We start from the raw sequence: 55,124 nt of genomic DNA, 5'->3' as shown, positions 1-55,124 counted from the left end.
CGTGGATCATGCGGGCGAACATGTCGGCGTAGCTGCCCCCACCCTTCAAGGCCCGCTCCACCCGCGCCCGCATCGCCTCGCGGTACTCGGGCGCCGTGTCGAAACCGTCCAGCAGAGCGTGGACCTCGTCCGTCCACTCCGCCCGCCACGGCACCCGGCCCACTGGCACCCCCACCGGCAGGTCCAGTGTCAGGCGGTGCAGTTCCTCGGCGTGGTCAAGCAGGGTGGTGGAGGCGACCTCCGCCGCGTCGTGGTCCTGACTGGCGACCCAGTAGATGGCGACGACCGGGGCGTCCTCCCGGTCAAGACCGCGGGCGAGGAGCGCCGCGTCCGCGCCCTTGTGGACGCTGTAGGCCGGGCCGGTGAGGAGCCCCGCCTGCTGCCCGGTCACGACCACCCGGGAGGCGGGGTGGGCCAGGCGGGCGAGCATGGCCTCTACCCCTGGGTCCAGTGTGCCCAGGTCGCGGTGGTAGGCGCGCAGCGCGTCGGCCAGGGCGGCGCGGTCCACGTCGGGCCTGGTCTCACTGGCCGCCGCCGCCAGCTCACCCGGCCCCAGCCGGAAAAAGCCGGGCAGGTCGCCCGCCCGGTATGCCGCCGCGATGCTCCTCGTCGCCCTCAAAGCTCCACCATCTTCCACATCGGCCCCAGCCTAGAGCGTTTTCACGCGGGGCGTCTGGAGCGTCCCTCCATCAACCCTACCGCAGCGGCTCGCGCGCCGCCGTCATCAGGCCCGCGCGGTCGGTCAGGATGATCCGGCGGTAGCCCAGGTCCAGGAGCCCGCGCGCCCGGAAATCACCCAGCAGCTTGGTGATCGTCTCGCGCGTGCTGCCGACCACGTGGGCGAGATCCTGGTGCGACACCCGTTCGCGCAGGGCCAGCGTGCCGCCGTCGGGCCACGGCCCCTCGCGCTCGGCGAGGGTGAGGAGCGCGAGCGCCAGCCGCTGCGACACCTCCATGAAGACCAGCGCCGAGAGCCGCTCCTGGACCCCCCGCGTCTGCCGGGTGACCTGCTCGGTGAGGGCCACGCCGACCGCCGGATGGGCATGCGTCAGCCGGGAGAGGGTCTCGCGGCCCAGCAGCAGCGCCTCGGTGTCGTCCATCGCCTCGGCGTACATCCCGTACGCGGTGCCGGGGAGCAGTGCCCCCGTACCCAGCAGGTCGCCCGGGCCGTGCACGTCCAGCGTGACCTCCCGTGCCCCGGCGCCCAGCCGGTAGAGCCTCACGCTTCCGCGGGTCAGGACGAACAGCGTCTCGGCCGGGTCCTCCGGGTGAAAGAGCAGGCCTCCCCGCGCCCAGCGGCCCACACGCGCTGCGGCCACCACCTGCGTCTGTGCCTCGTGCGGCAGCGCCCCAAACGGCCCGGACATCATGCGGATAGTGTGCCACATTAACTTTGTGGGGGCGGCCCCGGATGAGGTGCTCTGGGGCGACCTGCCCCACCCCCCGTGTTACAATCCGCCCCACGCATGGCTTCACCCCAACCCGCCGCCCAGCCGCGCCTCACCCTGTTCGACCTGCCGCTGGACGTGATCACGCTGTCAGGAACGCTCGACCGCCTCGGCGAGTGGATGTTCCGCACGCCGCGCACCCCCCACACGGTCGTCACGCTGAATCCCGAATTCATCGTCCAGTCGCGCACCCATCCTGAGTTCGTGCGGGCCATCCAGGAGGCCGACCTCGTCACTGCGGACGGCGTGGGCATCGTCTGGGCCGCGCGGCAACTGCACGGCCGCGAGGTGCCCCGTGCCCCCGGCTACGACATCGTGAAGGGCCTGATGGAGCGGCACGGCGGTGACCTGCGGGTGTTCTTCCTGGGGGCCAAGCCCGGTGTCGCCGAGCAGGCCGCGCGGAATGCTGTCCGCGACTACGGCATTCAGGTTGCCGGAATCCACCACGGCTACTTCGACCTGCCCGAGGATAGGCGGGTGGCCGAACTCGTGGGTGCCTCCCAGGCGCACCTCGTCCTGACGGGCATGGGCGCGGGGCGGCAGGAGACCTTCAATCAGTACTGGCGGCAGGTGCTGGGGGCTCCCGTGATTATCGGCTGTGGCGGCGTCATTGACGTGTTTGCGGGAACTGCGGATCTCGCCCCCACCTGGACTCGCAAGCTGGGCGTGGAGTTCATCTGGCGGGTGGGGCTGGACCGCAAGCGCTGGAACCGGGCGCCGCGCCTCGCGCGGTTCGTGCGGCTGGTGCAGGCAGAGAAGCGGCGGGCGGGGGGGCGTTAACCCTCTGCCAGCGACTGGACAAGGCCCTTTCCAACGGAGGTTTGAGGGGCAGGGCATTTTGATGCGGTTTGCCCCCACCCATCTAATCCCCGGAGGGGGTAGGGGGGAGTTTTCCGCTGCGCTTGGCAAAGGGCTCGCCCATTGCGCCGGTGGCCGCTTTTCTCAACGCGCCAAGTTTGATCTTGCCGTTCTTTAAGTCGCGGGCCCACCGTCTCGCTGCGCGAGCAAGGCGTGGTGAAGGCCGTGCGAACTCGGTCCAAGGGTGGAAATCGGGCGTTCACAGGAGACGGTTTTAAAAAGAGCTAAAGCTTTGGCGGTGTGACTCCGCCCCCGCTGCGGGGGAGGCTGGGAGGGGGGAGCAAGCGTCCGCTTGCCCTACTCTGTGCCTCTACAGGTCTTTCAACCCATTTTCGAGGCGCGCCCCGCTCAGCCCTTCCCCGCCAGCCCCAGATCCCCCGCGAAGGTCCCCTCCCAGGCGTTGAGGACCCGGCCCTCCCGCACGAGGAGGACGGCCGGGTAAGTGCCGACGCGCAACGCGCGGGCAAAGGCGGTCGCCTCGGGGCCGCGCCACACATTGACGCCTTTCGGGGCGGGGGCGGGAATGTCTTCGGCGTTCACGGCGCGCACGGGCAGTCCGGCGGCGAGGACGGCGCCCCACAGCTCGCCCAGGTCACCGCAGTCGTGCGAGTAGACCACGATCAGTTCGCGGTCGGCGCTCTTCCAGGGGTGGGTGGGCAGGGGGTCACCCAGCCGCACGAGGGCACCCGCGGGAGTGCCCAGGGCCAGCAGCAGCGTGAGCAGGGGCGCGCGTTTCATCCCCGGCATGATGCGCGCCCAGCACCGCCCCCTGCGTGACAGCCGGGTGAGAAGGGAAGTCCAGCGAAAAACCCCCGCTCGCTGCGGGGGCCTTGACGGGAGGTGTGGCTTACGGCGCGTCCTCGCCCTTGGAATTGGGCGCGGGCGCGGTGCTGGGCGCGCGGATCGCCTTGACCGCCTGCGGGTCGGGCTTCTCGTCGGATAGGGGGGCGGGGTCCGGGTCGGGAGCGTAGGCGGGCAGGTCCTCGATGGCGATACGCCGGGGCACGATGTTCTCGGGCGGCGTGAACTCGGTCGCCAGGCGCCCGGTCGTGCGGTCGAGGCTGACCACCGTGGTGCGCGGGTCCGCCTGGCCGGGCGTCCAGTCCGCCTCGCGGTAGACGACGGGCGGGGCGGCGTCCTCTTCGATGGCCGTCGTCGATGTCTTGAAGTTGGGGTCGAGCATGGCGACCTTCACGCCGGGGAGCCAGCCCTGGTCGGGCGCCTCCGCGTACGTGATGCCGGGGGGCTGGGTGAATGCGGTTGGTGTCTTGCCCGCGTGGACGATCTCCATCATCCGGCGCCAGATGGGCGCGTTTACCAGGCCGCTGTAGTAGCCGGTCCTGGGCATCTCGCCGCCCTGCTGCTTGCCGACCCACACGGCTCCGGTGTAGAGGGGCGTGGTCCCCACGAACCAGAAGTCCTTGGGGCCGTTGGAGGTGCCTGTCTTGCCCGCGATTTCCCAGTCGCCGAACTTGGCGGGCCACGCCAGACCGCCCTGAGGCGCCGTAAGGTCGTTCACCACGCCGTGGATCATGTCCAGGCCCAGGAAGGCGATCTGCGGCGTCCAGACCCGCTTGGGCTTGGTGAGGTCGTTCGCCGCGTCGTACAGCACCTCACCCCGCGCGGTGGTCACGCGGCTGATGTAGCGGGGCGCGCGGTACAGCCCGCCGTTCACGAAGGGGGCGTAGGCGGCGGCCATCTTCACCGGTGTGGTCTCGACGGCCCCCAGCGCTGCGGCCAGGCCCGTCCCGTCGTTCGGCGGCACGCCCAGCTCCCGCAGTTTATTGAAGAAGGTCTGGAGGCCGATGCGGTCGGCCAGGCGCACGGTGACGAGGTTCAGCGAACGGTCGAGCGCCTCGCGGATGGTCATGCTGCGGTAGGTCGTGTGGCCCTCGAAGTTCTGCGGCTTGTACACCCCGCCCTTGCAGCTCTCGCAGGGGAAGGTGATGGGCTTGTCGTCCTCACGGTGGGTCTGGTCCAGCCCAGTCGAGAGGGCCGTGGTGTACAGCAGCGGCTTGATGGTCGAGCCAATCTGGCGCTGCCCCTGTGCGGCGTTGTTCCAGTCGGGCAGGGGCTTGCCCGGCACGATCTTCTGCCCGATCATGCCCAGCACTTCCGCGCTGTACGGGTCGATGATGACCGCGCCCAGCGTGGTGCCCGGCGGCATTCCGGTCGCCTCGCGGCTGGCCGTTTCCACGGCGTTCTGAATCTTGGGGTCCAGGGAGGTGTAGACCCGCAGCCCGCCCGAGCCGTACACCTTCTCGCGCCCGAAGCGGCGGACGAGTTCCTGCTCCACCTGCCCCATGAAGTGCGGGTAGCGGGTGGTGGTCACCGCCTTGAGTTCCTTGGCGCTGCGGTCCACCAGCTTCGCGCTCGTCACGTTGCCCTGCGCGTCATAGGTGACCTGCCAGCCGCGCGGCTGGAGCTTTTCCTTCCAGGCGGCGTCCGCCTGCGCCTGGGTGATCCACTTGTCCTCGACCATGCGCGTGAACAGCACCTTCATCAGGGGCCGCATCGCCTTGTAGTCGAAGTAGCGGTTGGGGCTGGGTACCAGCACGGTGAGGTACGCGCTCTCGGCGAGGTCGAGTTGCTTGGGCGTCTTGCGGAAGTACGCCTGCGCGGCCGAGTAGATGCCGTAAAGTTCCACCGGCCCGCCGTCACCCCAGTAGATCGCGTTGAGGTAGTCGCGCAGGATCTCGTCCTTGGTAAAGGCGCGCTCGACCTGCACCGAGAGCAGCCATTCCTTGATCTTGCGGTCGGGGGTGCGGGCCTGCTTGTACTCGTCGAGCAGCAGTGTGTTCTTGATGAGCTGGTTCGTCAGGGTCGAGCCGCCCTGCACGTCCTCGCCCTGCGCGACCCGGCGAAGCTGCCGCCCGATGCCGTAGGGGTCCAGGCCGTAATGCTCGAAGAAGCGGCGGTCCTCGTTGGCGATCAGCGCCGCCGTCATGAAGGGGCTGATCTCGTCAAGCCGGACGAGGGTGCGGCTGATCGCCTGCTCGCCGATCTTGGGAATCAAGGTGCCCATAGGGGAGCCGTCGCGGGCGTAGACTCGGGTCTCGGCCCCCAGGCTCAGGTTGTCGAGCTGGCGGTAGTCGGGCAGTTCCCGGGTCCACTTGGTGACGTAGGTCGCCCCCACTCCGGCGGCGGCCACGCCTCCCGCCAGCAGCAGCGAGCTGGTGAATTTCAAAAACCTCAGAAACACGTCGGTTCTCCTTGGGGCTCAGCGGCGCCGCGCCTGGATGAGCTGACTCACGCGCTGGCGCAGGTTCTTCCCACTCAGCGGTTTGTACACCAGGTCATCGGCACCGACCAGTCGGGCGTGGTCGCGGGTCTGATCGTCGTCGAGGGCGGTGAGGAGCAGCACGGGAGCCTTGCCCAGCCGCTTGACGCGCTTGACCCGCGAGCAGATTTCGAAGCCGTCCATCTGCGGCATCTGCACGTCCAGCAGCATCGCGTCGGGGGTATTCTCCCGTAGATAATCGAGCGCCGCCTTGCCGTCTGACACCGCCACGATTTCGTGCCCGTCCGCTGACAGAATGACCTCCAGCATAGACCGGATGGCCGGTTCGTCGTCCGCGACGAGGATGGTATACGCCATAAGGCACATGATAGGGCACCCGTCACTCTGGTGGCATTCCCCCTCACTGGGAAGACCATGAGAAGTCTTCGGCGCAAGGTGGGAAGGTGGGCCGGTTGGTGGGTGGGGATTTCCCATGTGGAACAGAAGGCGTGTCAGGCGGCAAAAAAAGCCCCTCCCCCGTAAGGGGAGGCTGGGACCCGCAGAGCTGCGTGCAGAGGGGGCAAACGGGCCGGGCGTGGGCGGCGAGTCAGGATGTCTATCCCCCCTTGTGGGAGAAGCAGGTGGCGCTGGTCACATGCCCCACACCCCGGCCATCTCCCACATGGGGAGAGGGAGAAAACCCCGTCCTCGTCGTGCCTTTCTTCCGCGAAAGAGGTGCGTGCATCACCGAGGGAGCAGCCCTCAGCCCGCCGCCTGGACCTGTCGCGCGGCCCGTGCCTCCTCGGCGAGCTGGCGCCGGAGCACCTTGAGGGCCGCCGTCTTGGGCAGCTCAGCGCGAAACTCGACGCTGCGCGGCACCTTGTAGGGGCTGAGGTGGAGGCGGCAGTGGGCGATGATGTCCGCCTCCGTCGCCTTCATTCCGGGCTTCAGGGCGACGACCGCGTGGACGCTCTCGCCGCGGTAGGGGTCGGGCACACCCACGGCGGCGGCCTCCAGCACGGCGGAATGGGCGTAGAGCACCTCCTCCACCTCGCGCGGGTAGATGTTGTACCCCCCGGCGATGATGAGGTCTTTCTTGCGGTCCACGATGCGGAAGTAGCCCGCCTCGTCGGTCACGGCCATGTCGCCCGTCAGCAGCCAGGTCTGGCCGTGTGCCTCGCGCAGCACCTTCGTGGTCTCATCAGGCCGGTTCCAGTAGCCTTTCATCACGTTCGGGCCGGAGACCCACAGCTCGCCAACCTCACCCTCGGGGACGGGCTGGCCGTCCTCGCCGACCACCAGGGCGTCCACGCCGGGCAGGGGCAGGCCGATGCTGCCCTCGCGCTGCTCGCCGTAGATCGGGTTGACGTGGGTGATCGGGCTGGCCTCCGTCAGGCCGTACCCCTCGACGAGGTTCGCGCCGCCCGTGGTCTGCCGGAACTGGCGGGCCGTCTCTAGCGGCAGGGGCGCGCTCCCGCTGATGCAGGCCCGGATGGTGGTGAGGTCGAAGTTGGGCGTGTCGGGGTGGTTGTTGATCGCGTTGTACAGCGTGGGCACCCCGGGAAAGAGGGTCGCCCCGCTCGCCACGATCTGCGAGAGCACCATCCGGGTGTCGCGCGCATTGGGCACGAGTGCGATGGTCGCCCCGATCAGCACGCTGAGGTTCATGGCGACCGTCATGCCGTACACGTGGAAGAACGGAATGGCGGCCAGGGTCACCTCCTGCCCGGGCCGCAGGTCGGTCATCCAGGCTCGCGCCTGCTCGGCATTTGCCACGAGGTTGCCGTGCGTGAGCATCGCGCCCTTGGGCACGCCGGTCGTGCCGCCCGTGTATTGCAGCAACGCCACGTCATCCGGGCGTAGCGTGACGGCCCGGGGGGTGGCGGACGGCGAGCGCAGGAGGCTCCGAAAGGCGTAGACCGAGCCCCCCGCCCGCACGTTTACCCAGTTGCCCTCCCGCCGCGCCTTGAGCGGGTACAGCACGCTCTTGGGAAAGGGCAGCGCGTCCTGGATGCCCGTTACGATCACGCGCTGGACCGGCACCCTGCTGGCGACGGCGCTGTACCGGGGGTAGAAGGCGTCGAGCAGGATCAGCGTCTCGCTCCCGCTGTCCCGGAGCTGGTGCTCCAGCTCACTCGCCACATACAGCGGGCTGGTGTTCACCACGGTCGCCCCAGCCAGCAGCGCCCCGTAGAAGGCAACTACGAATTGCGGGCAGTTGGGCAGCATGATGCTGACCCGCTCGCTGGGCCGCACGCCGAGCCTCTGGAGGGCGGCGGCGAAGTGCCCCACGTCCTGCCACAGCTCGCGGTAGGTGGTCGTCGCGCCCAGAAAGCTCAGCGCGACGCGGTCAGGAAAGGCCTCGGCGGTGCGGCGCAGCAGGTCCGGCAGCACGTCGTTGCTGGGGGTCCAGGCGCGGGGAACGCCTTCCTCGTAATGATCCAGCCAGGGTCGCTTCATGCCGCTCCTCACACTCCTTGGCCCCGCCTGCTCGGGCGAGCGGTGAAAGGGGCCGGGTTGAAATTGAACTCAGTATAAGCGCAATGGGTGTTCGCTTACCATGAAGAGCCTCGCAATGTCCCCGGGTGGAGGGCTGGGGGCCGCCTCATCCGGGGACGCGCGGGGGGCGTGTCAGACTGCCCCATGCCTCTCTCCCCGCTCGACCCGGCGGCCCACCGTCCCCACCTTCAGGAAGCCCTGCGCCTGGCCCGCGAATCGCAGGAGGCGGGGAGTGCTCCCGTCGGCGCCGTCCTGGTCAACGCGCAGGGCGAGGTGGTCGCTCGGGGCCGCAACCGGGTGGGCGAGGCCCAGACCCCCGAACACGTGGGGGCCGCCAGCGTCGCCCACGCCGAGATGGACGTGTTCTTCGCGGTCGGCAAGGTGAAGGAGGCCGAGACGCTGACCCTCTACACCAGCCTGGAACCCTGCCTGATGTGCGGGGGCGCGAGTGCGCTGCTCGGGGTCGGGCGCGTCGTCTGGGCCACAGACGACCCCTGGGGCGGTTCGGGCCGCCTGATCAAGTGGAGTGATCACCCCGCCATGCAGGACACGGATGTAGTGCCCTGCCCCGACCCCGAGCTGGAGAAGGAGGGCGCCCGCCTCTTTGCCCCCGAGGCCAAACGCGCCTTTCCCGAGGAGGGCTGGGCGCTGTGGAGGCAGAGGTATCCGGTGGAAACGGAGGGTGTGGAAGAGGAAGCGAACGCATGACCGTCCTCGTGGTGGGCAGCGTGAATGCCGACGTGACGGTGCGCGCCTCCCGCATTCCCGCGCCGGGCGAGACGGTACTCGGGGAGGAGGCCCGCGTGTCCCCGGGGGGCAAGGGGGCGAATCAGGCGGTCGCGGCGGCGCTCGCCGGGATATCCGTGAGCCTTTGCGGGGCTGTCGGACAGGATTCCTTTCGGGAGGTCGCCCTGTCCGGTCTGACTCACGCCGGGGTGAACCTTTCCCACCTGCACGACCTCGGCGCCCCCACCGGCCTCGCGCTCATCACCGTCTCCCCGGACGGCGAGAACGCGATCACCGTTGCCAGCGGGGCGAATGCCCATGTCCTGCCCGCGCACCTGCCCGCCGACCTGAGGGGCTTCACACACCTGCTCCTCCAGAACGAACTCCCGCCCGAGGTCACCCGTGAGGCGGCCCGCCGCGCCCACAATGCAGGACTGACCGTGCTGCACAACGCGGCGCCCGCCCGTGAGCCCGGTCCCGAACTGCTCGCCCGGACACACCACCTGATCGTGAACGAGCACGAGCTGGCTGTCTTCCTCGGCGGCGCCGATGGACAGGATGTGGAGGCGCAGGCCCGCACCCTCCTTGCCCGTGGTCCACAGGCCATCACCGTCACGCTCGGCTCGCGGGGCAGCCTGACCGTGACGGAGGAGAACACCTATCGCCTGCCCGCCTACCCCGTGACCCCGGTGGACACCACGGGGGCGGGAGATACCTTCTGCGGCGTCCTGGTCGCCTGGCTGGCCTCCGGTCAAGCCCTCCCCGAAGCCCTACACGCCGCCGGAGTCGCCGCCGCCCTCGCCTGCACCCGCCCCGGCGCACAGGACGCCATGCCGAACCGAGCGGAGATCGAGGAATATCTCCACCCCGGACGCTAGGCTGCCCCCATGCGGTATCGCACCTTCGCCGAACCTGACTACGAGGCCTTGGCAGCCCTTGACCTCGCCGCGCAGCGACACACGGACCCCGCCTTCGACAGCCTGCCCGACCGCGAGCGCGAGGGGAGGTTGTGCACCAGTCTCCCCGCCCTGAAGTTCTACGAGCGCAGCGAACATTCCTTCGTGGCGCAGGACGATTCGGGGACCTTGCAGGGCGTCATCCTCGCCCAGCACGTGTGGCAGGGGGACCGACCCATCGTCCTCGTCCGGGCCGTGATCCTTTCGCCGGACGCCCCGGAGGGCACCGCGGTGGGCCTGCTCCACGCGGCCGTCAAGAGCGCCTACGACAGCGCCGTGTACGAGGTGCATTTTCCTCTCACCCCGGCATTGGAAACGGCGGCTCAGTCGGAGGAGGCCCGCGTCACTGGCCGCTACGCCGTGTGTCACCTCGGCACACGGGCGACGACGGCGCCGGGTGAGCCCCTGGCGGAAAGTTCACGCGCCGGGATGGAAGGACGGGCATAATGGCCGCCATGACGAGCAAGCCTACCCGCGTGCTGCTCGGCGTGCGCGGCATGACCCGTGACGCCGGGGACCGCGTCGCCGCCCACCTCAGGACCCTGCCCGGCGTCGCCCAGGCCACGCCCGACGAGGGCCAGATCGAAGTCCACTACGACCCCAGCCAGCACACCGTCATGGACCTCGTGCGCGCCGTGCGCTCGCAGGGCTTCCTGGCGGGCATGCTCTAGCCCCCCGTGGCCCTGGGCTACGTCGGCGTCCTGACCGTCCGGGTCGAGATGCCGTGGGTGACCAACCTCAAGGAGAAACGCGCCCTGGTGCGCCCCGTCGTCGAGCGCCTCAAGGCCCGCTATCCCCTGACCGTGGCGCGGCTCGACGGCCTCGACGCCCACGACTGGGAGGTCATCGGCGTCGCCACCCTCAGCAACGACTACGGCTGGGTGGAGGAGACGCTGCGGATGGCCGCCGACTTCATCGCCCGCGAGGGCGAGTACCGGATCGTTTGGGAGGAGACGGAAATCTCCGTTCTGGGCGGGGAGGAAGAGGAGGACGGGGAGGAAGCCTGACTCCGCAGGGGAGGGGTGCAAAAGCAAGGCCTGGAAGAAGCTGTGTCACCCTGAGCGCGAGACGAGACGATGCCTCGTTTCACCCAGCATGACAGCGCTCTTCTTTCCCGGGCTCCAGAAGGTCAGAAAAGCGAAGGGCATCGGCAGCGCGAATCTATGCCGATGCCCTTTTGCCCGGCGCTTACTTCTGCGGGTTCAGCAGGCCTTCCTTTGCCAGCGCCGTCTTCAGCGTGGTGAAGGCCTCGGGCCGCTCCAAGACGCGCCAGTTCAGCACGTTCGGGCCGCTGAAGTCCGCTACGTTTCCGGCCGAGCAGTCGTAGCGGGCGCTCTGCTTCCGCATGATTGGCCAGATGACCGCCGCTGCCCGCCCCGCGATGTCGCGCAGGGGCACCGGCCCGAAGAGCCGCGAGTCCTCGGAGCCGCCCGCCGTGCGGTTGTCGCCCATCACGAAATAGTGTCCGGCGGGCACGGTGATCTCGGGCTGGTCCGGCAGGACGCCTATCCCGGAGGAGGCGGCGTTGTTGGCGAGGTCACTCTGGGTGTCCCAGCAGCCCTGCTCGCGCCAGTAGTCGGTCGTCCAGCCCTCGTCGAGCCGCACGCCGTTCACATAGACCTCGCCCTCCTCGACCTTGACGCGGTCGCCGGGCAGCCCGATCAGGCGCTTGATCAGGAAGGGGCGGTAGTTCCACAGCCCAAAGGCACTCTTGGTGAGGTTGGGGGCCTGCGCCGCCGCCTCGCGCGGGGGTTTGAAAATCAGGATGTCGCCCCGCTGAAAGTTTCCGACGCCCGCCTTGTGCAGCCATGTCTCGTACTTCGGCACGAAGACCCGCTCGTGGTCGCGCAGGTTGGGCATCATGCTCACACCGTCCACGCCGACGAGCGTCGCCACGAACTGGGTGATCACCACCGCGAACACGATGGGCTCCAGCACTTCCTTCCACAGCTTCCCGAGCGGTCCCGGGGGCGCCTTATTCAGTCTTGTCATGCAACTCCTTGTCCGCCGCGCAGGATAGCGGACGGCGGCCTGCCCCGTGCCTCCTGCCCCCACCAATTCCGTCAGGACGCCAGCGCGTGCAGCCGCGTCAGTTCCGCCCGCGCCGCCGCCTCGCCCGCCGCCATGGCCTGCACGCCGCGCCGGAAGCTCTGGAGGTCGATTCCCTCCAGTTCCGGGCGCAGCAGCACATCTGGCCGGTACAGGCTCAGCCGCGCGTCGGTCAGTTGCGCCTGCATGATATCCACCGCCCGCCGCAGCGACTGCACGGCGCCCAGGGGTGGGCCATGTCCCCAGCGCCTGCGCCGCTCGGGCAGTTCGAGGGGCCGGGGCGAGGTCACGTCCACCGCCGCGACCCTCCGCACGCCGAGAAAGAGCGCGGCGTCCACCGGCACCTGATTCAGGATGCCGCCGTCAGCGAGCAGCATGTCGTCCAGGGGCACCGGGTCTATGGCGCCCGGATAGGCCGTCGTGGCCCGCAGCGCGGTGTACAGGTCCCCGGAGCGCAGGTACACCTGGCGCCCGGTGAGCACGTCCGTCGCGGTGACCGCGAGGGGCAGCCGCAGCTCCTCGAAGGTGGGGGGCAGGTGCGACGCCAGCCAGGCCTCGAAGGAGCTCGCTCGCAACAGGCCCGTGCCGAGGCGCCAGTCGATCAGCCGCCGCCACGACACCGTCTCCGACACCCGGCGCAACTCCGCCGCGCTCGCCCCAGCCGCGATAAAGGCGCCGATCAGCCCGCCCATGCTGGTACCTGCCAGCACCTGCGGGCGCAACTCCGCCTCCTCCAGCACCGTCCACACGCCCAGATGCGCCAGCCCGCGCGCGCCGCCCCCGCCCAGCACCAGCCCGAAGCCCGACATGGGGAGGAGTCTACCCGGGGGGAGCGGGGACACCCCAGGCTTTGAGCCTGACGAAGAACAATGGCTCCTCGGCAAAGGAGGGCAATCTTTTTGAGCCCTGTATCGACATGGTCATGCTGAGCCGCAGGCGGGGCGTCTCCAACTGCCGTTGTGGACCCAAGCTCGCGCTCAGGGTGACAACGCCGCTGAACTCGGCCGTGATGGGAGCCTGGGGACCCCCGCCGGGGCTACCGCCCGGCCCCTCCCTGCGGTAGCGTGGGGGGAGATGCCGCTGGCAGGACAGGTGGTGGGGGAGGGGGTGCGGCTGGTGCGGCCCCTCGGCCGGGGGTCACACAGCGTGGTGTACTTCGCCGTGGGTCCCGCCGGGCAGCCCTGTGCCGTCAAAATCTTCGACCCCCGCTTCGCCTCGCACGCGCTGCGCGAGTACGGCAACGGCGCCCTGCTCGACCACCCCCGGCTGGCGCGGGTGCTCGCCCCGGTCCGCATTGACGACCAGCCCGCCCTGATCGTGACCCTGGCGCGCGGCACGGTGCTGTTCGACCGCTACGCCCGCCGCCCGGCGCTGACGCACGACCGCCGCGCCTTTTTGCTCACGCTCGTCCACCTGCTCGACGGGCTGGGCTACCTGCACGAGCGCGGGATCGTCCACCGCGACGTGAAGCCCGAGAACATCCTCGTCGAGCCCGACGGCAGCGCCAAGCTGGTGGACCTCGACCTCTCCGGCCCCATCCGCGAGGCCTTCGCCACCCCCACCCGCATGGGCACTGCCGCCTTCCAGAGCCCCGAGGCGGCGCGGGGCGAGCACCTGGGTCCCGAGAGCGACCTCTACAGCGTGGGCGTGCTGCTGGGCTGGGGGCTTCACGGCGCGCTCTCGGGGCCGGACCTCCCGCCGCCGCCCACGCCCGACCCGCTCGACGCCCTTCTGGCTGCGCTGACCGAGCCCGACCGCACCCGGCGATTGACAAGCGCCGAAGAGGCCCGCGAGACGCTCCTGCGTCTGGCTGCGCTGCCGTATTGAGGGACTTCGGCTCTTTCCCCCATCGGGGGCAGTGTTTCCCTCACCGGGCGCTGCTAGCCTGGCCGCGATGCCCGACCACCCCAACCTGAATCAACTCAACGCGCTCGGCGAGGGCCTGCTCCCGGGCCTGATCGGGATTCGCTTTACCCACGTGGAAAAGGGCCTGCTGCGAAGCGAGTTCACGGTGCGGCCCGAACTCCTCGCCCCGAACGGTTTTCTGCACGCCGCCAGCGTCGTCGCCCTGGCGGACACGACCTGTGGCTACGGCACCCGGATGCTGCTGCCGGAGGGCGCGAACGGCTTCACGACCATCGAACTCAAGAGTAACCACCTGTCCACCGCCCGTGAAGGGCTCGTGACCTGCGAGGCCCGCGCTGTCCATGCCGGGCGCACCACCCAGGTCTGGGACGCCGAGGTGCGCGGTCCCGGCGGAAAGGTGATGGCGCTCTTCCGCTGCACCCAGGCGGTGCTGTATCCGAAGGGGTGAGTGGGTGAGGGGCGGCTCTCCCCGCATGTCCATGTCGTCCCCTCTCCGCTTGGCGCCCAACTCATCCCCCACTCCATGCCCCCAGCCTCCCACTTCCTGAATCACCCCGACCCCCTCACCCGCGAGGTGGCGCGCGGCTACGCGGGCGGCGCCTTCCTGATGGACAATGGGGACGGCGTGCAGTGGTACGCGGTGGACCGCCGGGCGCTCGTGCCGCTCACCGGGGCAGAGGGGCTGCACGTGGCGCGGCGGCTGCGGCGGGAACTGGGCCGGTTCGAGGTGCGGATCGACACCGCCTTCGCCGAGGTGGTCGAGGGGTGCCGGGGCCGATTGCCGGGCGCCCCCGAGCGCGACGGCGAGTGGATCAGCCCACCGCTGACCACGATGTACGCGCACCTGCACTCCACGGGTCTGGCCCATTCCTTCGAGGTCTGGCGGGACGGTGAGCTGGCGGGCGGCATCCTGGGCCTGGCCCTGGGCGGCGCCTTTATCGCCGAGAGCAAGTTTCACCGCGTCACGAACGCGAGCAAGGTCGCGCTCGTCTGCCTCGCCGCGCACCTGCACACGCGGGGCTTTACCCTGCTCGACGCCCAGATTCAGAATCCCCACCTCGCCCGGCTGGGCGTGTACGAGGTGAGCGGGGAGGAGTACCGGGGGAGGCTGTGGGACGCGCTGGGGCGGGACGTGAGCCTGGGACGCGGAACGCAGTAGGCGGGGCGCGGAAAAAGCTTCTCCCGCGCCCCACGTCCTGCCTCCTCAGCCCACGAACGCCCCCCACAGCAGATACCCGTTCAACCCGATAATCACCGCCGCGAAGAGCCAGCCCAGCGTGGTGACGAGGGGACGGCTCTGCAACACGCCCATCACGTCGCGCCGGGCGGTGAAGAGGAGCAGGGGCACGAGCGCGAAGGGCACGCCGAAACTCAGGATCACCTGCGACAGCACCAGCGTGGCGGTGGGGTCCAGCCCCGCGAGAATCACGGCGAAGGCGGGGAGCATGGTGATGGTTCGCCGCAGCCAAATCGGGATGTGAAAGCGTACGAAGCCCTGCATGATGACCTGTCCGGCCATCGTGCCCACGGCGCTGCTGCTCAGGCCGCTGGCGAGGAGGGCGATGGCGAAGGCGACGGCGGCGGCGGGGCCGAGCAGCGGGGTGAGCGTGCGGTAGGCCGTCTCCAGGTTGCCCGCGTCCTCAATCCCCTTGCCGTGGAAGGTGGCCGCACTCACCGCGAGCATGCTCATGTTAATCAGGCCCGCGAACCCCATCGCCAGCAGCACGTCCAGGCGGTTCAGCCGCGAGAGGCGCACCTTTTCCTCGTCCGTGCGGGTGGGGACGCGCCCCTGGGTCAGCGCCGAGTGCAGGTAGATCACGTGCGGCATGACGGTCGCGCCGATGATCCCCACCGCGAGGTACACGCTGTCCGTCCCCTGGAAGCTGGGCACGAAGCCGCGCAGCGCCCCGATGCCGGGGTGCGCGATCAGGAACTGCACGAGGTACGCCACCCCGATGGCGAGCACGAACCCCAGGATCGCCAGCTCCAGCGGGCGGAAGCCGCGCCGTTGCAGGCCCAGCAGCGCGAAGGTCAGCACGCCCGTGATCGCCGCCCCCCACATCATCGGGAGCCCGGTGAGGAGGTGGATGGCGAGCGCGGCCCCCAGGAACTCGGCGAGGTCGGTCGCCATCGCCACGATCTCGGCCTGAATCCAGTAGAGCCAGACCAGCGGACGGGGCCAGCGCTCCCGGATGACCTCGGGCAGGTTCTTCCCGGTAGCGATCCCCAGCTTCGCGCTGAGGTTCTGAATGAGCATCGCCATCAGGTTCGCCGCCAAGATTACCCACAGCAGCGTGTACCCGAATTGCGCGCCGCCCTGAATATTGGTGGCGAAGTTGCCCGGGTCCATGTAGGCGATAGAGGCGATGACGGCGGGGCCGAGAAAGGGGGCGATACGGGCCAGGCCCCGGCGCTGGCTCGTCCGCCCCAGGACCTCGGCCGCCCGGGCAGTCATGCGGGCGTCCAGGTCAGAGCGGTGGGCCGGGGCAGCATGAGGGTCGGGGGGGAAGGGAGCCAGTGACATACCTAATTTTAGGACAGCCTAAAAATAAAGTCCATCTTCACGAAAAGTTGACCCCGCGGGGTTGCCTCTTCCCCTAGCCAAATCCCTCCCGCTTCCCGCCGGGCCGCTTACCCTGACCGCATGACGGCCCCCGTGCTGACCTCCCCGGACCAGCCCCGCACCGCTCCCCTGCGCGTGCTGATCTGCGACGAGATGAACCCCGGCGACCTATCGCACGAGGGGTTCGAGATCGACTACGAGGGCAACCTCCCCCGTGAGGAGACGCTGCGCCGACTCCCCGGGTACGACGCCCTGATCACCCGCAGCCGCACCAAGGTGGACCGTGAACTGCTGGAGGCCGCCGGGGACCGCCTGAAGGTCATCGGGCGGGGCGGCGTCGGCGTGGACAACATCGACCTGGAGGCCTGCTCGCGCCGGGGCATCCTGGTCCTGAACGCGCCCGAGAGCAACAATGTCAGCGCTGCCGAGTTGGCGGTCATGCACCTGCTCGCCGCTGCCCGTGGCCTCACCCGTTCCGACCGCAAGACCCGCGCGGGCGAGTGGGACCGCAAGTTCCTGGGCGTGGAACTCAAGGACAAGACGCTCGGCATCGTCGGCCTGGGCCGCATCGGCTCCATCGTGGCTGACCGCGCGCAAGGCCTGCGGCTGAAGGTCGTCGCCTTCGACCCCTACGTGCCGGAGAACAAGTTCGAGCGCCTGGGGATAGAGAGGGCGGCGAACCTCGACGAACTGCTCGCCCGGGTGGACTTCCTGACCGTCCACACGCCGCTCACCGAGGAGACGCAGGGCATGATCGGCGCGCGGGAACTCGCTCTTCTCCGGCCCGGGGCCATTGTCGTGAATGCAGCGCGCGGCGGGATCGTGGAGGAGACCGCATTGGTGGACGCCCTCAAATCCGGTCACCTTTTCGGCGCGGGCGTGGACGTGTTTGTGGAGGAGCCGCCCACACCAGACCATCCCTTCCTGGATGCTCCCAATCTTGGGATCACGGCGCACCTTGGCGCCAACACCCACGAGGCGCAGGAGCGGGTCGGGGCGGAGATCGTGGGCCGCGTGCTCGCCGCCCTGCACGGCGACGTGAGCAAGGGGGCGGTGAATGCCCCGGCCCTTGATGCCAAGACGATGGAATTGCTCGGCGGCTACCTCGACCTGGGCGAGAAGCTGGGGCGCATCCTGGCGCAGCTCCTCCCCGGCGCGCACGACCTGGAGGTGACCTTCCGGGGTGAATTCCCGGCCGATCCCGCTCCGGTCGTCACCGCCGCCCTCGTCGGCTACCTCAGCGGCAGCACGGACGAGCGGCCCAACATGATCAACGCCCGCGCCCTGGCGAAGGAGCGCGGCCTGAACCTCGCTGTGCGCGAGGAGCAGGAGAGCCCCGACTACCAGACCGAGGTGATTGTGAGGGTCGTCAGCGGTGCCCACGGCGAGAAGCAGCGCAGCCGCACGGTGGGCGGCACCGTCTTCGGCCGCAGCCCCCGCCTGACCCGTTTGCGCGACTTCCGGGTCGAACTCGCCCCCGAGGGCTTCATCCTGATCGCCTCCAACCAGGACCGGCCGGGTGCGGTCGCCAAGCTCTCCAACCTGCTGGGAACCTGGGGCATCAACATCGCCGGGATGGCGCTGGGCCGCGCGCAGAAGGGCGGGCAGGCCCTCTTCACCCTCACGCTGGACGATAGTCTCACGCCCGAGCAGCTTCAGGCGATCCGCGACCTGGACGTGATCGAGTCGGCGTTCTTGGTGCGGGTGTAGGAGGAAAGGAGACGCGAAATTCAGCGCGGCCCTCTCCTCCCAGTTTGGCCCAGCGCAGACGACCTCTTCTGCTTTGGAGAAGATGCCAGCGCTATCCTGTGCCCTCAAGTCCCGTCATCGGTAATGTCGTTCGCCGTCCGATCCGGCCCCCGCGTACAGGGTCAGACGGTCCACCCGCACCGCCAGGGGATGACTATTGGCGCGTGCGTGCTCCAGGGCCGCATGTCACGCGGCGCGGTCCTTCGCTCGGCCCAGCGTGACGTGCGGGATGAAGGTGAACTCGGGATCGAGATGCTCGGGGAACACCTGGGTGTAGAGCACGTCGTGAGCGCGATCATCGATTCGGGAGCAGAGGTCGGCTGTAGAACGGGGGTCGTTGAAGGGGCACGCCAGCGTCTCCGAGCGGGTCGAAGGCGCCACGCAACCCCTCTACGAACGTCCCAGCTCATTGCGTTGGAACTGCCACGATGGCCCGTTTCGGGCTGGAATAGGGCATTCCTGCATCCAGCCGCACCAGTGCCCCTGGGGAGTGCCGTCCGCCTGAACCTCATCTCCCGCCCATCTCCCTCCCCAGCCGATCCGCCGCCACCAGCAGCACGTCCCACACGCTGGAAAAGGGCGGGGCGTAGGCGAGGTCCAGCTCGAAGAGGTCCCGCACGCTGCCCCGCTGGTGAAGCAGGGCGGCGACCACGTCCACCCGCTTGACGCTGGCGGGCTGGCCGACGAGTTGCACGCCCAGAATGCGCCCGCTGCCCCGCTCAGCCGTCAGCCGGACGTGGATGGGCGCGGCGGTGGGGTAGTACCCGGCATGGTCCGTGCTCTCCACGTCCACGCTGACTGCATTCAGCCCCAGCCCCTCGGCCTCCGTCTGGGTGAGGCCGGTGCGGGCCGCGCCCAGGTCGAAGGTCTTGAAAATCGCCGTCCCGAGGATGCCGGGAAAGCGCGCGTCGCCCCCCGCCATGTTCACGCCCGCCACCCGGCCCATGCGGTTGGCGGTGAGGCCGAGCGGGATGTGGACCTGCCGCCCGGTGACGCAGTGAATGCTCTCGCTGTTGTCACCCGCGGCGTACACGCCGTCCACGCTCGTCTCCTGCCGGGGATTGACGGCGACGGCGCCAGTTGGCCCGAGACGAGCTCCTGCGGCCTCGGCCAGAGTCGTATTCGGCTTGACGCCCACAGCCACGATGACCAGATCGGCGGGCACCGGGCCGTGGTCCGTCTGCACCGTTCTCACATGCCCGTCCTCGCCGACCAACTCCTGCACGCTCGTGCCGCAGCGGACCTCCACCCCGTGCCGCTCCAGCTCGGCGCGCACCCGCTGCTGGTAGGCTCGGTCGAGCATCCGGCCCGCGACCTCGGGCGCCTTTTCGAGCACGGTGACGTGCAGGCCGCGCGAGTGCAGCGCCTCCGCCATCTCCAGCCCGATGTACCCGGCGCCGACGATGCAGGCGCAGGTCGCCCCGCTCAGGCTCGCCAGGATGGCCTGCCCGTTGGCCAGGTCACGCAGCACGTGGACACCGTCGAGACCGGTCCTGGCCCATTCCGGCCGTACGGCGTTCACGCCGGTGGCGATCAGGAGGCGGTCGTAGGGCTCGGTGCGGGTGTGGCCCGCATCCCGGTCGAGGACGGTGACGGTGCGGGCGCCCGCATCCACCCCCGTCACCTCGTGGCGCACCCGCACGTCGATGCCCTGCTCGCGCATCCTCTCCGGCGTCCGGGCGATCAGGTCCCCCAGGTCGGGTACTTCCCCGCCAATCACGTAGGGGAGGCCGCAGGCGCCGTAGCTGATGGCCCCGCCGCGCTCGAAGACGGTCACGTCCACGTCGGGGTTCTGCCGCCGCGCCCGGCTCGCCGCGCTCATGCCCGCCGCCACCCCGCCCACCACCACGATCCGCATGAGCTCAGGCTAGAGCATGGCGCACCGTCTCCGGCCCCTGCCCTCAGCGGCCCACGTCGCGGCGCCCGAGGAGGGGCGCCGCCAGAAACACCCATACCAGCCCCGCGAGCAGGCAGGCGAGGAGCGGCCCGGCGCCCACCACGTTTCGCAGCGGCGACTCGGCCAGCGCGGCGTGCCAGGGGTTGAGCCACCCGGTGTCCCGCAAGGCCGTCACCTGCCCGGAAAGGGTGTGCAGCACGACCAGCCCGGTCCCCAGCCCCGCGCCCAGGGCGGAGGCGAGCCCCGGCCTCCCGGTCGCCGCCCCCACGGCGAGGGCGAGCGCGCCGAACACCCAGGCGCCCAGCGTGTGCAGCGCTGCCGTCTCCAGCACCCGGGCGGCGGGCAGCGGGGCCTGGAAAAGCTGCCCGAACACCCAGGTGCTCAGGAACAGCACGAAGCCCAAGCCAAGCAGCAGCACGAACAGCGCGAGCGCCCGCCCGGCGAGGAGCGCCCCGCGCGCGAGCGGCTGCGAGAGCGGGAACTCCAGGTGCCCCCGCGCCTCCGCCCCCGCGATCAGTGCCGCACCGCTCAACCCCGCGAACACGCTGAGCAGGACCGGCATCAGGCTGAAGAGCCGCCCGCCCACGTACCCGGCGGGGCTGCTGAAGTCCTCGCCGAAGAGGGAGCGCAGCGCTTCGGGGAGGTTCTGGATGACCTGGCTGATCGCGGGGTCGTTCTTGATGGAGGGATAGAAGGCCAGGATCAGCAGCACGTATAGCGTGAGCCCGACCGCCCACCACGCCAGGCCGCGCCAGGTGTCCCGCAAGGACTGCCGAAACACCTCAAGCCACATGGACTCCCTCCCGTTCTGCCGCGCCGCGGCTGTACTCGCCCAGGAACGCCTCCTCCAGCGTGGCGTCCTGAAGGCTCAGGGCCGTCAGGGATTCCGCCGCGAGTGCGCGGACCAGGGCGTCCGGTCCCCCGCGCCAGGTGCCCTGGAAGTCCAGCCCGTTCACCACTCCGCCCGACATGCCGGGCAGGGCCGCCAGGTTCGTGCGAGGGGGTCGGCCAAACTGCACATGGACCCGCTGTGGCAGGCTGGCCTTGAGGTCCGCCAGGCGCTCGCTCCGCACCAGCCGCCCCTGCCGGATCAAGCCCACCCGGTCGGCGACCCGCTCGACCTCGCTCAGCACATGGCTGGAGAGGAAGACAGTGCGGCCCTCCGCGCGGGCCTCGCGCAGCAGGTCGAGCACCGTCTCCTGGGCGAGGGGATCCAGCCCGTCCGTCGGCTCGTCGAGGAGCAGCAGGTCGGGGCGGTGCATCAGGGCGAGGAGCAGGCCTACCTTCTGCCGGTTGCCCTTGCTCAGCGTTCCCAGGCGCCGGTTCAGCTCCAGGTCGAGGCGCCCGGCGACCTCCCGCGCGTAGCCCAGGTCCGCTCCACCGCGCAGCCGGGAGCTGCGGTCCATCAGCTCCCGGGCCGTCAGATCGCGGCCCAGGTGGACCTCGCCCGGCAGGTAGCCCAACCGGCGGTGGACCTCCACCCGCTCGCGCCACACGTCCCGCCCGAAGATGCGCGCCTCGCCGGAGGTCGGCCTCAGAAAGCCCAGTAGCGTGCGGAGGGTGGTCGTCTTGCCCGCCCCGTTCGGCCCCAGGAAGCCGTAGATCTCGCCCGGCGGCACTTCCAGGTCCAGGGGGTGCAAACCCCGGCCCCCGCCGTACAGCTTGCTCAGCCCACGAATGTCGAGTGCGTTCATCCTTCGCCTCCCGTGCCCTCCCGCTCGGCCGTATGCCAGCGCGTCAGAATTTCGGGAAAAAGCCGCAGCCACAGGGCGTAGAACTCCTCCATCTCCCGCAGCGGCCCGGAGTCGGCGCCGGTCGGGAGGATGCGCTGCCCCTCCACGGCGAGGTCGTGCAGGGTGGCGAGCTTGCGGTTGCCCTGCTCCATCAGGGTGGCCCAGGCGTGGGGTCTCATGCGGAAGCGGTCGGCCCGTTCCCCCGGCCGCGGCGCCCGCTCAATCAGCCCGACCCGCGTCAGGTACGTGATGCCCGTGCTGATGCCCGCCCGGCTCGCGCTGAGCAGCGCGGCCAGCTCACCCGCCGTGTGCCCCTGGGTGGGCGCGGTCAGCAGGGCGCCCAGCACCCGGCCCGCGACCCGGGGGATGCCCATGAACTCCAGCCTCACCCCCGTCCGCTCAATGAAGAGGCTGCGCTCCTCCATGTGCGGAGTGTACACTAGTTTCAGAAATTTCTGAAACAAGCGGTATGAGCAGGGCTTCATCCCGCGCTCCTATGTGGGGGATGGACGGCGCCCGACCCGCTAGCCTGGGAACGTGAAACGCAGACCCATCGCCACCCGGCTGGCGTTGCCCCTGCTGGCCCTAAGCGCCCTCGGCCCCACCCTCGCCGTGCAGAGTACGGCCAGCGAGACACGGGTGCCGCCCGATCCGCTGGTCCTCGTGGGGGTCGCGCCGCAGGCCCTGCCGGGACAGCCCGGGGGCGCGGTGACGGGAGTGGTGGCGGTGCGGGGCCGATTCAGCGCGCATGTCCGCCTGCTCGACCCGACGACGGGGGAGGGCCGCCGCGAGGTCTTCCTCCCGCCCGAGGTGCGGCTCGACGTTTCCCCGGCCCTCAGCGCGGACGGGAAGTGGCTGGCGGTGGCGCTGACGCCCGACCCCTTCACCAAAGCCGGGCGGGTGGGCATCCTGAGCACCTACCCAACCACCACGGGCGGCTTTCTGAAGGTCATCAGCGCGGGTGGCCTGACGGGCACCCTCTCGCTGGAGTTCAGCCCCGACGGGACCCGGCTGGCGGCGGGCAACCGCAGCGGCTACGCGCAACTGTGGGAGTGGGCCACCGGGCGCCGGGTCACCACCGTGCAGAGCGAGACGGGCTACGAGCCCGCCAGCCTGGAATTCAGCCCCGACAGCCGCCTCTTCGCGCCGATCTTCCGCGCCCAGACGCGCACTCGTGTCTTCGACGCCCGCAGTGGCGAGCTGCGCGCCACCCTGCGCGGGGTGGGCTACGGCACCTTCACGCCCGACAGCCGTGGCCTCCTCGCCTCGCGCGGGCGCCTGGTCCTCCTGGAGGGCGGCAAGGAGGCCCCCCCGCCCGCCTACCTCGCCGGGACGAACGGCGTGATCGGCTTCAGCGCCGACGGCACCCGCGTCCTCGTGCGCCGCACCGGCGTGGACGTGCAGGGCCGCGAGTGGCTGGAACTGCGCGAGGTGGCGACCGGTCACACCCTCGGGGCGCTGACGCGCGTCTGGGACGGCTGGCCCGAGGCGTTGAGCCCCGACGGAACGACGCTGATCGGCGGCGACGGGGAGGGTGGAATCCGGTTGTTGCCGTTGGCGCCGAGGTAATGCGGGCAAGCTGTTCTCGATGTAGAAGGCGTGCCCAAGACAGCGTTTAAAGTCCCTCCATAAGGGGGAGGCTTGGACTCGTGGAACTGCTTGCAGAGGGAGGGCTTGCGGCCCACCCGCGGCGCGGAGGGTAGACGAGGCAGGCCATCTCGTGAGTGACCAAGCTGGTCAGGCGCTCCCGCACCCCGGCCCTCTCCGCAAGCGGCTCTGCGAGTCCCACGAGGGGAGAGGGAGAGCGGCGCTAGCTCGCAACCCTCTAGCCTGCCCCCCGCCTGCCCCACCCCCACGGCCTACGATGGCCCCATGACCGACGCCTCCCACCTGCCCCTGAACCGCCAACGCCTGATCGCGCCCGGCCCGGTCGAGGTCGAGCCGCGCGTGCTGCTGGAACTCGCCCGCCCGCAGATGCACCACCGCGCCCCCGAAGGCATTGAGGTACTGATGGAGGCGCGGGCCAAGCTGACCCAACTCCTGGGCGACCCGTATGACGCGGTGATCACCACCAGCAGCGGTACCGGGGCGTTCGAGGGCGCCCTGACCAGCCTCACGCCGGAGGGGGCCAAGGTCGTGAACGCGCAGGCCGGGAAGTTCAGCGAACGCTGGGGCGACATGAGCGAGCGCCTGGGCTACCACACGGTACGGGTGGCGAAACCCTGGGGCGAGTTGCTTGACCCCGAGGAGGTCGCGGACGCGGCCAAAGATGCCCACACCCTGCTCGTTACCCACAGTGAAACAAGTACCGGCGCCCTGCACGACCTCGCGGCCATCGTGGCAGCGGCACGGGCGCAGAACCCGGACCTCATCGTGATCGCCGACTGCATCACCTCCTACGGGGTGACCGAACTCCGGCCCGCCGCCTGGGGAGTGGATGCCATCGTAAGCGGGAGCCAGAAGGGCACCGCCACGCCCCCCGGCCTGGGCTTCGTGCTGTTCAGCCCGGAGGTGCAGGACCGGATGGTGCCTGCCACTGGGCGGGGCTTCTACCTCGACCTGACGCGCGAGCTGAAGGGGCAGAAGGCCGGGAACACGCCGCAGACGCCCGCTATCAACCTGATCTCAGCTCTCTCGCTCGCCCTCGACCGCCTCCTCGCCGTGCCGCTGGAGGTGCTGTGGGCTGAGAAGCGGCGGCAGGCGGACGCGCTGATCGCCGCTGGAAGTGCGCTCGGCGCCCCCGCTTGGGCCGCGCGAACTTCACCTGCCGTCGCGGTGCTGCGCCCCCCCGTCCCCCTAACTGGGCGGCAGGTCGCGGCCCGCCTCGCCGAGATGGGGCAGCGGGCGCTTCCCGGCCAGGCACCCTTTGAAGACGCCGTGTTCCGCGTCTCCACCCTGGGCTACGCCGACCGCTACGACGCCCTGGGGATCGCGGGGATGCTGGAGGACTGCTTCGAGAGCCTGGACGTTCGCTTTGAGCGCGGCGCGGCAGTGCGGGCAGCCTGGGAGGCTCTGGGGGAGAGGCGGCAGGCCGAGGTTGCTGCCCCCCGCTGACGCTGGACACCTACTCCAGCACGTCGATGCCCGCCTCGCGCGCCCGGGTGCGGGCTTCCCGGGCACCCTCGCCGGTCACGCGCATCACGAAGCGGCGGCGGGGCTGCCCACCCTGGTCGCGGTGGCCGTAGGTCGCCACGCTGATGATGTTGCTGGGCTGCGCGGCATCGGCGGCACGCGCGAGGCTGCCCGGCTGGTCGGGCATGTCGAGGGTCAGGCGCACGCCGCCCTCCTTGAGTCCCATGATGTCGATAAAGGCGCGCAGCACGTCAGTGATGGTGATGATGCCGGTCATCTTTCCCGAGCCGTCCAGCACGGGCAGGCCGCCCACCCCGTACTCCTGCATCCGCAGGGCGGCGTCCTCCATGTGCTCGCTCTCGTCAGCGGTGATCACGGGACGGGCCATCATCTCGCTCACGGTCAGCTTGCTCAGCAGGTAGTTCAGCTCCCACACGCTGAGGGTGGTCGCCTTGCTGGGCATTGCGTCCTTGAGGTCCTTACGGGTGGTGATCCCCACCAGCCGGTCTCCGTCCATGACGGGCAGGCGGCGAAAGCCCCGTTCCTTCAGAATTTTCAGGGCGTCCATGACCGGGGTGTCGGGGGTCACGGTGATGGGGCCTTTGGTCATCCAGTCGCTGACAAGCATGACTCAGCTTACCTTTCCCGCAGGCAGGGGGGTCGTCTGATCCCCCGCTGACGCCCGATGTGAAAAGACTGTTGACCTGTTCATTCGGCTCAGAAAGGGCCGTGCTAGCGTGCCGCCCATGAAGATGAACGCCAAGGCGCTCGCCCCCCTCGCCCTCGTGGCCGCATTCGGCCTGGGGACGCTGGCCCCGCACGCCCAGACCACCCCTCAGAAGATCGGCTTCGTGAATGTGCAGTCCATCCTCAATGCGCAGGATGCCGGGAAGCAGCTCGGCGACCTGCAGAAGAAGGCGGACGCTGAACTCGGCGACCTCCAGAAGCAGATTCAGACCATTGACGCCAAGGGCAACGCGGCGACCGCTGCCGACAAGGACAAGCGTGCCCAGCTTGTCAGCACCTACCAGGCGCGTGGCAAGACCTACAACGACCAGATGACGGCCCTCCAGCCCAAGCTCACGGCTGCGGAAAAGGCCGCCGACACGGCGATCAGCAGCGTCGCCAAGACCAACGGCTACAGCATCGTGATGGACAGCGGTGTGGCGGCCCAGGGTCTGGTCGTGTACGCGGACAACAGCACCGACCTGACGAGCGCGGCCCTCAAGGCCCTCAAGCCCTGAGCGGAAGGGTGACCGGGTTGGCCCCCGCCCCCCACGCGGGGGCTTCGCCTTGCCCGGTGCCCCCGCCCCACGAACCGGAGAGAGGAGACCCATGAGAAAAGCATTCCTGATCCTGCCGCTCGCGCTGTTGGCGACCGTGCCGCACGCGCAGCAGCGCAAGGGCCGCGTCGGCTTCGTGGACGTGCAGCAGGCCGTGGCGACCCTGCCCGGCAGCAGCGGCTACCTCAGCCTGAGCAAGAAGGTAGACGCCGACCTGGCGAAGAAGCAGGCGAGGATTCAACAGCTCGCCACCAAGGCTGCCGCCACCCGCAGCGCCGCTGACCAGCAGGCCCTCGGCCACGCGCAGCGGGATTTCCTGGCGACCCAGAAGGGCCACCAGAGCCGCCTGAACACCGCGTTTGGGCCACTGGCAAAGAAGGTCAACGCAGCCATCGCCAGCGTGGCGAAGAGCAATGGCTACTCGGTCGTGTTTGATCGCCGCATCGCGGCCCAGTCCAAGCTGGTCGTATACGCTAATACCCAGGCGACCGACCTCACCGCCGCCGTCATCAAGGCGCTGAAGAAGTAAGCTCGCGCGGACAGCTAGGCCCACCCTCATTTCCGGGGGTGGGCCTGCTACGCTTTCCCGCATGACGGACGGCGACCAGGCTGGGGCAGAGGAAGGCACCGAAACGGCCCGACGCCGGATTTTCGGTGAGCAGGAGGACCGCATCCTAGCCCGCCTCGCCGCCCTCGATCCCGACCTGATGCGCTATGTGCGCGACTTCGCCTACGACACCGTGTACGAGCGACCCGGCCTGGACCTGAAGACCAAGGAACTCATCGCTTCGGCCCTGCTCGTGTCGCTGGGCAGCCCCACCGAGTTGCGGACGCACCTGCGCGGCGCCCTGCGTGCTGGGGCGACCGAGGCGGAGGTCCGCGAGATGTTGCTGCTGTGCGTGCCCTACCTGGGTTTTCCCCGTGTGGTGGCCGCGTTCACGCAACTCCAAGCCCTGCTGGACGCCCGGCGGGGTGAGCAGGAACAGGAAAAAGCCCCCACCCGCGAGGAGTGAGGGCTTGGCCTTTAAGCAGTTTAGAACGTGGTCTTGATGCCGACGCGGGCCTTGAAGACGGTGCCGGGGCGAACGACGAGGTCATTGTAGAAGGGATAGCTGCCATCACTGGGGGTGATGGAGTCGTTGGTGGTGCCGTCGCTGCTCCTAACGTTGATTGTACCCTTGAAGAACTGGTCCACGCCGAGGTCACCCACCAGGCTCAGGTTGCCGGTCAGGGGATAACTCACCATCACGCCCGCGCCGATGCCAAACTCGTTGCTGGCGAAGGTCGTGGTGTCGTTTTCCGAGGTGACGTTGCTATGGAACATGCCGTAGCGGCCACCAGCGTACAGAGCAGTGCTGAGCCCGGGGCTCACTTCGCCCAAGTTATAGGTCCCGTCCAGGCTGAAAACGGTGTAGCTGCCCGACTCAGTTGCACCGGTGGCCTGCTTCAAGTCCCCGAAGGTGATGTCGGCGCTAGTCCCCGTGTTCGTGAATTTGGCGTTGTCGTTGATGGCGTCACTTGGACGAGTCAGCGCCACGCCCGCCTTGACGCCGAAGGGGCCAGCCACGTTCGGCACATGGACGAACACTTCGCCGCTCAGGCCGTTGGCGTAGCCGCCGGTCAGGCCCAGCTCGACGCCGTTCAGACCGGTCATAACCGGGGTGGCGGAGATGGTAGTCGTCGTGGTCTGGGCGCCCGCAGTGGCGAGGCCAGCGCAAAGAGTCAGGGCAAGAACCTTTTTCATATCGATTGGTAGCCTGACTCACGAAGATGAGCCGTCCACCTCATGAGACTCACTGCCGCTTTATAAACTGGACAGATCGGCGTCAGGTCCGGGGGATGCGATGGGTGGCCTCACCGTGTCCAGGCTGCTAAACTTGAACCGAGTGTAATTCGACTTATGGGGAAAGTTCGGGGCGCCCAGAGCCATCACATCCGCCCCAGCTTTACCCTGGAGGAGCCATGAAGATTCTGACCCTGGTACGCCAAGTGCCCGACGCGGAGGCCCGCGTGAAGATCAATGCCCAGCAGGTGGACCTGGAGGGCGCGACGCTCGTGATCGACGGCATGGACGAGTACGGCGTGGAGGAAGCCCTGCGCCTGCGCGAGGGCGGCGCGAACGTCGAGGAGATCGTCGCCCTGGCCGTCGGCCCCAAGCGGGTGGAGGACGCCCTGCGGACCGCCCTGGCGATGGGTGTGGACCGCGCCATCCATGTCGAGACGGACGAAAAGCTCGACCCCATCGCCCTGAGCGGCATCGTCGCGCAGGTGGCGCAGGCGGAGGGCGCCGGGCTCGTCCTGGTTGGCGGGCAGGAGGCCGACTGGGACAGCCAGGCGCTGGGGGCCGCGACCGCCGAGCGGCTGGGCTGGCCGCAACTGACCTGGACGAACGAGTTGAAGGTCGAGGGCGACACTCTGACCGGCCGCCACGACGTGGACGACGGCAACGAGAGCTTCCGCGCCTCTCTTCCCGCCGTGGTCACCACCCAGCAGGGCCTCAACGAGCCGCGCTACCCGACGCTGCCCAACATCATGAAGGCCAAGCGCAAGGAACTCCGCAAGGACGACCTCGCCACGTACGGCGCGCAGCCCCGTGTCCGGGTCGTGAACAGCGAGATTCAGACCCGCGCCCGCCTGAACAGGATGATCGACGGCAAGGACCCGCAGGCCGCCGCCCAGCAACTCCTCGAGCTCCTGCGGAACGAAGCGAAGGTGATCGCATGATCCTGATCGTCGCCGAACATGCGGGCGGACAGCTCGCCAAGTCCACCCTTGAAATGGTCACCGCTGCCCGCGAGTCGGGGCGGGAGGGGCCGGTCACCGTCCTCGTCCTGGGCCAGAACGTCGCGGAGGTCGCCAACGCCGCTGCGGCCTTCGCCGACCAGGTCCTCGTCGCGGACCTTCCGGGGCTCGCCACCTACAACGCCGAGGTGTGGGCCGCGGCGACCGCCCAGATCGCGCAGGAGGGCGAGGCGCACACGGTCATCATCGGCGGCAGCCGCTCGGGCCGCGAGTACGCTCCCCGCGTGGCCGTGAAGCTCGACGCCCCCTACCTGGAGGACGCCATCGCCTTGAAGGCGAACGGGAACGCCCTCCAAGCCCAGCGCTACACCTACCTGGCCCGCGTGACCGAGACAGTCGAGGCGGAGGCGCCCGTGATCGTCGTGACCGTGAAGCCCGGCTCCTTTGCACCGGCCGCCGCCGCCGCTGCGGGTGAGCAGTACGACGTGGAACTCGACCTGCCCGCCCCCCGCATCGAGGTGACCGGCCGCAGCCTCGAGAAGAGCAGCCGCGTCGCGCTGACCGAGGCCGACGTGATCGTAACCGGCGGGCGCGGGGTGGGCAGCCCCGAGAACTTCGCCACCTACGTCGAGGGCCTCGCCGACCGCCTGGGTGCGGGTGTTGGCGCGACCCGCGCGGTCGTGGACGCGGGCTGGCGCCCCTACGCCGAGCAGGTAGGGCAGACCGGCAAGACCGTGCAGCCTAAGGCCTACGTCGCCCTGGGCGTGAGCGGCGCCGTGCAGCACCTCTCCGGCATGGGCAAGAGCAAGTACATCGTGGCGATCAACAAGGACGCCGAGGCCCCGATCTTCAAGGTCGCGGACTACGGCATCGTGGGCGACGTGAACCAGATTGTGCCCGCGCTTATCGAGGCCGCCCGCAAGTAGGCCCCACCACCCTCACGCCGCCCCCTCCGAAGTGGAGGGGGCGGCGTTTTCCATTGGGAGGTGGGCTACACTGGGCCAACAGCACAACTCAGCCGCTCAGGAGCCGCCCATGAAGAGAATTGCCGCCCTCGCCGTCCCCCTGATCGCCGCCCTCGCTGCCTGCGGGCAGTCGCCCACCGCCTCTGCCCCCGGCACCCTGACTGCCGACTACGCCACCCGCCCCGAGCTTCAGGACGCGGGGAGCCAGGCAATCCTGGCCCGCTACGGGGACGACCCCGGCCTGCTCGCTGCGCTTCAGGAGGCGTACGGGGAGCGCCCGGCGAACCTGACCCTCCCCGCCGCGCCGGGCCTGACCGGGTTGGACCTGGCCTCGGACCGCCTCGCCTACATCAAGCGCGTCGGCTGGGGCACGGTGCCTGCCTACAACTCCCAATATGCCAGCCAGGACGCCATCAACATGCTCTATCCCGGCCTCGACTGGACGCGCGACGGGTGCAGCGCTCCCGACAGCCTGGGCCTGGGCTACCGCGAGGACTTCCGGCCCGCCTGCAACGTGCATGACTTCGCCTACCGCAATCTCAAGGTGTACGAGCGCACCAGCGCCAACCGCCAGACGAGCGACAGCGCCTTTTACACCAACATGAAGACGATCTGCTCGGCCAAGAGCTGGTACGCCCGCCCCGCCTGCTACAGCGCGGCCTATGCCTACTACGAGGGCGTGCGAATCGGCGGGAGCAGCAGTTTCTAGGAAATAAGCAATGCCGGGGCCTAAAAGGGAACACAGGCCCACAGACCGGACCAAAAGGAAAGCGAGAAATTCAGGCTTTGATCTCCACCAAGGACGACGCTCTTGTGCCCCCACCTTTTTAACTGTTCTGACCCTCTCCCCTCGTGGGAGAGGGCCTGGCGCAGCCAGGGGTGAGGAGGCGCACAACGGGCGAACGCGGCCAATGAGGGCAGGTTTCAGCGGTTGTACCGAGTGGAGGTAAAAGCCTGCGGAAACTCCCCCTCGACTTGCAGGGGGAGTTGAGTGAGTGCTCCCAGCGCTCGCTCAGGCCTGCTCGTCCTCCAGGGGATGCACGTCAATGGTGGGGTGGCGTTTCTCGAAGCGCACGCTGAGCACCCCGGCGGTCAGGGTCGCCTGTCCGGTCTGCGGCACCACGGGCTCGGGGAAGGCGAGGGTGCGGGTAAAGGCGCCGCCGGGCCGCTCGGCGTGCAGGGCGTGATCAGGCGGGTCGCGGCGCCCGGCCACGGTCACGCTGTCCCCCTCCTCATGCAGTTCCAGGGTGCCAGGATCGACGCCGGGCACGTCGAGCAGCAGCCGTAGGTGGGTCCCCTCGTCCAGCCAGTCGGCGGGGGGCGTCCAGGGTCCCCCCGTGCCCAGCGACTCGACCTCCTCCCGCAGGGCCATCAGGTGTTGCAGGCGGGCAAGAACCGGCTCGTTCATGCCGTCCAAACTACCACCACTTTCTGGGTGCGGGGTCAGGAAAAAGTACAGGTCGGGAGCACCGTTTCCCCGGGAACAGCCAGCCACCTCCCCCCCTTCCACCATCGGTTCACCTCTAGAATCCCCGTGTGACGGTCATCCCCATCCTCACCGCGCCGACGGCGGCGGGCAAGACGGCGCTCGCGCTGGACCTCGCGCGGCAGTTCCCGCTGGAGATCGTTGCGGCGGACGCCTTCACGGTGTACCGGGGGCTGGACATCGGCACGGCCAAGCCCACCCCGGCCGAACGTGAGGCCTTGCCCCACCACCTGCTCGACGTGGCCGACGTCACCGAGGACTACGACGTGGCCCGCTACACGCGGGAGGCGGAGGCCGCCATCGCGGACGTGCTCGCGCGGGGGCGCCTGCCGCTGGTGGTGGGGGGCACCGGCTTCTACCTCTCGGCCCTGGTGCGCGGCCTGCCACTGACGCCGCCCGCCGACCCCGAAGCGCGTGCGGAAGTGGAGGCCGATCTCGCCTCGCGCGGCCTGAACGCCGTGCTCGCCGAGGTGGAGGCCCGGAATCCCGCCGAAGCCGCGCGGCTGGAGCGCAATCCCCGCCGGGTGGTGCGGGCGCTAGAGGTCTACCGCCGGACTGGCCGCTTTCCGGGCGAGTTCGGGTATCGTCCCCCCGCCTTCGCCTACCGCATCCTCGCCTTCACCCACCCCTGGCCGGAGCTGGAGGCCCGAATCGCCGCCCGGGTGGACGTCATGCTGGAGGGGGGCTGGCCCGAGGAGGCCGCCTGGCTCGCCCGGCAGGTGCCCCCCGACCTGGAGCCGCGCCCGACCGCCTGGCAGGCCCTGGGTTACCGCGAGGCGCTCGCCCTCCGGCAGGGCACCCTGACCCGCGAGGAGGCCACCCGCCGCATCACGCTGGCCACCCGCCAGTACGCCAAGCGGCAGCTCACCTGGGCACGAACGCAACTGGGCGCGTCCGACGCCTCTCCTCAGGACACGCGGGACGCGCTGGCCCGGCTCCTTCCCGAGCTGACGAGCTTCTGAGACTGGTCGCCCGGGTTGAAGCCGACTTGCTCCCACTGGGCGCGGCTCCATGCATTCTTCACGTTCAGACTGACTCCCCGGGTGCGGATCAGGACCCGTTACACTGTGAGCTGAGCACCACCGCCAACGCGCTCCTGGGGAGGAGTTTGTGACTTGAAGGGGGCGCGCCGTCATGGACCCGGCCAGGTCCGGTCTTCTCGCCTTCCGGCGATCCTTAGGGGGGGACTGACATGAAGCCACGTGTACTCGGCATGATCCTCGCGGGCGGGCAGGGCACCCGGCTCGCTCCGCTGACCGTCAAACGTTCCAAACCCGCCGTGCCTTTTGGCAGCAAGTACCGCATCATCGATTTTGCGATCAACAACTTCATCAACTCGGGTGTGTTCTCGATCTACGTGCTGACCCAGTACAAGGCGCAGAGCCTGACCGAGCACATCCAGCGCGGCTGGCGCTTCGGCACCTTCCTGAGCGACTACTTCATCACCCTGGTGCCCGCCCAGATGTACCGCTACGAGGAACTGGGCGCCGTGTGGTACCGCGGCACCGCCGACGCGGTGTACCAGAACCTGCATCTGGTCGACAACTTCGACGCTGATTATGTCGCCATCTTCAGCGGCGACCACATCTACAAGATGAACGTCGAGCACATGCTCCAGTCGCATGTCGACTCGCGGGCCGACGTGACCATCGCCGCCTATCCCATGCCGCGCACCCAGGCCCACCAGTTCGGCGTGATGCAGGTGGACGGTCGCTGGCGAGTGACCGAGTTCCTCGAAAAGCCCAAAGACCCGCCTGGCACTCCTGATGACCCCAACACCAGCCTGACAAGTATGGGCAACTACATCTTCAGCCGCCGGGCGCTGGAGGAACTGCTGCACACATCCATCAGCGGCCAGGAGGATGGATTCGACTTCGGGCACAACGTCATCCCGCGCGCCCTGTCGGACGGCTACCACGTGCAGGCGTACGACTTCCACAAGAATCCCATTCCCGGCCAGGCAGGCCCGAACCTGTACTGGCGCGACGTGGGGACGCTCGACGCCTACTTCGAGGCCAGCCTCGACCTGGTCAGCGTCAACCCCGAGTTCGACATCTACAACCCCGCGTGGCCGCTCCGCACCAGCAGCGAGTTCTCCCCGCCCGCCAAATTCGTCCACGAGGCCGAGGGGCGCAAGGGCCAGGCCTTCAACTCCATCATGGCTGGGGGCTCCATCATCAGCGGCGGGACGGTACGCGACTCCGTCCTGGGCCGCAACGTCCACACCCACTCGTATTCGCTCGTCGAGAGCTGCATTCTGTTCGACGATGTGGAGGTCGGACGCCACTCGCACCTGCGCCGCGTGATTGTGGACAAGAACGTGACCATCCCCCCCGGCACCAAGATTGGCCTCAACCACGAGGAGGACCGCGGGCGAGGCTTCACAGTCACGGAAAACGGCGTGGTGGTGGTGCCGAAGAGCTACACGTTCTGAGGAGCGGTGAGCTATCAGCGGTCAGCCGTCAGAAAGAGCGAAAAGAGGAAGGTGGGCTCTCTCGATTGAGGTACCCACCTTCCTCTCTTTCTGATCCCTACACCAGCACCGGCTCCACGTACTCCCCGTACACCCGCTTCAGCGTGTCCATCTGCTCGCCCAGCGTGGTGTAGGCGTGGGCGCATTCCAGGAAGGCGGGCATGGTGTTCGCGCCCGTAATGGCAGCGTCGCGCAAGGCGTTCAGGGCCGCCTCCGCCCGCTTAGGGTCGCGCTCGCGTCGCACCTGGGCCAGCCGCGCCTCCTGCACCCGCTCGACCTCCGGGTCGATCAGCTGAATGGGCACCTCCACCGCGTCCTGTACGAAGTCGTTCACCCCGACGATGATGCGGTCCTTCGTCTCGACCTCACGCTGGTAGCGGTAGGCGGCCTCAGCCATCTCCAGCTGGAAGAAGCCCGACTCGATCCCGGCCTCCACCCCGCCCAGCGCGCGGATCTGCTCGATGTAGCCCATCGCGGCGGCCTCGATGTCGTTCGTCAGCCGCTCGACATAGTAGCTACCCGCCAGCGGGTCAATGACGCCCGCCACGCCCGTCTCGTACGCGATGATCTGCTGGGTCCGCAGGGCGATGGTCGCGGCTTCCTCGGTCGGCAGGGCCAGCGCCTCGTCAAAGGAGTCGGTGTGGAGGCTCTGGGTGCCCCCCAGCACGGCGGCGAGCGCCTGGATGGCGACGCGGGCGATGTTGTTCAGCGGTTGCTGCGCGGGCAGGCTGACCCCGGCCGTCTGCGAGTGCGTCCTCAGCATCCACGACTTCGGGTTCTTCGCCCCGTAGCGGTCCCGCATCTGCCGCGCCCAGATGCGGCGGGCGGCGCGCAGCTTGGCGATTTCCTCGAAGAAGTCGTTGTGGATGTCCCAGAAGAACGAGATGCGCGGGGCGAACTCGTCGATGTCCAGCCCCCGCTCCAGCGCCTTTTCCACATAGTGAAAGCCGTCCGCCAGCGTGAAGGCGAGTTCCTGCACGCCCGTCGCCCCCGCCTCGCGGATGTGGTAGCCGCTGACCGAGATGAAGTTCCACCGCGGCACGACCCGGGGACCCCACTCGAAGGTGTCGATCACCAGCTTCACGCTGGGAGAAGGCGGGTAGATGAACTCCTTCTGCGCGATGAACTCCTTGAGGATGTCGTTCTGGATGGTGCCGCCGATCCGCGTCAGGTCCTTGCCCTGCTTCTGCGCGTTGGCGATATACATGGCCCAGATCGCGTTCGCCGGGGAGTTGATCGTCATGGAGGTGGTGACCTGTTCCGGGTCTATCCCCTGGAAGAGGATTTCCATGTCGGCCAGGCTGCTCACCGCCACGCCGCACTTGCCGACCTCGCCCTTGGAGAAGGGATGGTCGGAGTCGTAGCCCATCAGGGTGGGGAGGTCAAACGCCGTGGAGAGGCCCGTCTGCCCGGCGCGCAGCAGCGCGTGGAAGCGTTCGTTCGTCTGCTCGGCGCTGCCGAAGCCCGCGAACATCCGCATGGTCCAGAGCTTGCCGCGGTACACGGAGGACTGCACCCCGCGGGTATACGGGAACTCGCCGGGGTAGCCCAGGTCCCGCTCGGCGTCCCAGTCCTTCAGGTCGTCCGCCGTGTAGATGGGCTCGGGTTCCATATCTGACAGGTTCTTGAAGTTGTACTTGCGCTCGGGAAACTTCTGCGTGGCGGGCTGGTAGACGCTCTGCATCCACTCGTTCTTGGTCTTCATGGGGCACCTCGGCGGGGGCGGGAACGAACGCTCGTTAGGTCGGCTCCAGGGTAGCAGAGTGGCCCAGTCATCTGGCCGATGTGGGGACTTTCCAGACGGCCGTACCCTCGGATGAATGCTCGACCTGCCGACCGCCGCCGACCTCGCTGCCATGAGTCTCGCCGCGCAACACCCCCTCACGCGCACGGGGGTGGACGACTCCATGCGCCTCGCACTGTTGGCCGAGGAACACGCCCTCGACCTGCAACTCGCCACCGACCTTGAGCTGGCGGCGCGCCGGGCCGAGTTCCTGAACGTGGGGCAGCCGCCAGAGGCGTTCCTGAACCGCTGGCTGAAGGTGGAGCCGGACCTGGGCGTCATGCTCTCCATCCGCTTCGAGGGGCTGGACCCGCAAAAGCCTTTCGTGGACGCGAGCGTGACTTCACGGCCTCTGACTCCCTCTGACCTCCCGGCGCTGCGGAGAGCCGCACTGGATGTGTTCGACGCGTTCCGCCCCGCGCGGCTGCGGGTCTGGAGCGCGGCTCCGCTGGACGGGTGGACAGCCGACCTCCCCGGTGCCCGGCCAGATATGCGCGTCCTGGCCGCTCCCCTTAGGGAGTTGCGAGACGGCGAGGTGCCGGACGGCCTCACCCTCCACCCCACCCGTGACCTCGCACACCACGCCGACGCTGTGGCTGCCTACGCGGCCGTGGACGCCGAGCACCCGGAGCATGTCGGGCAGGCGCAGGTGATCGGGGAGGACGCGCTGCGGGAGGCCGCCGACGCGGACACGATGTTCGATGTGCTCTGGCAGGGGCGGTGGAGCGGCTATGCAGGCACGCTGCCCGAAATCCAACTGGGACTTCCCGCCCAGGTCGTGCAGGAACTGCTGCTCGCGCCCCATGCCCGTGGCCTCGGCCTCGGTCCCCACCCCACCTCTCCACCCTCCTCGCCCGCGCCCTGCCTGACGACGGGCGTGTTCTTTCGGGCACCATTCACGGGGAAAATTTCGGCGCGCGGCAAGCGGCCCTCAGGGCCGGGCGGCATGACGTGGAAGGCTGGACCTGGCTCCCCCTCCTGACCTGACCGTGACCTCCACCTGACCCCAACCCCGCCCACATCTGCTAAAATTCTCTTTTGGGTGTCCCGCCCACGCGAGCAACTGTGCGGCGGGCTTTTTCATGCAGCCAGCATCCGCCCCTCGCCTCCCCGGAGTCCCCGGTGGGCGTCACCGGGCGGGGGAGAGGAAAGAAGTATGGAGTACCGCAACATCGCCATCATCGCGCACGTCGACCACGGCAAGACCACGCTCGTGGACGGCCTGCTCAAGCAGACCCTGAAACTCGGCCACGGCGAGGAGATCGCCGAGCGGGCGATGGACAGCAACGACCTGGAAAAGGAACGCGGCATCACCATCCTCGCCAAGAACACGGCCGTCGAGTACAAGGGCGTCAAGATCAACATCGTGGATACGCCCGGTCACGCCGACTTCGGCGGCGAGGTGGAGCGCGTGCTGGGCATGGTGGACGGCGCCCTCGTCCTCGTGGACGCGGCGGAGGGGCCGATGCCCCAGACCCGCTTCGTCCTCCGCAAGGCCATTGAGCTGGGGCTCAAGCCCATCGTGGTGATCAACAAGATCGACCGCCAGGATGCCCGCCCCGAGGAGGTCGTCAACCTCACCTTCGACCTGATGGCCGAGCTCGGAGCGAACGACGACCAGCTCGACTTCCCGATCCTGTACGCCATCGCGCGCGAGGGCAAGGCGTACAGGGACCTCGACAACCCCCAGCCCGACATGCACGAGCTGTTCGAGATGGTGCTGGAGCACATCCCGGCGCCGAAGGTTGACCTGGACGCCCCCTTCCAGATGCTCGTGACGAACCTCGACTACTCCGAGTACCTGGGGCGCATCGTGCTGGGCCGCGTGCAGCGTGGCAAGGTCCGCAAGGGCGAGTTCGTCCAGCTCATCCACAAGGACGGCACGATGACGAAGACGCGCGTCGTGCAGCCCTTCACCCACCTGGGCCTGCGCCGCATCGAGGTTGATGAGGTGGGCGCCGGGGACATCGTCGCTCTGGCGGGCATCGAGGACGCGCAGATCGGCGAGACGGTGGCCGACCTCGCCGACCCCGAGGCGCTGCCCGTCATCACGGTGGACGAGCCGACGGTTTCCATGCTGTTCCAGCCCAACACCTCGCCCTTCGCGGGCAAGGAGGGCAAGTACGTCACGAGCCGTCACCTTAACGACCGCCTCAAGCGCGAGGTCATGACGAACGTGTCGCTGCGCGTGGAGGAAATCCGCCCGGACGAGTTCAAGGTCAGCGGGCGCGGTGAGCTGCACCTCTCGATCCTCCTGGAAACGATGCGCCGTGAGGGCTACGAGGTGCAGGTCGGGGCGCCACAGGTCATCGTGCGCGAGATCGACGGCGTGAAGCACGAGCCCATTGAGCACCTCGTGATCGACGTGCCCGAGCAGTTCTCCTCCACGGTGATCGGTGTGCTGGGCGGGCGCAGGGGCCAGATGGTGAACATGGAGCCGCAGGGCAGCCGCGTCCGCGTGGAGTTCAAGATTCCCTCCCGCGCGCTGTTCGGCTTCCGCACCCAGTTCCTCTCGATGACCCAGGGCGAAGGGATCATGAGCCACATCTTCGACGGGTACGCGCCGTGGGCCGGGGAACTCAAGACCCGCCAGAACGGTTCGCTGGTCAGCATGGAGGATGGCCCCGCCTTCGCGTACTCCATCTTCAAATTGCAGGACCGCGGCACCTTCTTTATCGATGCGGGCACGGAAGTGTACGTGGGCATGATCGTCGGTGAGAACGCCCGCGAGCAGGACATGAACGTGAACGTCTGCAAGAATAAGAAGCTCACGAACATCCGTTCGGCGGGCGCCGACGAGGCGCTGACCCTGATCCCGCCCCGCCGCCTGAGCCTGGAAGACGCGCTGGAGTACATCGCCGACGACGAACTGGTGGAGCTGACGCCCCAGAGCATCCGGCTGCGGAAAAAGGTTCTGAACCCCAGCTTCCGGAAGTAATCGCCGCCCGCCAGGGCCGAGAGAAGTGAGAAGCGAAAAGACCCCCGGGCCGCCCGGGGGTTTCTGTCTATGGCTGGAACAGTGGGGCCGGAGCCGGGTGCTTTTCGGCCCCTCCACCTTTTGGCGGAAACTTTCGCTCGCCCGGAGGCGTAACGTGGGGCATGTTTGATCTCGTGTCCGCAGCGCATGACTGGGAAGAGCCGCTATGGAAGCGTTGACCGCGCTGGCGGGCATGGTGGGCTGGGTCGTGCATCCGCTGGCGGCGATGGCCCTGGCGTTCTGGGGATCGGTGATCTTCTCACGCCGGGGCCGAATGTGGCAGCCCGTGGCGTTGGCGGCGGGGCTGATCGTGCTGTTGGCGGTGCTGGGCGCAAGTTGGGTCGTTCACCCGGCGGCGGGGATGCTGCTCGGCTTCTTCGGTTCGCGCGCCTTTCACAAGTGGCAGCGCCGCTGGCCCGGGCTGCTGGCGGGCCTGATCGCGGGCCTGTTCTTCATGGCCCTGGGCGCGGGGTGGCTGATCTTCCCGCTGTTCGTGATGGGCATCGCCTGGGTCTCCACGGCGGGGTGGACGGCCCACGGCGGGCGGGCAGTGGAGGAGGGCCAGGCCGCGCCCCAGGCCCTGCCCGAGCAGGGGGGCGGCCTGCCGGTGGGCGGATTCTCCGGGGGCTGGGCGGACAGGGTCGAGGCCCGCGCCGCCCGCCGAGAGGCCCGGCGTCAGGCCAAGAAGCTCAGGAAGATGGAGCGCGAAGCGGAGGTCGGTGACCCGCCCCCACCCCCGCCGCCCCAGCCTGTTCCCGCCCTCGCCGCCTTCATCCGCGACGAGCGCCTGCCGGGAGAGGCGCGCGCGCAGCTCGCCGCCCTAGACCTGCGGACCCGCGAGGCCCTGACCCACCTGGAAGCCCTGGGCCAGCAGGGGAGCGAGGCCGCCTACCTCGCCCGCGCCGTGCGGGACGAATACGCGCCGACCGCCGTGCAGGCCTACCTGAAGCTGCCGCCCACCCTGGCGAACAGCCAGCCCCTTCAGGATGGCAAGACCGGCCGCGACCTGCTGCGCGAGCAGCTCGACCTCCTGCTGAACGCCGTGCAAGACATCCTGGGCACCGCCCTGCGCTCGGGCGGCCAGGAACTGCTGACCCACCAGCGTTTCCTGGAGGAGAAGTTCCGCAAGCCGCAGCGCGGCGACCTGGAGGTGTAGGGGGCACGCGGCCCACCTGTGTGGACAGGGGGCGACTGTCCCCTTGGTTTTCAGGGGTCTGCTCCTTATCTTGACCTAGGAACTCAGGATTATGACCAGACCCGCCCCTGCCACCCTCCAGACTCCAGCCCCCGTTTCCGGCGACCTCCGCACCGCCTCGCTGCTGCTGGCGGCGGAGGCGGTGCTGGCCCACCTTTACCCCCGCGCGCCGTTGCGGTTGGACCAGGTGTCGCTGGGAGAGACCCCTGGCGTGACGTACGCCCTGGCGCCCGATCCCCAGGCGCTCGCCCTCAATCGCGGGCTGCGCGAGGAGGTCGCGCTCGTCGCCCTGGCGGGGGAGGCGATGGCGCGGCTGCTGGGCATCGAGGGTAGGGGAAAGGTACTTGGGCGTGACGCCCGAGTCCTGCTCGCCTCAGCCCTGCGCGACCCCGAGGAACTGGAGGTGCTGGACGCCCAACTCGCCGTGCTGGAAGCCCGCGCCCGCGCCCTGCTGCGCCGCTCGTGGGCCGAGGTCGAGGTGGTCGCGGCGGGATTGCACGAACACGGCACTCTAGATGCCCAGGCCGTCGCCCACCGAATTGCCTGCGCCCAGGGGATTCGAGGGACGCTCCTCAACTGACGCCTGCGTTCATGCGACCTCATTCTGGTGCGGGATGGTTGGGGTCGGCGGACAGGGAAAATGCCGTCCAGACGCGCCTTCTTCACCTGAAGTAGGAGAATCCTGCCTGGAACAGTCGGTATTGTAAGCCAATGCTTATTTTGCAGGCCGGGTTACCTTCGCTGCCCCTTGCCGGGCGCACTCTGCGGGCAGGAGGCCAGACCATGAACGACATGCAGAGCATGCAGGGCGACGGGCAGAAGAGCGTCGTGAGCCGTTGTGGCGCCACCAACTGCCGCTACAACGAGAACGAGCAGTGCATGGCCGGGCAGATCGAGGTCAACTTCAGCGGCCAGATGGCCCAGTGCATGACCTTCAGCCCTGAAGACCAGATGGGCGACACCCAGACGATGGGCGAGGGCGTCCACTGACAGCGTGAGGTGCAGACGAGCGGGCCGGGCTCTGAATGCCCGGCCCGCTTTTCGCCGCCCCGCCCTAAAGCACCAGGACGCCGTGGTGCTTGGCCTTCTCCTGGGGTTCGACGTGGATGGTGACGTGCGCGCCGGGCATCTCGGAGCGGAGAGCGTCCTCCAGCCGGTCGCAGATGGCGTGAGCCTGCGTGACGGTCATGTCCCCCGGCACCACGAGGTGAAACTCGATAAACGTCACCTGCCCGGCGTGACGGGTCCGCAGGTCGTGCATCTCCAGGGCGCCCTCCGCGTGTTCGCTCATGGCGTGGCGGATGCGGGCCTCGGTGGCGGGGTCCACGCCCGCGTCCATCAGTCCGCCGACGCTCTCGCGCACCAGGCCCCAGCCGCTCCACACGATGTTCCCGGCGACCAGCAGGGCAAGCGCCGGGTCGAGCCACGAGAACCCCGTCAGCCGCGCGAGGAGCACGCCCACCAGCACGCCCACGCTCGTCACCACGTCGGTCACGATGTGTCGCCCATCGGCGAGCAGGGCCGGTGACCGCGCCGCCCGCCCCGCCCGCAGCAGCACGGCCGCCCACACCCCGTTGAGTGCGCTCGCGCCCAGGTTGACGAGCAAACCGGCCCAGGGCGCCTCCACAGGCCGGGGGTTGAGGAGCACCGGCCAGGCCTCCCGGGCAATACTGACCGCCGCCAGCACGATCAGAACGCCCTCCGCCACCGCGCTGAAGTATTCGGCCTTCGTGTGCCCGTAGGGGTGGTTCGCGTCGGCGGGCCGGGCCGCCACCCGCAGGGCGATCAGGGCCGCCAGCGCCGCCGCCACGTTGATGATGCTCTCGAGGGCGTCCGAATACAGCGCCACGCTGCCCGTCAGCAGGTAGGCGAGAAACTTCAGGCCCAGCACGACGGTGGCGACCACCACACTGCCCACGGCGATGCTCGTCGTCCGTTCCATAGGGGCGAGGCTAACAGGGTTAGGCGTGGCGAAAGGCGGCACCGGGCCGGGAACACCCGCTGGGGTCTGCGTTACGCCGCTGACGTAACCCCCCTGATACAATCCCCCGGTGACCACCGTGCCGGACCTGCCCGATTCCCCCCTGCTGTCCCAGCTCAATCCCAATCAGGCGCAGGCCGCCAACCACCACACTGGCCCCGCGCTGGTGATCGCGGGGGCGGGCAGCGGCAAGACCCGTACCCTCGTATACCGCATCGCTCACCTGATCCAGCACTACCGGGCGGACCCGGGCGAAATCCTGGCCGTCACCTTCACCAACAAGGCCGCCGCCGAGATGCGCGAGCGCGCCCAGCATCTCGTGCAGGGGGCCGATCGGCTGTGGATGAGCACCTTCCACTCCGCGGGCGTCCGCATCCTGCGCGCGTACGGGGAACACATCGGGCTCCGGCGCAGCTTCGTCATTTACGACGACGATGACCAGATGGACATTCTCAAAGAGGTCATGGGATCCATCCCCGGCATCGGCCCGGACACCAACCCCCGCGTGCTGCGCGCCATCCTCGACCGGGCCAAGAGCAACCTGCTCACGCCCGCCGACCTCGACCGCAACCCCGAGCCCTTCATCAGCGGCCTGCCAAGAGAGGCTGCCGCCGAGGCGTACCGCCGCTACGAGGCGCGCAAGAAGGGACAGAACGCAATTGATTTTGGCGACCTGATTACCGAGACGGTGCGCCTCTTCAAGGAAGTGCCGGGTGTTCTTGACCGCGTTCAGGACCGAGCCCGCTTTATTCACGTGGACGAGTATCAGGATACGAACAAGGCGCAGTATGAATTGACACGCCTTCTGGCGAGCCGGGACCGGAATCTATTGGTCGTCGGGGACCCCGATCAGTCGATTTACAAGTTCCGTGGGGCCGATATTCAAAACATCCTCGACTTTCAGAAAGACTACCCCGATGCCAAGGTCTACATGCTTGAACATAACTATCGTTCGAGTGCCCGTGTTCTCGGCCTCGCCAACAAGTTGATCGAGAACAACTCCGAGCGGCTGGAAAAGACGCTGCGGCCCGTCAAGGAGGAGGGGCACCCGGTCCTTTTCCACCGGGCGACGGACCACCGCTCGGAGGGGGACTTCGTAGCCGAGTGGCTGACGCGGCTGCACGCCGAGGGGATGAAGTTTTCGGACATGGCGATCCTGTACCGCACGAACGCGCAGTCCCGCGTGATCGAGGAGTCGCTGCGCCGGGTGCAGATTCCGGCCAAGATCGTGGGCGGCGTGGGCTTCTACGACCGCCGCGAGATCAGGGACGTGCTCGCCTACGCCCGCCTCGCCATCAACCCGGACGACGATGTGGCGCTGCGGCGCATCATCGGACGGCCCCGGCGCGGGATCGGGGACACGGCGCTGGAGCGGCTGATGGAGTGGGCGCGGGTGAACGGGACCTCCATCCTGACGGCCTGTGCGAACGCGGTGGAGCGGGGCATCCTCGACCGCGGCGGGCAGAAGCCGGTTGAGTTCGCCGAATTGATCCACGCGATGAGCGCGGCGGCCGACAACTATGAGCCCGGCCCCTTCCTGCGCTACGTGATCGAGACGAGCGGCTACCTCGACCTGCTGCGCCAGGAGGGGCAGGAGGGCCAGGTCCGCATGGAGAACCTGGAGGAACTCGTCAACGCAGCCGAGGAATGGTCGCAGACGAACGAGGGCACCATTCAGGACTTCCTCGACGACGCGGCGCTCCTTTCCAGCGTGGACGACATGCGCGCGAAGCAGGAAAACCGCGACGTGCCTGAGGACGCCGTCACGCTGATGACGCTGCACAACGCCAAGGGACTCGAATTCCCCGCCGTCTTCATCGTCGGCACGGAGGAGGGACTGCTCCCCAGCAAGAACGCCCTGATCGAGCCGGGCGGGATCGAGGAGGAGCGGCGCCTCTTCTACGTGGGCATCACCCGGGCGATGGAGCGCCTCTTCCTGACCGCCGCGCAAAACCGCATGCAGTACGGCAAGACGAACGCCACCGAGGACAGCCGGTTCCTGGAGGAGATTGAGGGCGGCTTCGACGCGGTGGACCCCTACGGGCAGGTCATCGACTACCGCCAGAAGAGCTGGAAGGACTACCGCCCGACCGTCTCTGCCCGCCCCACCGCCGTCAAAAACACCAGCCCGATGACTGAGGGCATGGCCTACCGGGGCGGCGAGAAGGTCACGCATCCCAAGTTCGGGGAGGGGCAGGTGCTGGCGGTGGCGGGCGTCGGCGACCGGCAGGAGGTCACCGTTCACTTCCCCACTGCTGGAACGAAGAAGCTGCTCGTGAAGTTCGCCAACCTCACCCGGGTCTGAGGCTCAGCCTCGCTCGACGAGGTGGCGCACCTCACCGGGAGCGGCCTTCAGGAACTCGGCCACCGCGAGCGGGTAGACGGGCCGAGTGGCGATTTCCGACACTAGGACCCACTCGCAAATCACGTCGGCGTTGTCCAGCACGGTGAACGCCCCGTCGGGAAGTTCGGGCGGCGCCTCCATGCGGAAGTAGAAACCGATCTCGTGCTGCCGCTTGTGTGTTGGGCCGAAGAAGTTCTCCAGCACGCCGACCAGTCGGAGCGGCCCCGCGCGGGTGCCCGTCTCCTCCTCCCACTCGCGGGCGGCGCAGGTCACCACGTCCTCGTCGGTGGAGAGGGCGCCGCCGGGCAGGAACCAGAAGCCCAGGTTTTCGGCGGTATTTGCCAGCAGGCGGTCACCGCGCACGCAGAGGATGGCGACGCGGACGCTGAACTTCAGGCCGCCGAGGGGGAGACGGATGTCGGTCATGGGAGGCAGTTTGGCGGAAAGGAGGGGTAGGGGGTGGGGGCTCGCCCAGTTCGCCTGTGGCCGTCCTTCTCGACGCGGAATGTTGATCTTGCTGATATCCGAGTCGCGTGCCCACCGTCTCGCTGCGCGAGCAAGGCGGGGTGAAGGCCGTGCGAGAGTGAGCTGCTTGTGGCGATCGGCCGTCTATAGGAGACGGGTTTAAAGAGCGAGCTTTTGGCCCCTCACCCCTTGCGGGGGAGGCTGGGAGGGGGGTGGCAGGCAGCGCCTGCCTACTCCACCCGCCGAGTCTCCCTTACATAGGGTTGAGCCCCGCCTCCGCCCGCACACTCTCGTCCGGGTCACTGAGGAGCCGCTCCCGGACTCCCTCTGGCAAATCGACCCTCCCAGCCACCGCCAGCCGCACCCCCTCGTCCGGGTCGGTGGCGAGGATGGGCAGCAGGACTGGGGGAAGATCGCGGTGTCGGGCGGCGGCGCGCCGAACCCCGGCGTTGATATCAGCGGCGAGGCGGGTCAGCACCTCCTCCCCGGGCGCTTCGGCGTAGGCCACTGCGCGGCGCACCTCCCCATCCGGGTCGGTGGCGAGGCGGGCGAGGCGCTCCTGGTCGAGGTCTGGCCGAACCGCGAGGATGGTGCGGACGGCGGAGTCAGGGTCCCCCAGCAGGGCGTCGAGGACGTTCCCCGTCAGCCCCTCGGCGCTGGCGATGTGCAGCCGGATGTCCTGCTCGGGCGAGCGGGCGAGGGCGAGGATGGCCCCGTCCGGAAGGTCGTTGCGCTCCAGCAGGGCGCGGCGCACGGTTTCGGACTCGTCCCCGGCCAGTTGGGTCAGCCGTTCGGCCCCGGCGTCCGGGCGGCGGGCCAGGGCGGCGCGCACGTCGGGGTCGGCGTCGTGTTCGGCGCGGTCGAGCCAGGGGGCAGGGACACTCCAGGCCTGGAGGGCGGCGGCGCGCACGACCGGCGACTCGTTTCCGGCGAGCCATTCGCGCACGTTGCGGGGCAGGTCCACCCGCCGCGCCAGGGTGGCGAGCACGTCCCCGTCCTCGTCGGTGCCCAGGGTGAGCATGCAGTCGAGCGGCAGGTCCAGCCGCCGAGCGACGCTGGCCCGCACGATCCCGTGGGCATCCTGAACAAGTGTCCGCAGCACGTCGCCGGGCAGGTCGGGGCGGGCGGCCACCGCCTTCCTCACGTCATAGTCGTCGTCCCCCACGAGTTGCCGCACCAGGGCCTCAGGCAGGTCCGCTCGTTTTGCCACCGCCTCGCGCACCTGCCACCCGGCGTCCTGGGCGAGGGCCGCGACCCGCTGCGGCGTCAGGTCCGGCCTCGCCGCCAGCGCCGCCCGCACCCCGAAGTCCTCGTGGCGGGCCGCGCCGTCAAGGACCCAGCCCGGAGCGTCCGGCTGCGACAGCAGGGCGATCACGCCTTCCGCCGGAAAGACGTTCAGCAGGTTGGGGCGGGCCAGGCGTATCAGGGGAAGGCCGGGATTAGCCAGCACCTCGCGCGGGAAGAGGGGCGCAAGTGTCCCCAGCACCTCGACGGGCGTGTTGGGGTGCCGGGCAACGAGGGCCCGCACCCGGCTGTCCGGGTGGGCACTCAGCCCCGCGAGCGTGTCGGCGGTGGCCCGCTCCGCCCCGGCCGCCTCCAGCGCGTCCTCCACACGCAGGGCCGTGAGCGTGCGGGAACCAAGGTCCGGGAAGGTCATGGCGCCCACTATGGCAGAGGGGCGGCGGAAGGACGGTGGTTCATTCCCCGCGGGCCACCGTCTCGATCAGCCTGCGCGCGATGCTGAAGGGCGGGGGCAACGTGGGGAGGCTCTCCACCCTGTACCATCCCGCGTCCTCGATCTCCTCCGGCTGGAGCATGAGGTCGCCGCCCACATACTCGGCGGTGAAGGCGATCATCAGCGAGTGCGGAAAGGGCCACGGCTGGCTGAAGCGGTAGCGCAGCCCGGCGATCTCCACCCCCACCTCCTCGCGCACCTCGCGGTGGCAGGCGTGTTCCAGCGTCTCGGACGGCTCGACGAAGCCCGCCAGCGCGGAATACATCCCGGGCGCGAAGTGTGGGCCACGGGCGAGCAGGAATTCCCGGTTCTCGCCCTCCCCGCGCGTGACGAGCGCCATGACCACTGGGGCGACCCGCGGGTATGCGGTCAGGCCGCAGTTCGGGCACACCTTTGACGTTTCCCGCTCGGAACGGACGGTGGGGGTCGCGCAGGCCCCGCAGAATCTGTGGGTGCGGTCCCACTCCACGATCTGCGCGGCGTAGCCCGCGAGGCCGAAGAGGTCTTCGGGCAGCACGCCGTACACTCCACGTAGAGGGCGGAGCGTGAAGCCCGTGGGGGCCTCGCCGGTCAGCCGCGCACCGAAGACGGGCAGCCCGTCCAGCAGGCCGAGCGGGTTTACGAGATCCACGGGAAATTCCTCCGGGCGTCCCCTCGGCAGCGCGCCGTCCTCCCGCAGCAGGAGGCGACCTTCCAGGAAGATGAAGAGCAGCGCATCGTCCGGGGGAGTCACACGCACGGACGGCACGAAGGAGTCGGGGCGAATCATGCGGGCCAGCATAGGGCCGTGGCTCTCCTCAGCGGTTGAGCAGTTTGAAGGCGTGGTTGCGTTTCGTCCAGCCCGAGTTGAAGCCGTGGACAATCCAGATCATGGCGAGCGGCTCGATAGAGCGGCTCATGGTGATGTCGCCCAGATTGACCACCCCCCAACCGACACTTTCCAGGAGTCGCGTGACCTCGCCCTTTGCCTCCGCGTCATTTCCGGCGATGAACATGTCCGGCTCCCCGCCCGTGAATTCCCGCGGCTTCAGCATCGCGTCGGCGGTGACGATGTTGAGCGCCTTCACCACCCGCGCGCCTGGAATCCAGCCCTGCACCTGCTCGCCCGCCGAGGTGTTCCAGCCCAGCGCGAGGGCGGGCCGTCCGGTCGAGAAGTCCAGCGGGTTGGTGATGTCCACCACGACCTTGCCGTTCAGGTTGTCGGCGCCTGCGAGTTCAAGGGCCTCCCGCGTGCCCGCCCAGTTCGTCGCCAGGAGGACCAGCTCCCCGAAGGCCGCGGCCTCAGAGTTGGGGGCGGCGCGTACGCCCGGATGCTCCGCCACGAAGGCTTCCAGCTTGCCCGGATCGCGCGTGCCGATCACGACCTCGTGTCCGAGCCGCGCCAGATCCGCCGCGAGCGTCCGGCCGACCATGCCGGAACCAATGATGCCCAGTCTCATAGGTGCGGCCTCATGCGCGCAGTGTTCGCCGCTGTCGAGCTTGGAACTGTAAGGAAGCCGCCTACTCCCCCAGCCGCAACACGTCCCCGAAGGGAAAGCCCTCGTCCTCCAGCCCGCCGGGCGGCACCACCCAGAGAGTCGGCATCTTCGGGGGCTGCTCGGGAAAATCCCCGTACCCGTCCGTCAGGTAGACCAGCACGTCCGGCTCGTGCGTCTCGCTGAGGTTGAAGATGGGCCGGAAGTCGGTGCCTCCGCCTCCCTGTGGCTGGGGAATGGTGTCGCCTGGCCGCAACTCGAAGGGGCCGTATGCCTCCGTATCCGCGTAGTAGAGGATGGCCTTGACGTGCGGGTAGGCGCCGAGAACGCCCTGCACCTCGGCGACCAGAGCCCTCACCGCCCCATCGTCCACACTGCCCGAGGTGTCCACCGCAACCAGAGCGGTCAGCGACTCGTCGTCCAGCGCCTCCAGGTACAGCCCGCGCCCCACGAAGCGGCGGTCGAAGCCCCCGAAGTCCACCGGGGTCCGGGCCAGGAAGCGCCACAGTTGCGCCCGCCAGTCCAGCCGCGCGGGGGCCAGCCGGGCCAGTTCGCGGTGCGCTCCCAGCGGATCATCCCCCTTCCCACCGCTCATCGCGTCCACGCTGCGCGCCTGGGCGAGGGCCTGCTGCCACTGCCGCGCCGCCGAGTTGCCGGGTTTGCTCCCCTTGGGCGGGGCGTCGGAGGGTGGGCCGTCGAGCAGGTCGTCCGATTCCTCCTCGCCTTCCTCGGGTGCCTGGCCCTCCAACGCGGTGTAGACCTCCTCCACGCTGAGCTTCTCCAAGTGCTCGTCGCGCGTGGCCTGGGGGGGAACCGGCAGCCCGGTGGCAGCCACCATCCCATTGACAATGGTGTCGGCGGCCCGGTTCCAGCGTTTCTTCTCGCGGGGCCCGCGCCGCTCCACGTGCGACAGCGCCGCGTGCAGCACCTCGTGCAGCAGCAGGCCGTCAAGCACGTCCGGCGGCAGGCTCGCCGCGACCTCCGGGTTCACGTACACCCGCTCGCCGTCGGTGCCCGCCGCGATGACCTCCCGCGACGGCACGAACTCCGCGTGGAGCAGCAGGGTGGCGAAAAAGGCCGACTTGCCGCGCAGACGCAACCGGGAGCCAGAGATGAGGCGCTGGAAGTCGGGGGGGGTCATGCGCGCCCCCAGTGCGGGGAGTGATGGGTGGTCTGTGGGAAGCGGGAAAGACAAGAACTACGGCCCACCAACCACTCCCTACTGCCCACTCCCCGTCTCATCCCCCCGCCAGTTCCAGCGTGCCCTGCACCAGCGCCGCTAGCCGCTCGTCGCGCCCCAGAAGCCCGGCCAACTCGCCGAGTTGCCCGATGGCCTGGAACTTGCTCACCAGGGTGGCGATGTAGAGTTGCAGCCACTCCGGCCCCGCACTCTCCGAGAGCCACTGAAAGGCGTGGTAGGCCTCGTCCGCAGTAGCGGCGCGGGCCGCAAGCCCCACCACGGCGGCGTAGCGGACGCTGGGCTCGTCCGGCAGCCTCAGCCCCGAGCCCTGGCCGCGCAGCACCAGGCCGAGGTCGGGAAGCTGCTCGTACAGCCGGACGAAGGCGCTGAATTCGGCCCCGGCGGCCTCTCCCACGGCGGGCGCCACGTCGAGTCGGGCGCGGTGAAGCTGGCTCGCCATCTCCCAGGCGCGGGGACTCGGCCAGGCGGGCTGGGCAGGGTCGAGGCGGTGCAGCAACTCCGGGCGGAAGGTCAGGAAAGCGATGACATGCTCGTGCAGCCCGCGGCCCAGCGCATACGACCGCCACGAGTCGAAGTCGGGCCGAACCGTCAGGTGCAGGAAGCGGTTGGCGAGGGGCGCGGGCATGTCGAACACGCTGGCGCGGTCCTCCTTGCGGTTCCCGGCCGCCCACACGAACCAGCCCTCCGGCAACTCGTAGCTCCCCACCCGGCGGTCAAGGATGAGTTGCTGGGCCATCCCCTGCATGGTGGGCGGCGCCATGTTCACCTCGTCCAGAAAGAGGACGCCCCGGCCCGAACGCGGCAGGAATTCGGGCGGATACCACTTGCTGACGCCGCCGCCCTGCCCGTCCGACTCGGGCACCGGCAGGCCGCGCAAGTCGGTGGGCGCGAGCTGTGAGAGCCGCACGTCCACGAAGTCGAGGCCGTGGCGCCCGGCCACCTGTGCGACCACGCTGCTCTTGCCCACGCCGGGCGGCCCCCAGATCATCGTCGAGAGCTTGAGTTCCCCGGTGGCGAGGGCCGAGAGGTACGCTTGCAGTTCGGTGGGGGTGAGGCTCACGCAGAGAGGGTAGCGCGTGGGGGCTTCAGCGCAGCGGCAACTCGAACCTTTGCCGCCCCTCAAAGCGCGCAATGGAGGTGTAGCCGACCCGTTCCAGCAACTCGACCGCCTCGGGGAAGCCCGCGGCAACATGCTGCGGACTATGCGCGTCCGAGCCGAGGGTGACCGGCACCCCATAGTGGCAGCACACCGCCAGCAGTTCCTCGCGCGGGTAGGGCTCGCCCAGCCCCTTGCGCCAGCCGCTCGTGTTCAGCTCAATGGCGACACCAGTCGAAGCGATTACCCGCACCGTCTCCTCCAGCCGAGGCGTGATGCTCAGGTCGGGAATGTGGCCGCGCGTTTTCAGGCAGTCGAGGTGCCCGAGGATGTCGTAGGCCCTGGATCGGGCGGCGGCCTGCGTGGTGATCAGGTACTCCTCGTAAATGTCTTCCGGTGTGCGGCCCGGCGGCAACTCGGGCGAGAAAATGCTCCACTTCCCCAGCCAGTGAACGCTGCCGATCACGTAATCCAAAGGGTACTGGCGCCACAACCCGCGGTAATGGTCCTCCCAGCCCAGCACGTAGTCGCTCTCGACCCCGAGGCGGACGGCGATACTTCCAGCAAAGCGGTCCCGGACGTCCTGCATCTCGCGCAGGTAGGCGGGAAATTCCTGCTGCGACATGGCCGTGCCGGGCAACGGGTGCGGATTGTCCCCGAGGTGGTAGATGGGGCTGTGGTCACTCAGGCCAATCTCGGCGAGGCCCGCGTGGATGGCCGCCTCCACGTAGTCTTCCAGGTTGCCGCCCGCGTGGCCGCAGCGGTAATGGTGGGTGTGATAATCGACGAGCATGGGAACCTCCTGAGGCTTGCTCAGGGTAACGGGTGTCTCGGGAGCGGTGCGGTCTGGTTCCCCCTGTCTTTTCCGCCCTACCGCACGTTCGGTATTCTCCGCACCCGCGTATGCTGGTCGGGTTCCCTTCCTGCCGGGCCGCCGCCCGGTATACTTTGACTGAGTTCAAAGTTTTTGTCCTACCCCCCGCCCGAGGAGACTGTCTTGCTGCCGCTCGAACACAAAATCCTGTTCTTCGTCTTTGCCCTGATCGCCGGGGCCTTCGGCCTGTGGGGCTTCTACCGTCTTTACCAGAGGATTCGGCGCGGCGCGTCCGCCACCGAGCCCCGCTGGAACAACCTGCCCGAGCGTATCGGCTACGCCCTCCGCGTCAGCCTGACCCAGGAGCGCACCTTCCGCCGCCGCCCCTGGGTGAGCTTCCTGCACGCCTTCATCTTTTACGGCTTCACGTATTACCTGCTCGTCAACATCGTGGATGGGCTGGAGGGGTACTTCCACTTCAACATCACGTCGGAAAACCCCCTTGGTGCGGTCTACAACGTCCTCGCCGACGTGCTGAGCTTCCTGGTCCTCGTCGGCGTGATCTCGCTGGTGATTCGCCGCCTCTTCCTGCCCTCAAAGCGGGACTTCAAGTTTACTGAAAAGACGCTGCTGCACCCGCTCCTCAAGCAGAACTTCATCCTGCGCGACAGCCTGATCGTCTCCGCCTTCATTACCTTCCACGTTGGCAGCCGGGTCCTCGGGCAGGGGGCGAAGATGGCACTGGAGGGGGGCGACTCGTTCCAGCCGTTCTCCACGTTCGTCGGCAATACACTGTTCGGCGGGCTGAGCGAGCGGGGGCTGGAGGGCTGGCGCATCTTCGGCTATTGGGGCGCCCTCGGCTCCGTCCTCGCCTTCCTGGCCTACTTCCCCTTCTCCAAGCACATCCACATCTTCATGGCACCGCTGAAGTACACCGTGCGGCGGCCAGTTCCCACCGGCGTCATCCCACCCATGAAGGGGCTGGAGGAGGCGATGGAGGCCGAGGAGCCCAAACTCGGCGTGCAGAAGCTCGAAGACCTGGAGTGGCCCCGGTTGCTGGACGCCTACGCCTGCATCCAGTGCAACCGCTGCCAGGACGTGTGCCCAGCGAACGCGACCGGCAAGGCGCTCTCGCCCGCTGCTCTGGAGATCAACAAGCGCATGGAGCTGAACGTGATCGCGGCGCACCCCAGCCCCTTCACGCTGAAGCCCGCCGCCTTCGAGTCCGGCGCCTCGACCGCCCACCCCCTCCTCGAATTCGCCATCAACGAGGAGTCGGTGTGGGCCTGCACGACCTGCGGCGCGTGTATGCAGGTCTGCCCGGTGCAGGACGAGCAGATGCTCGACATCATCGACATCCGCCGCCATCAGGTCATGGTCGCGGGCGAGTTCCCGCCGCAGCTTCAGACGGCCTTCCGCGGCATGGAGCGTGCGAGCAACCCCTGGGGCATCAGCCGTGACAAGCGCATGGAATGGGCCGAGGGCCTGAGGGTACCGACCATCGACGAGAACCCCGAGCCCGACGTCCTCTACTGGGTCGGCTGTGCGGCCAGCTACGACCCCGGCGCGCAGAAGGTGGCCCGCTCCTTCGTGCAACTCCTCGACAAGGCGGGCGTCAGCTACGCTGTTCTGGGCAAGAAGGAGGCCTGCACGGGCGACTCCGCCCGCCGTTCGGGCAACGAGTTCCTGTTCCAGCAGCTCGCCCAGGAGAATGTCGAGACGCTGAACACGGTGCGGCCCCGGCTGATCGTCTCCACCTGCCCGCACTGCATGAACGCCATTGGCAACGAGTACAAGCAACTCGGTGGCGACTACCGGGTTATCCACCACACCGAGTACCTGGAGAACCTCGTCACGGCGGGTAAACTCCCCCTCGCCCAGCTCCACGAGTCCGTCACCTATCACGACCCCTGCTACCTGGGCCGCCACAATGGCGTGTATGACGCGCCGCGCACCCTCATCACGAGGATGGCGGGCGAGGTGCTGGAACTCGAACGCGCCCGCGACAACTCCTTCTGCTGCGGCGCGGGCGGCGCCCAGTTCTGGAAGGAGGAAGAAGAGGGCCGCGAGCGGCTGAGCGATAACCGCTTCCGGGAGATTCAGGCCCGGCTGGACGGCGCGGCCCAGACGGTCGCCGAGTACGAGCAGACCGGCAAGGTCGTGGCCGTGGGCTGCCCCTTCTGCAAGTCGATGCTGAACTCGACGCCGGAAAAGGCCAAGCGTGACGACATCGTGGTGCGGGACGTGGCCGAACTCATGCTGGAGAGCATGCAGCGCGCGACCGGCGAGTGGGTGGCGCCAGCTGAAGCTCCTGAAAGCACCCTGGAGGAGTCGCCCATTCCCACCGTGCCCATCACGGCCCAGCCCGTGGCCCACAGCGGCGAGACCCCCGGCGCGGGTGCGGACCCGGACATTCTCGGCCAGACGAGCGCCGAGGTGCTGAACGCCCAGCCCGGCAGTCCCCTGGGCAACGCGCACACGCAGCCGGAGGTGCAGGACACGGTGCCCAGCCCGGTCACCTTCAGCTCGGCGGATTCCTCGCCCCGCAAGACATGGAAGCCGAAGAGTGGGGGAGATGACGTGGCGCAGGCCGCTCCTGCCGCTCAGCCCGCCGGGACGCCAACCCGCAAGGCGTGGAAGCCGAAGAGTGCCGGGGATGACGTGAGCGCGGCGTCTGTGGAGGCGGTCGGCACTCAGCCGTCAGCCACCAGCGAGACGCCCGCTCGTAAGGCCTGGAAGCCGAAGGCGGCCAGCGACGACGTGAGCCCGGTCTCCGTCACGCTTGCGCCCCAGACCGAAGACCAGAGTGGTGCCGAGCCCGCCGCTGCCCCGACCCGCAAGGCCTGGAAGCCCAAGACGGCGGCCCAGCCGGAAGCGCAGATCGGCGAGGCGCCGTCCGAGCCTGCACCCGTCGTTGCTTCCTCTGCCGCCGAAGCCACTCCTGCCCCGGCTGAGCGCAAGAAGTGGAGTCCGAAGGGGGCGGCCTCCGCCCAACCTGCCCCGGAGGCACCGACTCCTCAGCCCGAGGCCGCTGCTCCAGTCGCCGAGTCTATCTCCACCCCCCAGCCCGGCGAGCGCAAGAAGTGGGCTCCGAAGGCCGCCGCGAGCGCCGCACCTGCCGAGGCTGTGCCTGCCGCTCCCGTCACCGAGCCTGTCTCCACCCCCACTTCCGGCGAGCGTCCCAAGTGGCAGCCGAAGGCGAAAGCTGAGACAGGTGTTTCCGCCCAGCCCGCCGCTGAGGTGACTCCTGCTCCCGAACCCACCGATCCCGAACCGGTGATGCAGGAGGCGGGCACACGCAAGAAGTGGGTGCCGAAGAAGAAGGACTGAACGCCGCGACCTTCCCAGAACGCCGCCCACTTGGACGGCGTTTTTCCCGTGTGCCCGAGCGATCACGGCCACCGCCAGGTCGGCACAAGCGAGACTCCTCTGCGAGTCCGGCCCTGCGGGCCACCTCCCCGGGGAGGGAGGCAACAGACGCAGGTCCCCGGCGGGTAAAGGGCGGACTTGGCTTCCCTCTCAGGAGAGCTGTCAGCGAAGTCGACTGAGGAGTTGACCACGGCATGCCCTTCTCCCCGGCTTTCCGGCCCGCCGCGTTAAGATGGCCTCCATGACCATCGCCATCGTCACGGACTCCACGAGCGACCTTGATCCCGGGTTGCGTGAGCAGCACGGCATCCGCAGCGTGCCGCTGTATGTGCTGTTCGACGGTAAGATGCACAAAGACGGCATCGACATCACGCCCGCCGACCTCTTCAAGGGGCTCAAGGAGGGCAAGAAGACGCCCAGCACCTCCCAGCCCAGCCCGGCCGAATTCGCCGCGGTGTACCGCGAGGCGCTTCAGGGGGCCGATCAGGTGCTCAGCGTGCATATCAGCGGGCAGCTCTCGGGCACCGTGGGCAGTGCCCGGCTGGCAGCCCAGGAGTTCGGGGACCGGGTGACCGTGGTGGACAGCCGCTCGGTCAGCATGGGCCTGGGGATGCAGGTGCTGCGGGCCGCCCAGCGGGCGCGGGAAGGCCGCACGGTGGCCGAGATCGTGGCCGAGCTGGAGCGCGTGGCCGCCAAGGCCGACATCCGCTTTACCGTGGACACCCTGGAGTTCCTGCGGATCAACGGGCGCATCGGCGGTGCCCAGGCGCTTCTCGGCAGCCTGCTGAACATCAAGCCGATCCTGACGGTGAAGAACGGCCGGGTCGAGTCGGGCGGGCGGGTGCGCGGCCACAAAAAGGCCATCGCGGACATCGTGGACCATGTGCGGCGCTACGTGGAGGGAAACGGCGGGGCGCGGGTGGCCTTTCTCTCCACCGTGGGGGGTGAGGACTACCTGCGCGAGGTGCGCGCGGGCCTGGGCGCCCTGAAGTTCGAGGATATGGGTGACCACCAGATCGGCGCGGTCGTGGCGACGCATGCGGGGCCGGGCACGGTCGGCGCGACCCTGGAGCCCCTGACAGCGTAAAGGCATGGCATCGCCTC

At 68.8% G+C, this 55,124-nt stretch carries 55 protein-coding genes (2 of these 55 only partly in view); 29 read left to right on the top strand and 26 right to left on the bottom strand.

Annotated elements, in window-relative coordinates:
• Positions 1-619, bottom strand: the beginning of a protein-coding gene (gene bshC / locus F784_RS0106225) for a bacillithiol biosynthesis cysteine-adding enzyme BshC (protein WP_019585857.1). 944 nt of this gene lie to the left of the window's left edge; only the first 619 of its 1,563 coding nucleotides appear in the window; it begins with the start codon at positions 617-619; the stop codon falls past the left edge of the window.
• A 76-nt stretch (positions 620-695) separates the two neighbouring features.
• The gene (locus F784_RS0106220) at positions 696-1,370 is read right to left on the bottom strand and encodes a Crp/Fnr family transcriptional regulator (protein ID WP_019585856.1); all 675 of its coding nucleotides are present in this window, start codon (positions 1,368-1,370) and stop codon (positions 696-698) included.
• A 96-nt stretch (positions 1,371-1,466) separates the two neighbouring features.
• Here F784_RS0106220 and F784_RS0106215 point away from each other — a divergent pair, with 96 nt between their 5' ends.
• On the top strand, positions 1,467-2,228 hold the full coding sequence (locus F784_RS0106215) for a WecB/TagA/CpsF family glycosyltransferase (protein WP_019585855.1): 762 nt from the start codon (positions 1,467-1,469) through the stop codon (positions 2,226-2,228).
• A gap of 426 nt (positions 2,229-2,654) precedes the next feature.
• Here F784_RS0106215 and F784_RS26570 read toward each other — a convergent pair whose 3' ends face one another.
• The 4 genes from F784_RS26570 to F784_RS0106195 all read right to left on the bottom strand — a co-directional run bounded on the left by F784_RS26570 (position 2,655) and on the right by F784_RS0106195 (position 7,986).
• A complete protein-coding gene (locus tag F784_RS26570; protein ID WP_019585854.1) occupies positions 2,655-3,044 on the bottom strand; it encodes a hypothetical protein in 390 nt (129 codons plus the stop codon).
• A gap of 109 nt (positions 3,045-3,153) precedes the next feature.
• Entirely contained in the window at positions 3,154-5,508 is a 2,355-nt protein-coding gene (locus tag F784_RS22400) for a transglycosylase domain-containing protein (protein WP_019585853.1), read from the bottom strand.
• A gap of 18 nt (positions 5,509-5,526) precedes the next feature.
• Positions 5,527-5,913, bottom strand: coding sequence for a response regulator (locus F784_RS0106200; RefSeq protein WP_026332311.1), 387 nt, complete (start codon positions 5,911-5,913; stop codon positions 5,527-5,529).
• A 375-nt stretch (positions 5,914-6,288) separates the two neighbouring features.
• On the bottom strand, positions 6,289-7,986 hold the full coding sequence (locus F784_RS0106195) for a long-chain-fatty-acid--CoA ligase (RefSeq protein WP_019585850.1): 1,698 nt from the start codon (positions 7,984-7,986) through the stop codon (positions 6,289-6,291).
• 183 nt (positions 7,987-8,169) lie between these two features.
• Between F784_RS0106195 and F784_RS0106190 the strand changes: the two genes are divergently transcribed.
• Genes F784_RS0106190 through F784_RS0106170 form a run of 5 tightly spaced genes read left to right on the top strand, consistent with a single transcriptional unit; the run spans position 8,170 to position 10,714 of the window.
• Positions 8,170-8,733, top strand: coding sequence for a nucleoside deaminase (locus F784_RS0106190; protein ID WP_019585849.1), 564 nt, complete (start codon positions 8,170-8,172; stop codon positions 8,731-8,733).
• A complete protein-coding gene (locus tag F784_RS0106185) occupies positions 8,730-9,629 on the top strand; it encodes a ribokinase (RefSeq protein WP_019585848.1) in 900 nt (299 codons plus the stop codon). The genes F784_RS0106190 and F784_RS0106185 overlap by 4 nt, the downstream gene beginning before the upstream one ends.
• A 9-nt stretch (positions 9,630-9,638) precedes the next feature.
• Positions 9,639-10,154 carry a DUF1999 domain-containing protein gene (locus F784_RS0106180; RefSeq protein ID WP_019585847.1) on the top strand — a complete coding sequence of 172 codons (516 nt, stop codon included), beginning with the start codon at positions 9,639-9,641 and terminating at the stop codon, positions 10,152-10,154.
• Positions 10,154-10,378 (top strand): heavy-metal-associated domain-containing protein, encoded by a 225-nt coding sequence (locus F784_RS0106175; RefSeq protein ID WP_019585846.1) that lies wholly within the window; start codon positions 10,154-10,156, stop codon positions 10,376-10,378. Before F784_RS0106180 ends, F784_RS0106175 begins: the two co-directional genes overlap by 1 nt.
• Before the next feature lie 6 nt (positions 10,379-10,384).
• Positions 10,385-10,714: a DUF503 domain-containing protein gene (locus F784_RS0106170; protein WP_019585845.1), complete on the top strand. Its 330-nt coding sequence runs from the start codon at positions 10,385-10,387 to the stop codon at positions 10,712-10,714.
• A gap of 181 nt (positions 10,715-10,895) precedes the next feature.
• On the opposite strand, the gene lepB is transcribed toward F784_RS0106170, so the two are convergent.
• Entirely contained in the window at positions 10,896-11,699 is an 804-nt protein-coding gene (gene lepB / locus F784_RS0106165; RefSeq protein ID WP_019585844.1) for a signal peptidase I, read from the bottom strand.
• A gap of 71 nt (positions 11,700-11,770) precedes the next feature.
• The gene (locus tag F784_RS0106160) at positions 11,771-12,565 is read right to left on the bottom strand and encodes a patatin-like phospholipase family protein (RefSeq protein ID WP_019585843.1); all 795 of its coding nucleotides are present in this window, start codon (positions 12,563-12,565) and stop codon (positions 11,771-11,773) included.
• Positions 12,566-12,830: 265 nt separating this feature from the next.
• Between F784_RS0106160 and F784_RS0106155 the strand changes: the two genes are divergently transcribed.
• From F784_RS0106155 to aat, 3 genes are all read left to right on the top strand, one after another.
• Positions 12,831-13,583: a serine/threonine-protein kinase gene (locus F784_RS0106155; RefSeq protein WP_019585842.1), complete on the top strand. Its 753-nt coding sequence runs from the start codon at positions 12,831-12,833 to the stop codon at positions 13,581-13,583.
• Positions 13,584-13,650: 67 nt separating this feature from the next.
• Entirely contained in the window at positions 13,651-14,070 is a 420-nt protein-coding gene (locus tag F784_RS0106150; RefSeq protein ID WP_019585841.1) for a PaaI family thioesterase, read from the top strand.
• A gap of 75 nt (positions 14,071-14,145) precedes the next feature.
• Positions 14,146-14,781 carry a leucyl/phenylalanyl-tRNA--protein transferase gene (aat, locus tag F784_RS0106145; RefSeq protein WP_019585840.1) on the top strand — a complete coding sequence of 212 codons (636 nt, stop codon included), beginning with the start codon at positions 14,146-14,148 and terminating at the stop codon, positions 14,779-14,781.
• Positions 14,782-14,826: 45 nt separating this feature from the next.
• On the opposite strand, the gene F784_RS0106140 is transcribed toward aat, so the two are convergent.
• Entirely contained in the window at positions 14,827-16,146 is a 1,320-nt protein-coding gene (locus tag F784_RS0106140) for an Nramp family divalent metal transporter (RefSeq protein WP_425387104.1), read from the bottom strand.
• 120 nt (positions 16,147-16,266) lie between these two features.
• Here F784_RS0106140 and serA point away from each other — a divergent pair, with 120 nt between their 5' ends.
• Positions 16,267-17,895: a phosphoglycerate dehydrogenase gene (gene serA, locus F784_RS0106135; protein WP_026332308.1), complete on the top strand. Its 1,629-nt coding sequence runs from the start codon at positions 16,267-16,269 to the stop codon at positions 17,893-17,895.
• A gap of 225 nt (positions 17,896-18,120) precedes the next feature.
• Here the strand turns inward: serA and F784_RS26000 are convergent, their stop codons facing one another.
• The 5 genes from F784_RS26000 to F784_RS0106110 form a co-directional block, all read right to left on the bottom strand.
• Positions 18,121-18,315, bottom strand: coding sequence for a hypothetical protein (locus F784_RS26000; RefSeq protein ID WP_157465058.1), 195 nt, complete (start codon positions 18,313-18,315; stop codon positions 18,121-18,123).
• Between the two features lie 127 nt (positions 18,316-18,442).
• Complete coding sequence (locus F784_RS0106125) at positions 18,443-19,792, bottom strand: FAD-dependent oxidoreductase (RefSeq protein WP_019585836.1); 1,350 nt, start codon at positions 19,790-19,792, stop codon at positions 18,443-18,445.
• 43 nt (positions 19,793-19,835) lie between these two features.
• Positions 19,836-20,624, bottom strand: coding sequence for an ABC transporter permease subunit (locus F784_RS0106120; RefSeq protein WP_019585835.1), 789 nt, complete (start codon positions 20,622-20,624; stop codon positions 19,836-19,838).
• Positions 20,614-21,525, bottom strand: coding sequence for an ABC transporter ATP-binding protein (locus tag F784_RS22395; protein WP_019585834.1), 912 nt, complete (start codon positions 21,523-21,525; stop codon positions 20,614-20,616). Before F784_RS22395 ends, F784_RS0106120 begins: the two co-directional genes overlap by 11 nt.
• Complete coding sequence (locus F784_RS0106110; RefSeq protein ID WP_026332307.1) at positions 21,522-21,989, bottom strand: GbsR/MarR family transcriptional regulator; 468 nt, start codon at positions 21,987-21,989, stop codon at positions 21,522-21,524. Before F784_RS0106110 ends, F784_RS22395 begins: the two co-directional genes overlap by 4 nt.
• Positions 21,990-22,101: 112 nt before the next feature.
• Between F784_RS0106110 and F784_RS0106105 the strand changes: the two genes are divergently transcribed.
• Together F784_RS0106105 and F784_RS0106100 are read left to right on the top strand one after the other, a co-directional pair.
• A complete protein-coding gene (locus F784_RS0106105) occupies positions 22,102-23,133 on the top strand; it encodes a WD40 repeat domain-containing protein (protein WP_019585832.1) in 1,032 nt (343 codons plus the stop codon).
• Positions 23,134-23,436: 303 nt separating this feature from the next.
• Positions 23,437-24,618: an aminotransferase class V-fold PLP-dependent enzyme gene (locus tag F784_RS0106100; RefSeq protein WP_019585831.1), complete on the top strand. Its 1,182-nt coding sequence runs from the start codon at positions 23,437-23,439 to the stop codon at positions 24,616-24,618.
• A gap of 10 nt (positions 24,619-24,628) precedes the next feature.
• On the opposite strand, the gene F784_RS0106095 is transcribed toward F784_RS0106100, so the two are convergent.
• Positions 24,629-25,264, bottom strand: coding sequence for a CBS and ACT domain-containing protein (locus tag F784_RS0106095; RefSeq protein ID WP_019585830.1), 636 nt, complete (start codon positions 25,262-25,264; stop codon positions 24,629-24,631).
• Positions 25,265-25,382: 118 nt separating this feature from the next.
• On the opposite strand from F784_RS0106095, the gene F784_RS0106090 reads away from it, so the two are divergent.
• From F784_RS0106090 to F784_RS0106080, 3 genes are all read left to right on the top strand, one after another.
• Positions 25,383-25,880, top strand: a complete 498-nt coding sequence (locus tag F784_RS0106090) for an OmpH family outer membrane protein (protein WP_019585829.1) — start codon at positions 25,383-25,385, stop codon at positions 25,878-25,880.
• A 91-nt stretch (positions 25,881-25,971) separates the two neighbouring features.
• Entirely contained in the window at positions 25,972-26,448 is a 477-nt protein-coding gene (locus F784_RS0106085; protein ID WP_019585828.1) for an OmpH/Skp family outer membrane protein, read from the top strand.
• A 61-nt stretch (positions 26,449-26,509) separates the two neighbouring features.
• Complete coding sequence (locus F784_RS0106080) at positions 26,510-26,932, top strand: carboxymuconolactone decarboxylase family protein (protein ID WP_019585827.1); 423 nt, start codon at positions 26,510-26,512, stop codon at positions 26,930-26,932.
• Positions 26,933-26,952: 20 nt separating this feature from the next.
• Here the strand turns inward: F784_RS0106080 and F784_RS0106075 are convergent, their stop codons facing one another.
• Positions 26,953-27,663 (bottom strand): hypothetical protein, encoded by a 711-nt coding sequence (locus tag F784_RS0106075; protein ID WP_019585826.1) that lies wholly within the window; start codon positions 27,661-27,663, stop codon positions 26,953-26,955.
• 218 nt (positions 27,664-27,881) lie between these two features.
• Here F784_RS0106075 and F784_RS0106070 point away from each other — a divergent pair, with 218 nt between their 5' ends.
• The 3 genes from F784_RS0106070 (at position 27,882) to F784_RS0106060 (ending at position 30,335) form a co-directional block, all read left to right on the top strand.
• The gene (locus F784_RS0106070) at positions 27,882-28,643 is read left to right on the top strand and encodes an electron transfer flavoprotein subunit beta/FixA family protein (protein WP_019585825.1); all 762 of its coding nucleotides are present in this window, start codon (positions 27,882-27,884) and stop codon (positions 28,641-28,643) included.
• On the top strand, positions 28,640-29,587 hold the full coding sequence (locus F784_RS0106065) for an electron transfer flavoprotein subunit alpha/FixB family protein (protein ID WP_019585824.1): 948 nt from the start codon (positions 28,640-28,642) through the stop codon (positions 29,585-29,587). Before F784_RS0106070 ends, F784_RS0106065 begins: the two co-directional genes overlap by 4 nt.
• Positions 29,588-29,696: 109 nt before the next feature.
• Entirely contained in the window at positions 29,697-30,335 is a 639-nt protein-coding gene (locus tag F784_RS0106060; protein WP_019585823.1) for a phospholipase A2, read from the top strand.
• 303 nt (positions 30,336-30,638) lie between these two features.
• On the opposite strand, the gene F784_RS0106055 is transcribed toward F784_RS0106060, so the two are convergent.
• Positions 30,639-31,034: an Hsp20/alpha crystallin family protein gene (locus F784_RS0106055; protein WP_019585822.1), complete on the bottom strand. Its 396-nt coding sequence runs from the start codon at positions 31,032-31,034 to the stop codon at positions 30,639-30,641.
• 128 nt (positions 31,035-31,162) lie between these two features.
• Here F784_RS0106055 and miaA point away from each other — a divergent pair, with 128 nt between their 5' ends.
• Together miaA and glgC are read left to right on the top strand one after the other, a co-directional pair.
• The gene (miaA, locus tag F784_RS0106050) at positions 31,163-32,074 is read left to right on the top strand and encodes a tRNA (adenosine(37)-N6)-dimethylallyltransferase MiaA (RefSeq protein ID WP_019585821.1); all 912 of its coding nucleotides are present in this window, start codon (positions 31,163-31,165) and stop codon (positions 32,072-32,074) included.
• A gap of 230 nt (positions 32,075-32,304) precedes the next feature.
• Positions 32,305-33,546 (top strand): glucose-1-phosphate adenylyltransferase, encoded by a 1,242-nt coding sequence (gene glgC / locus F784_RS0106045; RefSeq protein WP_026332306.1) that lies wholly within the window; start codon positions 32,305-32,307, stop codon positions 33,544-33,546.
• A 97-nt stretch (positions 33,547-33,643) separates the two neighbouring features.
• Here glgC and F784_RS0106040 read toward each other — a convergent pair whose 3' ends face one another.
• Entirely contained in the window at positions 33,644-35,290 is a 1,647-nt protein-coding gene (locus F784_RS0106040) for a methylmalonyl-CoA mutase family protein (RefSeq protein WP_019585819.1), read from the bottom strand.
• Positions 35,291-35,405: 115 nt separating this feature from the next.
• Between F784_RS0106040 and F784_RS22390 the strand changes: the two genes are divergently transcribed.
• The 5 genes from F784_RS22390 (at position 35,406) to F784_RS0106015 (ending at position 40,530) form a co-directional block, all read left to right on the top strand.
• Positions 35,406-36,350, top strand: a complete 945-nt coding sequence (locus F784_RS22390) for a hypothetical protein (RefSeq protein WP_019585818.1) — start codon at positions 35,406-35,408, stop codon at positions 36,348-36,350.
• Between the two features lie 174 nt (positions 36,351-36,524).
• On the top strand, positions 36,525-38,306 hold the full coding sequence (typA, locus tag F784_RS0106030; protein WP_019585817.1) for a translational GTPase TypA: 1,782 nt from the start codon (positions 36,525-36,527) through the stop codon (positions 38,304-38,306).
• A gap of 205 nt (positions 38,307-38,511) precedes the next feature.
• Positions 38,512-39,501 carry a hypothetical protein gene (locus tag F784_RS0106025; protein ID WP_019585816.1) on the top strand — a complete coding sequence of 330 codons (990 nt, stop codon included), beginning with the start codon at positions 38,512-38,514 and terminating at the stop codon, positions 39,499-39,501.
• Between the two features lie 91 nt (positions 39,502-39,592).
• Positions 39,593-40,120, top strand: coding sequence for a hypothetical protein (locus F784_RS0106020; RefSeq protein WP_019585815.1), 528 nt, complete (start codon positions 39,593-39,595; stop codon positions 40,118-40,120).
• A 203-nt stretch (positions 40,121-40,323) separates the two neighbouring features.
• On the top strand, positions 40,324-40,530 hold the full coding sequence (locus F784_RS0106015; protein WP_019585814.1) for a DUF1540 domain-containing protein: 207 nt from the start codon (positions 40,324-40,326) through the stop codon (positions 40,528-40,530).
• A 64-nt stretch (positions 40,531-40,594) separates the two neighbouring features.
• Here the strand turns inward: F784_RS0106015 and mntE are convergent, their stop codons facing one another.
• Positions 40,595-41,482: a manganese efflux transporter MntE gene (gene mntE / locus F784_RS0106010; RefSeq protein WP_019585813.1), complete on the bottom strand. Its 888-nt coding sequence runs from the start codon at positions 41,480-41,482 to the stop codon at positions 40,595-40,597.
• A 109-nt stretch (positions 41,483-41,591) separates the two neighbouring features.
• Between mntE and F784_RS0106005 the strand changes: the two genes are divergently transcribed.
• Positions 41,592-43,826, top strand: coding sequence for an ATP-dependent helicase (locus F784_RS0106005; RefSeq protein ID WP_019585812.1), 2,235 nt, complete (start codon positions 41,592-41,594; stop codon positions 43,824-43,826).
• 3 nt (positions 43,827-43,829) lie between these two features.
• Here F784_RS0106005 and F784_RS0106000 read toward each other — a convergent pair whose 3' ends face one another.
• The 7 genes from F784_RS0106000 to F784_RS0105970 all read right to left on the bottom strand — a co-directional run bounded on the left by F784_RS0106000 (position 43,830) and on the right by F784_RS0105970 (position 50,630).
• The gene (locus F784_RS0106000) at positions 43,830-44,291 is read right to left on the bottom strand and encodes an NUDIX domain-containing protein (protein WP_019585811.1); all 462 of its coding nucleotides are present in this window, start codon (positions 44,289-44,291) and stop codon (positions 43,830-43,832) included.
• 292 nt (positions 44,292-44,583) lie between these two features.
• Positions 44,584-45,987: a hypothetical protein gene (locus tag F784_RS0105995; protein WP_040382570.1), complete on the bottom strand. Its 1,404-nt coding sequence runs from the start codon at positions 45,985-45,987 to the stop codon at positions 44,584-44,586.
• 40 nt (positions 45,988-46,027) lie between these two features.
• Entirely contained in the window at positions 46,028-46,834 is an 807-nt protein-coding gene (gene nudC / locus F784_RS0105990; protein ID WP_245557765.1) for an NAD(+) diphosphatase, read from the bottom strand.
• A gap of 28 nt (positions 46,835-46,862) precedes the next feature.
• Positions 46,863-47,504, bottom strand: a complete 642-nt coding sequence (locus tag F784_RS0105985; RefSeq protein ID WP_019585808.1) for an NADPH-dependent F420 reductase — start codon at positions 47,502-47,504, stop codon at positions 46,863-46,865.
• Between the two features lie 61 nt (positions 47,505-47,565).
• Positions 47,566-48,681: a vWA domain-containing protein gene (locus F784_RS0105980; protein WP_019585807.1), complete on the bottom strand. Its 1,116-nt coding sequence runs from the start codon at positions 48,679-48,681 to the stop codon at positions 47,566-47,568.
• Positions 48,682-48,778: 97 nt separating this feature from the next.
• Positions 48,779-49,801: an ATP-binding protein gene (locus tag F784_RS0105975; RefSeq protein ID WP_019585806.1), complete on the bottom strand. Its 1,023-nt coding sequence runs from the start codon at positions 49,799-49,801 to the stop codon at positions 48,779-48,781.
• A gap of 25 nt (positions 49,802-49,826) precedes the next feature.
• Complete coding sequence (locus tag F784_RS0105970) at positions 49,827-50,630, bottom strand: histidinol-phosphatase HisJ family protein (RefSeq protein ID WP_019585805.1); 804 nt, start codon at positions 50,628-50,630, stop codon at positions 49,827-49,829.
• Between the two features lie 204 nt (positions 50,631-50,834).
• Here F784_RS0105970 and F784_RS0105965 point away from each other — a divergent pair, with 204 nt between their 5' ends.
• The 3 genes from F784_RS0105965 to F784_RS0105955 all read left to right on the top strand — a co-directional run.
• Entirely contained in the window at positions 50,835-53,981 is a 3,147-nt protein-coding gene (locus F784_RS0105965; protein WP_019585804.1) for a (Fe-S)-binding protein, read from the top strand.
• Positions 53,982-54,261: 280 nt separating this feature from the next.
• Positions 54,262-55,107 carry a DegV family protein gene (locus F784_RS0105960; RefSeq protein ID WP_019585803.1) on the top strand — a complete coding sequence of 282 codons (846 nt, stop codon included), beginning with the start codon at positions 54,262-54,264 and terminating at the stop codon, positions 55,105-55,107.
• 4 nt (positions 55,108-55,111) lie between these two features.
• Positions 55,112-55,124, top strand: the 5' portion of a protein-coding gene (locus F784_RS0105955) for a serine hydrolase (protein ID WP_019585802.1). The gene runs 1,151 nt beyond the window's last position; 13 of the gene's 1,164 nt are visible here — the first part of the coding sequence; the start codon lies at positions 55,112-55,114; its stop codon lies beyond the right edge, outside the window.

Origin of the sequence: Deinococcus apachensis DSM 19763, assembly GCF_000381345.1 — a bacterium.
Taxonomy (GTDB): Bacteria; Deinococcota; Deinococci; order Deinococcales; family Deinococcaceae; genus Deinococcus; species Deinococcus apachensis.
The sequence above is the reverse complement of the archived record's forward strand: the minus strand, read 5'-3'. Positions and strand labels throughout refer to the sequence as shown.

Excerpts from the sequence above, each read along its gene's own strand:
- F784_RS0106110 (WP_026332307.1), bottom strand. The coding sequence starts at position 21,989 with ATGGAGGAGCGCAGCCTCTTCATTGAGCGGACGGGGGTGAGGCTGGAG.
- F784_RS0106085 (WP_019585828.1), top strand. The coding sequence starts at position 25,972 with ATGAGAAAAGCATTCCTGATCCTGCCGCTCGCGCTGTTGGCGACCGTG.
- F784_RS0106200 (WP_026332311.1), bottom strand. The coding sequence starts at position 5,913 with ATGTGCCTTATGGCGTATACCATCCTCGTCGCGGACGACGAACCGGCC.
- F784_RS0106015 (WP_019585814.1), top strand. The coding sequence starts at position 40,324 with ATGAACGACATGCAGAGCATGCAGGGCGACGGGCAGAAGAGCGTCGTG.
- nudC (WP_245557765.1), bottom strand. The coding sequence starts at position 46,834 with ATGATTCGCCCCGACTCCTTCGTGCCGTCCGTGCGTGTGACTCCCCCG.
- F784_RS0106195 (WP_019585850.1), bottom strand. The coding sequence starts at position 7,986 with ATGAAGCGACCCTGGCTGGATCATTACGAGGAAGGCGTTCCCCGCGCC.
- F784_RS0106100 (WP_019585831.1), top strand. The coding sequence starts at position 23,437 with ATGACCGACGCCTCCCACCTGCCCCTGAACCGCCAACGCCTGATCGCG.
- F784_RS0106000 (WP_019585811.1), bottom strand. The coding sequence starts at position 44,291 with ATGACCGACATCCGTCTCCCCCTCGGCGGCCTGAAGTTCAGCGTCCGC.
- F784_RS0105960 (WP_019585803.1), top strand. The coding sequence starts at position 54,262 with ATGACCATCGCCATCGTCACGGACTCCACGAGCGACCTTGATCCCGGG.
- mntE (WP_019585813.1), bottom strand. The coding sequence starts at position 41,482 with ATGGAACGGACGACGAGCATCGCCGTGGGCAGTGTGGTGGTCGCCACC.
- aat (WP_019585840.1), top strand. The coding sequence starts at position 14,146 with ATGCCCCCAGCCTCCCACTTCCTGAATCACCCCGACCCCCTCACCCGC.
- F784_RS0105995 (WP_040382570.1), bottom strand. The coding sequence starts at position 45,987 with ATGACCTTCCCGGACCTTGGTTCCCGCACGCTCACGGCCCTGCGTGTG.
- F784_RS0106040 (WP_019585819.1), bottom strand. The coding sequence starts at position 35,290 with ATGAAGACCAAGAACGAGTGGATGCAGAGCGTCTACCAGCCCGCCACG.
- lepB (WP_019585844.1), bottom strand. The coding sequence starts at position 11,699 with ATGACAAGACTGAATAAGGCGCCCCCGGGACCGCTCGGGAAGCTGTGG.
- F784_RS0105970 (WP_019585805.1), bottom strand. The coding sequence starts at position 50,630 with ATGCTCGTCGATTATCACACCCACCATTACCGCTGCGGCCACGCGGGC.
- F784_RS0106180 (WP_019585847.1), top strand. The coding sequence starts at position 9,639 with ATGCGGTATCGCACCTTCGCCGAACCTGACTACGAGGCCTTGGCAGCC.
- F784_RS0106080 (WP_019585827.1), top strand. The coding sequence starts at position 26,510 with ATGACGGACGGCGACCAGGCTGGGGCAGAGGAAGGCACCGAAACGGCC.
- F784_RS0105980 (WP_019585807.1), bottom strand. The coding sequence starts at position 48,681 with ATGACCCCCCCCGACTTCCAGCGCCTCATCTCTGGCTCCCGGTTGCGT.
- F784_RS0106215 (WP_019585855.1), top strand. The coding sequence starts at position 1,467 with ATGGCTTCACCCCAACCCGCCGCCCAGCCGCGCCTCACCCTGTTCGAC.
- F784_RS0106160 (WP_019585843.1), bottom strand. The coding sequence starts at position 12,565 with ATGTCGGGCTTCGGGCTGGTGCTGGGCGGGGGCGGCGCGCGCGGGCTG.
- F784_RS22395 (WP_019585834.1), bottom strand. The coding sequence starts at position 21,525 with ATGAACGCACTCGACATTCGTGGGCTGAGCAAGCTGTACGGCGGGGGC.
- typA (WP_019585817.1), top strand. The coding sequence starts at position 36,525 with ATGGAGTACCGCAACATCGCCATCATCGCGCACGTCGACCACGGCAAG.
- F784_RS0106090 (WP_019585829.1), top strand. The coding sequence starts at position 25,383 with ATGAAGATGAACGCCAAGGCGCTCGCCCCCCTCGCCCTCGTGGCCGCA.
- F784_RS0106190 (WP_019585849.1), top strand. The coding sequence starts at position 8,170 with ATGCCTCTCTCCCCGCTCGACCCGGCGGCCCACCGTCCCCACCTTCAG.
- F784_RS0106155 (WP_019585842.1), top strand. The coding sequence starts at position 12,831 with ATGCCGCTGGCAGGACAGGTGGTGGGGGAGGGGGTGCGGCTGGTGCGG.
- F784_RS0106095 (WP_019585830.1), bottom strand. The coding sequence starts at position 25,264 with ATGCTTGTCAGCGACTGGATGACCAAAGGCCCCATCACCGTGACCCCC.
- F784_RS22390 (WP_019585818.1), top strand. The coding sequence starts at position 35,406 with ATGCTCGACCTGCCGACCGCCGCCGACCTCGCTGCCATGAGTCTCGCC.
- F784_RS0106175 (WP_019585846.1), top strand. The coding sequence starts at position 10,154 with ATGGCCGCCATGACGAGCAAGCCTACCCGCGTGCTGCTCGGCGTGCGC.
- F784_RS0106150 (WP_019585841.1), top strand. The coding sequence starts at position 13,651 with ATGCCCGACCACCCCAACCTGAATCAACTCAACGCGCTCGGCGAGGGC.
- F784_RS0106065 (WP_019585824.1), top strand. The coding sequence starts at position 28,640 with ATGATCCTGATCGTCGCCGAACATGCGGGCGGACAGCTCGCCAAGTCC.
- F784_RS0106020 (WP_019585815.1), top strand. The coding sequence starts at position 39,593 with ATGACCAGACCCGCCCCTGCCACCCTCCAGACTCCAGCCCCCGTTTCC.
- F784_RS0106185 (WP_019585848.1), top strand. The coding sequence starts at position 8,730 with ATGACCGTCCTCGTGGTGGGCAGCGTGAATGCCGACGTGACGGTGCGC.
- F784_RS0106060 (WP_019585823.1), top strand. The coding sequence starts at position 29,697 with ATGAAGAGAATTGCCGCCCTCGCCGTCCCCCTGATCGCCGCCCTCGCT.
- F784_RS0106075 (WP_019585826.1), bottom strand. The coding sequence starts at position 27,663 with ATGAAAAAGGTTCTTGCCCTGACTCTTTGCGCTGGCCTCGCCACTGCG.
- F784_RS26570 (WP_019585854.1), bottom strand. The coding sequence starts at position 3,044 with ATGAAACGCGCGCCCCTGCTCACGCTGCTGCTGGCCCTGGGCACTCCC.
- F784_RS0106220 (WP_019585856.1), bottom strand. The coding sequence starts at position 1,370 with ATGATGTCCGGGCCGTTTGGGGCGCTGCCGCACGAGGCACAGACGCAG.
- F784_RS0106070 (WP_019585825.1), top strand. The coding sequence starts at position 27,882 with ATGAAGATTCTGACCCTGGTACGCCAAGTGCCCGACGCGGAGGCCCGC.
- F784_RS0105985 (WP_019585808.1), bottom strand. The coding sequence starts at position 47,504 with ATGAGACTGGGCATCATTGGTTCCGGCATGGTCGGCCGGACGCTCGCG.
- F784_RS0106055 (WP_019585822.1), bottom strand. The coding sequence starts at position 31,034 with ATGAACGAGCCGGTTCTTGCCCGCCTGCAACACCTGATGGCCCTGCGG.
- serA (WP_026332308.1), top strand. The coding sequence starts at position 16,267 with ATGACGGCCCCCGTGCTGACCTCCCCGGACCAGCCCCGCACCGCTCCC.
- F784_RS0106125 (WP_019585836.1), bottom strand. The coding sequence starts at position 19,792 with ATGCGGATCGTGGTGGTGGGCGGGGTGGCGGCGGGCATGAGCGCGGCG.
- glgC (WP_026332306.1), top strand. The coding sequence starts at position 32,305 with ATGAAGCCACGTGTACTCGGCATGATCCTCGCGGGCGGGCAGGGCACC.
- F784_RS0106120 (WP_019585835.1), bottom strand. The coding sequence starts at position 20,624 with ATGTGGCTTGAGGTGTTTCGGCAGTCCTTGCGGGACACCTGGCGCGGC.
- F784_RS0106025 (WP_019585816.1), top strand. The coding sequence starts at position 38,512 with ATGGAAGCGTTGACCGCGCTGGCGGGCATGGTGGGCTGGGTCGTGCAT.
- F784_RS0106140 (WP_425387104.1), bottom strand. The coding sequence starts at position 16,146 with ATGTCACTGGCTCCCTTCCCCCCCGACCCTCATGCTGCCCCGGCCCAC.